General features: G+C 70.2%; 55 protein-coding genes and 1 pseudogene (2 of these 56 running past the window's edge). 25 read left to right on the top strand and 31 right to left on the bottom strand.

From position 1 onward, the window contains the following. Positions 1-392 carry the 5' portion of an amidohydrolase gene (locus tag ACGFNU_RS40035; RefSeq protein WP_392601831.1) on the bottom strand. 1,252 nt of this gene lie to the left of the window's left edge, so only the first 392 of its 1,644 coding nucleotides appear in the window; it begins with the start codon at positions 390-392; the stop codon falls past the left edge of the window. Positions 393-501: 109 nt separating this feature from the next. Between ACGFNU_RS40035 and ACGFNU_RS40030 the strand changes: the two genes are divergently transcribed. Beyond that, positions 502-1,035 carry a ferritin-like domain-containing protein gene (locus ACGFNU_RS40030; RefSeq protein WP_392601830.1) on the top strand — a complete coding sequence of 178 codons (534 nt, stop codon included), beginning with the start codon at positions 502-504 and terminating at the stop codon, positions 1,033-1,035. A 4-nt stretch (positions 1,036-1,039) separates the two neighbouring features. Here ACGFNU_RS40030 and ACGFNU_RS40025 read toward each other — a convergent pair whose 3' ends face one another. The 3 genes from ACGFNU_RS40025 to ACGFNU_RS40015 all read right to left on the bottom strand — a co-directional run bounded on the left by ACGFNU_RS40025 (position 1,040) and on the right by ACGFNU_RS40015 (position 4,188). Further along, positions 1,040-1,870 carry an SAM-dependent methyltransferase gene (locus ACGFNU_RS40025; RefSeq protein WP_392601829.1) on the bottom strand — a complete coding sequence of 277 codons (831 nt, stop codon included), beginning with the start codon at positions 1,868-1,870 and terminating at the stop codon, positions 1,040-1,042. 91 nt (positions 1,871-1,961) lie between these two features. After that, positions 1,962-3,269 (bottom strand): erythromycin esterase family protein, encoded by a 1,308-nt coding sequence (locus ACGFNU_RS40020; RefSeq protein ID WP_392601828.1) that lies wholly within the window; start codon positions 3,267-3,269, stop codon positions 1,962-1,964. Between the two features lie 88 nt (positions 3,270-3,357). Further along, positions 3,358-4,188 (bottom strand): PrsW family intramembrane metalloprotease, encoded by an 831-nt coding sequence (locus tag ACGFNU_RS40015; RefSeq protein WP_392601827.1) that lies wholly within the window; start codon positions 4,186-4,188, stop codon positions 3,358-3,360. A 249-nt stretch (positions 4,189-4,437) separates the two neighbouring features. Here ACGFNU_RS40015 and ACGFNU_RS40010 point away from each other — a divergent pair, with 249 nt between their 5' ends. The 10 genes from ACGFNU_RS40010 to ACGFNU_RS39965 all read left to right on the top strand — a co-directional run bounded on the left by ACGFNU_RS40010 (position 4,438) and on the right by ACGFNU_RS39965 (position 14,451). Next, complete coding sequence (locus ACGFNU_RS40010) at positions 4,438-5,319, top strand: transketolase (protein WP_392601826.1); 882 nt, start codon at positions 4,438-4,440, stop codon at positions 5,317-5,319. Beyond that, complete coding sequence (locus tag ACGFNU_RS40005) at positions 5,316-6,266, top strand: transketolase family protein (protein WP_392601825.1); 951 nt, start codon at positions 5,316-5,318, stop codon at positions 6,264-6,266. The genes ACGFNU_RS40010 and ACGFNU_RS40005 overlap by 4 nt, the downstream gene beginning before the upstream one ends. Then, a complete protein-coding gene (locus tag ACGFNU_RS40000; RefSeq protein WP_392601824.1) occupies positions 6,263-7,801 on the top strand; it encodes an FGGY family carbohydrate kinase in 1,539 nt (512 codons plus the stop codon). The genes ACGFNU_RS40005 and ACGFNU_RS40000 overlap by 4 nt, the downstream gene beginning before the upstream one ends. Beyond that, positions 7,798-8,565: an SDR family oxidoreductase gene (locus ACGFNU_RS39995; protein WP_392601823.1), complete on the top strand. Its 768-nt coding sequence runs from the start codon at positions 7,798-7,800 to the stop codon at positions 8,563-8,565. The genes ACGFNU_RS40000 and ACGFNU_RS39995 overlap by 4 nt, the downstream gene beginning before the upstream one ends. Positions 8,566-8,580: 15 nt before the next feature. Beyond that, positions 8,581-9,594: an ABC transporter permease gene (locus ACGFNU_RS39990; protein WP_392601822.1), complete on the top strand. Its 1,014-nt coding sequence runs from the start codon at positions 8,581-8,583 to the stop codon at positions 9,592-9,594. Positions 9,595-9,632: 38 nt separating this feature from the next. Further along, positions 9,633-10,649, top strand: coding sequence for a sugar ABC transporter substrate-binding protein (locus ACGFNU_RS39985; protein ID WP_392601821.1), 1,017 nt, complete (start codon positions 9,633-9,635; stop codon positions 10,647-10,649). Positions 10,650-10,679: 30 nt separating this feature from the next. Then, positions 10,680-12,164 (top strand): sugar ABC transporter ATP-binding protein, encoded by a 1,485-nt coding sequence (locus tag ACGFNU_RS39980; protein ID WP_392601820.1) that lies wholly within the window; start codon positions 10,680-10,682, stop codon positions 12,162-12,164. Between the two features lie 37 nt (positions 12,165-12,201). Continuing rightward, the gene (locus ACGFNU_RS39975) at positions 12,202-13,203 is read left to right on the top strand and encodes a sugar-binding transcriptional regulator (protein WP_392601819.1); all 1,002 of its coding nucleotides are present in this window, start codon (positions 12,202-12,204) and stop codon (positions 13,201-13,203) included. Next, positions 13,200-13,967 carry an SDR family oxidoreductase gene (locus ACGFNU_RS39970; RefSeq protein WP_392601818.1) on the top strand — a complete coding sequence of 256 codons (768 nt, stop codon included), beginning with the start codon at positions 13,200-13,202 and terminating at the stop codon, positions 13,965-13,967. The genes ACGFNU_RS39975 and ACGFNU_RS39970 overlap by 4 nt, the downstream gene beginning before the upstream one ends. 109 nt (positions 13,968-14,076) lie before the next feature. Further along, the gene (locus ACGFNU_RS39965) at positions 14,077-14,451 is read left to right on the top strand and encodes a hypothetical protein (protein ID WP_392601817.1); all 375 of its coding nucleotides are present in this window, start codon (positions 14,077-14,079) and stop codon (positions 14,449-14,451) included. On the opposite strand, the pseudogene ACGFNU_RS39960 reads toward ACGFNU_RS39965, so the two are convergent. The 3 genes and pseudogenes from ACGFNU_RS39960 to ACGFNU_RS39950 form a co-directional block, all read right to left on the bottom strand. Then, positions 14,442-14,695: pseudogene (locus ACGFNU_RS39960) on the bottom strand (co-chaperone GroES). The gene ACGFNU_RS39965 and the pseudogene ACGFNU_RS39960 overlap by 10 nt on opposite strands. Before the next feature lie 457 nt (positions 14,696-15,152). Next, positions 15,153-16,679 carry a class I adenylate-forming enzyme family protein gene (locus ACGFNU_RS39955; RefSeq protein ID WP_392601816.1) on the bottom strand — a complete coding sequence of 509 codons (1,527 nt, stop codon included), beginning with the start codon at positions 16,677-16,679 and terminating at the stop codon, positions 15,153-15,155. After that, entirely contained in the window at positions 16,669-18,222 is a 1,554-nt protein-coding gene (locus ACGFNU_RS39950) for an NAD(P)-binding domain-containing protein (protein WP_392601815.1), read from the bottom strand. Before ACGFNU_RS39950 ends, ACGFNU_RS39955 begins: the two co-directional genes overlap by 11 nt. A gap of 62 nt (positions 18,223-18,284) precedes the next feature. Here ACGFNU_RS39950 and ACGFNU_RS39945 point away from each other — a divergent pair, with 62 nt between their 5' ends. Beyond that, the gene (locus tag ACGFNU_RS39945; protein ID WP_392601814.1) at positions 18,285-19,775 is read left to right on the top strand and encodes an aromatic amino acid ammonia-lyase; all 1,491 of its coding nucleotides are present in this window, start codon (positions 18,285-18,287) and stop codon (positions 19,773-19,775) included. Between the two features lie 97 nt (positions 19,776-19,872). Here the strand turns inward: ACGFNU_RS39945 and ACGFNU_RS39940 are convergent, their stop codons facing one another. Beyond that, positions 19,873-20,226, bottom strand: coding sequence for a hypothetical protein (locus tag ACGFNU_RS39940; RefSeq protein WP_392601813.1), 354 nt, complete (start codon positions 20,224-20,226; stop codon positions 19,873-19,875). Positions 20,227-20,240: 14 nt separating this feature from the next. After that, positions 20,241-20,870 (bottom strand): winged helix-turn-helix transcriptional regulator, encoded by a 630-nt coding sequence (locus ACGFNU_RS39935; protein WP_392601812.1) that lies wholly within the window; start codon positions 20,868-20,870, stop codon positions 20,241-20,243. Positions 20,871-20,959: 89 nt separating this feature from the next. Between ACGFNU_RS39935 and ACGFNU_RS39930 the strand changes: the two genes are divergently transcribed. The 5 genes from ACGFNU_RS39930 (at position 20,960) to ACGFNU_RS39910 (ending at position 23,102) form a co-directional block, all read left to right on the top strand. Next, the gene (locus tag ACGFNU_RS39930; RefSeq protein ID WP_392601811.1) at positions 20,960-21,340 is read left to right on the top strand and encodes a nuclear transport factor 2 family protein; all 381 of its coding nucleotides are present in this window, start codon (positions 20,960-20,962) and stop codon (positions 21,338-21,340) included. Positions 21,341-21,361: 21 nt separating this feature from the next. Then, the gene (locus ACGFNU_RS39925) at positions 21,362-21,838 is read left to right on the top strand and encodes a hypothetical protein (protein ID WP_392601810.1); all 477 of its coding nucleotides are present in this window, start codon (positions 21,362-21,364) and stop codon (positions 21,836-21,838) included. Positions 21,839-22,006: 168 nt separating this feature from the next. Beyond that, on the top strand, positions 22,007-22,201 hold the full coding sequence (locus tag ACGFNU_RS39920; RefSeq protein WP_392601809.1) for a hypothetical protein: 195 nt from the start codon (positions 22,007-22,009) through the stop codon (positions 22,199-22,201). 58 nt (positions 22,202-22,259) lie between these two features. After that, entirely contained in the window at positions 22,260-22,679 is a 420-nt protein-coding gene (locus ACGFNU_RS39915; RefSeq protein ID WP_392601808.1) for a YceI family protein, read from the top strand. A gap of 183 nt (positions 22,680-22,862) precedes the next feature. Then, a complete protein-coding gene (locus tag ACGFNU_RS39910) occupies positions 22,863-23,102 on the top strand; it encodes a hypothetical protein (protein WP_392601807.1) in 240 nt (79 codons plus the stop codon). A 742-nt stretch (positions 23,103-23,844) separates the two neighbouring features. Here the strand turns inward: ACGFNU_RS39910 and ACGFNU_RS39905 are convergent. The 9 genes from ACGFNU_RS39905 to ACGFNU_RS39865 all read right to left on the bottom strand — a co-directional run bounded on the left by ACGFNU_RS39905 (position 23,845) and on the right by ACGFNU_RS39865 (position 33,273). Then, positions 23,845-24,213, bottom strand: coding sequence for a hypothetical protein (locus tag ACGFNU_RS39905; RefSeq protein WP_392601806.1), 369 nt, complete (start codon positions 24,211-24,213; stop codon positions 23,845-23,847). 346 nt (positions 24,214-24,559) lie between these two features. Then, a complete protein-coding gene (locus tag ACGFNU_RS39900; protein ID WP_392601805.1) occupies positions 24,560-25,540 on the bottom strand; it encodes a helix-turn-helix domain-containing protein in 981 nt (326 codons plus the stop codon). A 230-nt stretch (positions 25,541-25,770) separates the two neighbouring features. After that, positions 25,771-26,502 carry a hypothetical protein gene (locus ACGFNU_RS39895; protein WP_392601804.1) on the bottom strand — a complete coding sequence of 244 codons (732 nt, stop codon included), beginning with the start codon at positions 26,500-26,502 and terminating at the stop codon, positions 25,771-25,773. 1,169 nt (positions 26,503-27,671) lie between these two features. Beyond that, positions 27,672-27,992, bottom strand: coding sequence for a GroES family chaperonin (locus ACGFNU_RS39890; RefSeq protein ID WP_392601803.1), 321 nt, complete (start codon positions 27,990-27,992; stop codon positions 27,672-27,674). A gap of 9 nt (positions 27,993-28,001) precedes the next feature. Then, on the bottom strand, positions 28,002-28,952 hold the full coding sequence (locus ACGFNU_RS39885) for an NAD-dependent epimerase/dehydratase family protein (protein ID WP_392601802.1): 951 nt from the start codon (positions 28,950-28,952) through the stop codon (positions 28,002-28,004). Between the two features lie 36 nt (positions 28,953-28,988). Continuing rightward, positions 28,989-29,756 carry a serine protease gene (locus ACGFNU_RS39880; RefSeq protein ID WP_392601801.1) on the bottom strand — a complete coding sequence of 256 codons (768 nt, stop codon included), beginning with the start codon at positions 29,754-29,756 and terminating at the stop codon, positions 28,989-28,991. Between the two features lie 31 nt (positions 29,757-29,787). Then, positions 29,788-30,771, bottom strand: a complete 984-nt coding sequence (locus tag ACGFNU_RS39875; protein WP_392601800.1) for a DMT family transporter — start codon at positions 30,769-30,771, stop codon at positions 29,788-29,790. Positions 30,772-31,011: 240 nt separating this feature from the next. Continuing rightward, on the bottom strand, positions 31,012-31,779 hold the full coding sequence (locus tag ACGFNU_RS39870) for an SDR family NAD(P)-dependent oxidoreductase (RefSeq protein ID WP_392601799.1): 768 nt from the start codon (positions 31,777-31,779) through the stop codon (positions 31,012-31,014). Positions 31,780-31,788: 9 nt separating this feature from the next. After that, positions 31,789-33,273, bottom strand: a complete 1,485-nt coding sequence (locus ACGFNU_RS39865) for a flavin-containing monooxygenase (RefSeq protein ID WP_392601798.1) — start codon at positions 33,271-33,273, stop codon at positions 31,789-31,791. A gap of 103 nt (positions 33,274-33,376) precedes the next feature. On the opposite strand from ACGFNU_RS39865, the gene ACGFNU_RS39860 reads away from it, so the two are divergent. Further along, positions 33,377-34,009, top strand: a complete 633-nt coding sequence (locus ACGFNU_RS39860) for a LysE family translocator (protein WP_392601797.1) — start codon at positions 33,377-33,379, stop codon at positions 34,007-34,009. Positions 34,010-34,168: 159 nt separating this feature from the next. Here the strand turns inward: ACGFNU_RS39860 and ACGFNU_RS39855 are convergent, their stop codons facing one another. Beyond that, positions 34,169-34,834 carry a DNA-binding response regulator gene (locus tag ACGFNU_RS39855; protein WP_392601796.1) on the bottom strand — a complete coding sequence of 222 codons (666 nt, stop codon included), beginning with the start codon at positions 34,832-34,834 and terminating at the stop codon, positions 34,169-34,171. A 94-nt stretch (positions 34,835-34,928) separates the two neighbouring features. On the opposite strand from ACGFNU_RS39855, the gene ACGFNU_RS39850 reads away from it, so the two are divergent. Beyond that, positions 34,929-35,786: an aldo/keto reductase gene (locus ACGFNU_RS39850; protein WP_392601795.1), complete on the top strand. Its 858-nt coding sequence runs from the start codon at positions 34,929-34,931 to the stop codon at positions 35,784-35,786. Here ACGFNU_RS39850 and ACGFNU_RS39845 read toward each other — a convergent pair. Both ACGFNU_RS39845 and ACGFNU_RS39840 read right to left on the bottom strand, forming a co-directional pair. Continuing rightward, a complete protein-coding gene (locus ACGFNU_RS39845; RefSeq protein ID WP_392601794.1) occupies positions 35,783-36,178 on the bottom strand; it encodes a VOC family protein in 396 nt (131 codons plus the stop codon). The genes ACGFNU_RS39850 and ACGFNU_RS39845 overlap by 4 nt on opposite strands. A gap of 4 nt (positions 36,179-36,182) precedes the next feature. Then, the gene (locus ACGFNU_RS39840; protein WP_392601793.1) at positions 36,183-36,662 is read right to left on the bottom strand and encodes a hypothetical protein; all 480 of its coding nucleotides are present in this window, start codon (positions 36,660-36,662) and stop codon (positions 36,183-36,185) included. A gap of 121 nt (positions 36,663-36,783) precedes the next feature. Between ACGFNU_RS39840 and ACGFNU_RS39835 the strand changes: the two genes are divergently transcribed. After that, positions 36,784-37,341: a PadR family transcriptional regulator gene (locus tag ACGFNU_RS39835; RefSeq protein WP_392601792.1), complete on the top strand. Its 558-nt coding sequence runs from the start codon at positions 36,784-36,786 to the stop codon at positions 37,339-37,341. Positions 37,342-37,387: 46 nt separating this feature from the next. On the opposite strand, the gene ACGFNU_RS39830 is transcribed toward ACGFNU_RS39835, so the two are convergent. Further along, a complete protein-coding gene (locus tag ACGFNU_RS39830) occupies positions 37,388-38,092 on the bottom strand; it encodes a maleylpyruvate isomerase family mycothiol-dependent enzyme (protein WP_392601791.1) in 705 nt (234 codons plus the stop codon). 125 nt (positions 38,093-38,217) lie between these two features. Between ACGFNU_RS39830 and ACGFNU_RS39825 the strand changes: the two genes are divergently transcribed. Beyond that, positions 38,218-38,703: a hypothetical protein gene (locus tag ACGFNU_RS39825; RefSeq protein ID WP_392601790.1), complete on the top strand. Its 486-nt coding sequence runs from the start codon at positions 38,218-38,220 to the stop codon at positions 38,701-38,703. A gap of 14 nt (positions 38,704-38,717) precedes the next feature. On the opposite strand, the gene ACGFNU_RS39820 is transcribed toward ACGFNU_RS39825, so the two are convergent. After that, positions 38,718-39,752, bottom strand: coding sequence for a diacylglycerol/lipid kinase family protein (locus ACGFNU_RS39820; RefSeq protein ID WP_392601789.1), 1,035 nt, complete (start codon positions 39,750-39,752; stop codon positions 38,718-38,720). Between the two features lie 326 nt (positions 39,753-40,078). Between ACGFNU_RS39820 and ACGFNU_RS39815 the strand changes: the two genes are divergently transcribed. Continuing rightward, entirely contained in the window at positions 40,079-40,906 is an 828-nt protein-coding gene (locus ACGFNU_RS39815) for an alpha/beta hydrolase (protein WP_392601788.1), read from the top strand. Positions 40,907-41,107: 201 nt separating this feature from the next. Here the strand turns inward: ACGFNU_RS39815 and ACGFNU_RS39810 are convergent, their stop codons facing one another. From ACGFNU_RS39810 to ACGFNU_RS39800, 3 genes are read right to left on the bottom strand one after another with little or no spacing between them, the layout of a single operon-like run. Then, positions 41,108-42,193: a cation diffusion facilitator family transporter gene (locus ACGFNU_RS39810; RefSeq protein ID WP_392601787.1), complete on the bottom strand. Its 1,086-nt coding sequence runs from the start codon at positions 42,191-42,193 to the stop codon at positions 41,108-41,110. Further along, on the bottom strand, positions 42,190-42,576 hold the full coding sequence (locus tag ACGFNU_RS39805) for an ArsR/SmtB family transcription factor (protein WP_392601786.1): 387 nt from the start codon (positions 42,574-42,576) through the stop codon (positions 42,190-42,192). Before ACGFNU_RS39805 ends, ACGFNU_RS39810 begins: the two co-directional genes overlap by 4 nt. 26 nt (positions 42,577-42,602) lie before the next feature. Continuing rightward, positions 42,603-43,607 (bottom strand): DUF6777 domain-containing protein, encoded by a 1,005-nt coding sequence (locus tag ACGFNU_RS39800; protein WP_392601785.1) that lies wholly within the window; start codon positions 43,605-43,607, stop codon positions 42,603-42,605. Positions 43,608-43,710: 103 nt separating this feature from the next. Between ACGFNU_RS39800 and ACGFNU_RS39795 the strand changes: the two genes are divergently transcribed. Beyond that, complete coding sequence (locus tag ACGFNU_RS39795) at positions 43,711-45,615, top strand: protein kinase (protein ID WP_392601784.1); 1,905 nt, start codon at positions 43,711-43,713, stop codon at positions 45,613-45,615. A 13-nt stretch (positions 45,616-45,628) separates the two neighbouring features. Here ACGFNU_RS39795 and ACGFNU_RS39790 read toward each other — a convergent pair whose 3' ends face one another. Genes ACGFNU_RS39790 through ACGFNU_RS39770 form a run of 5 tightly spaced genes read right to left on the bottom strand, consistent with a single transcriptional unit; the run spans position 45,629 to position 53,406 of the window. Beyond that, the gene (locus ACGFNU_RS39790) at positions 45,629-46,810 is read right to left on the bottom strand and encodes a VWA domain-containing protein (RefSeq protein ID WP_392601783.1); all 1,182 of its coding nucleotides are present in this window, start codon (positions 46,808-46,810) and stop codon (positions 45,629-45,631) included. Next, positions 46,807-49,257, bottom strand: a complete 2,451-nt coding sequence (locus ACGFNU_RS39785) for a DUF5682 family protein (protein WP_392601782.1) — start codon at positions 49,255-49,257, stop codon at positions 46,807-46,809. Before ACGFNU_RS39785 ends, ACGFNU_RS39790 begins: the two co-directional genes overlap by 4 nt. 2 nt (positions 49,258-49,259) lie before the next feature. Further along, entirely contained in the window at positions 49,260-50,342 is a 1,083-nt protein-coding gene (locus ACGFNU_RS39780; protein WP_392602066.1) for an AAA family ATPase, read from the bottom strand. 23 nt (positions 50,343-50,365) lie between these two features. Beyond that, entirely contained in the window at positions 50,366-52,105 is a 1,740-nt protein-coding gene (locus tag ACGFNU_RS39775; RefSeq protein WP_392601781.1) for a DUF5691 domain-containing protein, read from the bottom strand. Beyond that, positions 52,102-53,406 carry an SWIM zinc finger family protein gene (locus tag ACGFNU_RS39770; protein WP_392601780.1) on the bottom strand — a complete coding sequence of 435 codons (1,305 nt, stop codon included), beginning with the start codon at positions 53,404-53,406 and terminating at the stop codon, positions 52,102-52,104. Before ACGFNU_RS39770 ends, ACGFNU_RS39775 begins: the two co-directional genes overlap by 4 nt. A gap of 283 nt (positions 53,407-53,689) precedes the next feature. On the opposite strand from ACGFNU_RS39770, the gene ACGFNU_RS39765 reads away from it, so the two are divergent. Then, positions 53,690-54,961, top strand: coding sequence for a glycosyltransferase family 4 protein (locus tag ACGFNU_RS39765; protein WP_392601779.1), 1,272 nt, complete (start codon positions 53,690-53,692; stop codon positions 54,959-54,961). Then, positions 54,958-55,022: the beginning of a DUF2334 domain-containing protein gene (locus ACGFNU_RS39760; RefSeq protein ID WP_392601778.1), read on the top strand. The gene runs 679 nt beyond the window's last position; 65 of the gene's 744 nt are visible here — the first part of the coding sequence; its start codon is at positions 54,958-54,960; its stop codon lies beyond the right edge, outside the window. The genes ACGFNU_RS39765 and ACGFNU_RS39760 overlap by 4 nt, the downstream gene beginning before the upstream one ends.

Here is a 55,022-nt window from a genome sequence, read left to right as displayed (position 1 = left end):
ATCGCGTCGAGCAGGTCCCGGGTGGGGACGCCGCCGTCGAAGCTCTCCATGGACCAGCCGCCACCGGTGATCCACTCCAGGCCGGGGTGGGCGGCGGCGTACTCGCCGATCCGGCGCACGTACTCGCGGACGTCGGTGGTGCCGGTCAGATCGCACTGCCCCAGCTCGACCCCGCCCATGACGGCATGGACGTGGGCGTCCTGGAACCCGGGCAGCAGCAACCTCCCGCGCAGATCAACCACTTCGGTGCGCGGGCCCACGAGTTCCTTGACCTCGTCGTGGCCGGCCGCCACGATCCGGCCGTCCCGCACGGCCAGGCTGGTGACCCGGGAACGCGCCGGATCCATCGTCATCACAGGACCGCCGGTGAAGAACAGGTCAGCGTGGTTCATCCGGCCCCACCTTCCGATCATGCTCGGCGCTTTACTCCTTCGGGCCCCTCCCTTGGGCGAGGTCCGGGAATCAACGAGGCGTTCACTGCCTTCGCCCTGGGAGCCTTCCATGACCGACGACTTCGCCCTGGACGTCAGCCGCATCCGCGAGCAGGTCCGCCAGAAGATGGACGCCGGGCCGGTCACCGGCACGTACGGACGTGACACCGATCGTGTCATCGAGGTGCTCAACGACGTGGTCGCGACCGAGGTCGTCTGCTGGCTCCGCTACACGCGCCATGCGATCTCCGCCTCCGGGATCGACCGTGCGCAGGTGACGGCCGAGTTCACCGAGCACGCGAAGGAGGAGATGGACCACGCGCTGCGCGCCGCCGAGCGGATCAGCCAGCTCGGCGGCTCACCCGACTTCGATCCCGCCAAGCTCGCCGAGCGCTCCCACACCGACTACACGACGCCGCGGGACGACGACCTGACCACGATGCTGCGCGACAACCTGGAGGCCGAGCGCATCGTCATCTCCACCTACCAGGAGATCATCAGGTGGCTGGGCGACGGCGATCCCACCACCCGCCGCCTGATGGAGTCGATCCTGGAAGAGGAAGAGGAGCACGCCGACGACCTGGTCGACCTGCTCGGAATCTGAGCTCTCACGGCTTTCGCCCGACCGCGCCGAACGCGTCGACCTCGTCGGGCTCGCCCCAGGGAGTGGCCTCCGGCCGCCAGCGGGAGACCGACACCACGCCGGGATCCAGCAGTTCCAGCCCGTCGAAGAAGCGCCCGATCTGGTCGGGCGTGCGCAGGGCCAGCCGCGCGTTCCCGGAGCTGTTCCAGACCTCGACGATCTGGTCGGAGGCCTCCTTGTGGATGACGTTGGTGCCGTCGTAGAGCGTGAGGAAGCTGCCGGGGCAGAGGCGGTCCTTCAGGCGGCGGACGATGTCGTAGGCCTGCTCGTCGTCGGGGACGAACTCCACGATGCCCATCAGCATGAGGGCGACGGGCCGGTCGAAGTCGAGCGTCGCCGCGGCCTTCTCCAGGATCTGCTCGGGATTGAGCAGGTCCTCGTGGATGTAGGCGGTGGCGCCCTGCCTCGTGCTGGTCAGCAGCGCGCGGGCGTGCGCGAGGACGAGCGGGTCGTTGTCCACGTAGACGATCTTGGAGTCGGGGGCGACGCGCTGGGCGACCTCGTGGGTGTTGTCGACGGTGGGCAGGCCGGTGCCGATGTCGAGGAACTGCCGCACCCCCGCCTCGGTGGCGAGGAACCGCACGGCGCGGCTCAGGAAGGCGCGCGAGGCGCGGGCGAGGGTGGCGACGTCGGGGAGCATCTCCAGGATCTGGTCGCCGACCTGGCGGTCGACGGGGTAATTGTCCTTGCCGCCCAGCCAGTAGTTCCAGATGCGCGCGACGTGGGACACCCTGGTGTCGATCTCTTCCGTCGGCCCCGGCACGGATTCCCTCTTGGGGGCGTCAGCGGACTCCATCGCCCGACCTCCAGATAATGGAATTGTCATTGCCCGTCCGTTCAAGACATACCACGTCCGAATGCCCTCGATGGGGGAACCCGAGGATGGGTCAGAGGAGGGTCGCGGGGTTGATGTGGTGCAGGTGGATGAGGACGTCGTAGAAGTCGGCCAAGGCCACGGGACGGGCCGGGTCGGGATAGTCGGACCCGATTTCGCGCGTCAGCCGGGTCTGCCGCAGCCAGGTGCGAGCCGGCTCGGGGACGGTTCGCATGTCCAGCATGTAGTCGCGATACCGGACCTTGTCGAGCGTGTGCTCGTTGCTGTCTTTCTCCGCCGGGCCCACTGTGACGGGACGCAGCAGGCCGGTGTCCGGGTCGAAGGCGTTGAACGAACCTCGGTCGAACGTGAAACCGATGTTCACGTAGTTCTGCCCGATCTGCTGCCTGATCAGGTCGCCCTGGACCCGGTACCTGTATTCCGGGCTCGAGTTGCCGTACGCGACGTGCCCGTTATGGGCTGACAGCAGCGTCCTGCCACCGGTGCGGCGGTTCCACCAGATCGTGTTATCGGCCATGGCCTGCTCGCGATGCTGGACGGCCCGCAGCAACTCGTCCTGATCGTTGAGGTCGTACGAATAGATCTCGGCGACCTGGGCGATGAACGTGGCGTACTGGACGACGGTGGCGGCGGCTCCGCGTTCACGCAGAAGCTCCACGACCTGGGTGGTGTCGGCCAGGGTCGCTTTGCGCTCGGCCAGGGATTTCTTGGGATAGTCCTGCGTCCAGCGGTCCATACCGTCGGCAGGCCGCAGATTGCGATAACGCTGGCGAACTGCCTGAAAGAGTTCAGGCATATGGCTGCGTACGTAGTCCTCTATGCGGGTGAAGAGTTCTGCGCCCGGGTAGTCGATGTCGTTCCCGACGTAGTGGAGTTTGGTGGCGTGCCGTGCGTTGTAGGCGCGCATCCACTGGAACAGATCGAGGTACTCGCGGGTGTTCCACAAACGAGTGCCGCCCTGGAATTCCTCGTCCATGATCTGCCGGATGTCCCCGGTGCCGTTCACCACGTAGTCGTTGACGCGAAGACCCGCGGCCACGTGCACTTCCTGGCTGAACGCCGTGAAGCCCTTGGTCCGCACCAGATACCGGAAGACCCGGTGTTTCATGGTGAAGAACTCGCGCGAATTGTGGGTCGCCTCGCCCAGCCCGACCATGGCCGCCCCGTCCACCATCTTTCCGAGCGCGGCCAGATCTTTCATGCCACCGGCCGGTTCGGTGCTGAGCAGCGGATGCGCATGAGCCCCAAGGGTGCCCACCACCGTCGCCCGGTCATCAGCCTCAGCCGCTCGCGGAACGGCCACCAGCGCGCCGGTGGCCAGCAGGCCCTGCAGTACGTCACGTCGAGTCTTGATCGGCATGACGCACATGGTGTGCCGGCCCGAACCCGCGCGGCACTACGGCTGGCGGCCCCTTTGCAACGGGGGCCTTCCCCATTACCGATCACCGTCAGGTCGGCTGCTGCACCTGCCACCAGGGCAGCGTGCGGCTGCGGTGCAGCTCCCACAGCAGCCAGCCGATCGAGATGACGCCCAGGACGATGTAGGCGTAAACGCCGCCGATCCCGTCCCAGCACGCGTGCAGGACGACCGCGGCGATGAAGGTCGCGAGGACGGCCAGCGCCCTGCGGGCGCTCGGGCTCGCGGCGAACCGCCACAGGCTGCCGCAGGCCAGAGCCGTCCATGCCATGTGCCCGGCGGGTGAGAGCAACCCTCTCAGGAACAGCGTGGTCTCCACGTCCGCGACGTTGCCGTGGGAAGAGAGCAGAACGGTGAACGCGTAGCCCATGGTTTCCAGCGCCGCGAAGCCCATGCCGACGGCGACACCGATCAGCAGGCCGTCGGAAGGACGGACGGTATGCCGGGCGGCCATCCACACGAGGATGGCCACGGGCACGATCAGCTTGGCCGACTCCTCGATCAGGCCGATGCCCAGCGCGGGGAGCGCGCCCAGGTCGCGGAGCGTGTCGTACTCCAGGATGCCGGCCGTCACCGTGCCCACGACCCCGCCGAACAGCGCCGCGAGCCCGAGCGTGAGCGCCGGGACCTGCCACTGGCCGCTGCGTCCCGCCGCGAACGTCAGGAACGTCACCGGCACCAGGACCGATCCCAGCAGGATCAGCGACGGTACGTAGTTCGGATTGTCGGTGTCGACCAAGGTCGTCAGCACGGCCAGATACATCGCCAGGCCGATCACCAGCACCGGGATCCACGCCCATCGCCGCAGCACCACAGCCATCTCGACCACCTCGCCGCCGACCAGTCCCGCCTCTACCGGCATCGTAAAGCGACCTACCGTGAAGATCCATATACGGCCCGCCGTCTGACGTCGGCAGCCGCCGTTCTGTCCGAGGGTGCTGACATGGTGACAGAACGCAGGCGGACGGATTCGATGAGTAGTTGAATCCACGCTGTCGCGCCACATCTGGATGTCCGGAAACGCAAAGTGACCCTTGACACACGCTTGGAGAGTGTCCTAGCGTCGAATTACATTCAAGCGTGAATAGATATTCAATCTGAGGATGGGGACATGCTGACGGCGGATGCGGCCGAGGCCGCGCTCTACCGGGGACGGCGGGGGCGGACCCCCGGGCTTCCGGCGGGCCAGCAGGCGCAGGTGCTGCGGGAGCTCGCGGGACAGGTGCGGCGGAGCGTCGTGCGCATGATCGATCAGTCACAGCTGGGGCACATCGGCGGCGACTTCTCGGTCGCCGACATCCTCGCGACGCTGTTCGGGGGCGTTCTCAACGTGGATCCCAGCGATCCCCGGAACGCGACCAGGGACCGGTTCGTGCTCAGCAAGGGCCACTGCGCGGCCTCGCTGTACGCCACGCTCGCGCACTGCGGTTTCTTCCCCGAGAGCGAGCTGGACACGTTCATGGCGCCGCTGTCGGCGCTCAACGGTCATCCGAACCGCACCAAGGTGCCCGGGGTGGAGACCAACACGGGACCGCTGGGCCACGGATTCCCGGTCGCGGTCGGCTGCGCCCTCGCCGGGAAGCTGTCCGGCCACGGGTGGCGGACCTTCGTGGTGCTCGGGGACGGGGAGCTGCAGGAAGGCAGCAACTGGGAGGCCGCGATGACCGCCTCCCACCACGACCTCGCCGACCTGACCGCGATCGTCGACCGCAACCGGTTCCAGCAGGGCGCCGGCACCGAGGAGACCAAGAGCCTGGAACCGCTCGCCGCCAAGTGGGCGAGCTTCGGCTGGGAGGTCCGGGAGGCCGACGGACACGACCACGCGGAGCTGCTCCAGGCGTTCCGGCCCTCGGACACCGGCCGGCCCGTCGCCGTCATCGCGCACACGATCAAGGGGAAGGGCGTGTCGTTCATGGAGGACCGCGTGGAGTGGCACCACAAGGTCCCGAGCCGTGACCAGGTGCGCGCCGCGCTGGAGGAGCTGAGCCGATGACCGCCGAACTCATGCGGGAGACCTTCGACTGCCGGCGGGCCTTCGCCGAGGAGCTCATCGCCCTGGCGAAGGAGGACGAACGCGTCGTCGCCGTCTGCAACGACTCCGTCGGGTCGAGCAACCTGGTGAAGTTCAAGGAGCTCTTCCCCGAACGGCTCATCAACGTGGGCATCGCCGAACAGGATCTGGTGGGGGTCGGTGCCGGGCTCGCCAACGGCGGGTTCGTCCCGTTCGTCAGCGCCGCCGGGCCTTTCCTCACCGGGCGGGCCACCGAGCAGATCAAGGCCGACGCCGCGTACAGCGGGGTGCCGGTCGTGCTCTGCGGCCAGAGCCCGGGCATGGCGTACGGGGAGCTCGGCCCCACGCACCACTCCATCGAGGACCTCTCGTGGATGCGGGCCATCGCCGACCTGGCGGTGGTGGTTCCGGCCGATCCGGCGCAGACGCGGCAGGCCGTCCGGTGGGCGGCGAGCTACAGCAAGCCCGTCTACATGCGGATTCCCCGGTTCAAGGTGCCCGCGGTGACGCCGGAGGACGCGCCGTTCGAGCCGGGACGGGCCGTCCAGCTCACCGAGGGCGACGACGTCACGGTGATGGCGGTGGGGACGCTCGTCTCGCGCGCGCTGGAGGCGGCGGAGACGCTGCGCGGCGAAGGCGTCGGCGTGCGCGTGCTCAACATGACGTTCATCGAGCCGATGGACGTGGACGCCGTCCTCAGGGCGGCCCGCGAGACCAAGGGCATCGTCACCGCGGAAGAGGCGACGACCACCGGCGGCCTCGGCGCGGCGGTCGCGAACGTGGTCGTGCAGAACGAGCCCGTGCCGATGCGGATCCTCGGCATCAACCGGGAGTTCGCGCCCACCGGAAGCGCCTCGTTCCTCCTGGAGCACTTCGGGCTGACCGCGGACGGCATAGGCCGCGCAGTACGTGAGCTGCTCCAGCCATGAAGCCCTACGTTCTGGCCATTGACCAGGGGACGAGCGCCACCAAGGCGATCCTCGTCGATCGCGAGCGGAACATCGTCTCCCATGGCTCCGCCACGGTCGCCCTTTCCGCGCCCAGACCGGGGTGGGTGGAGCAGTCGGCCGAGGAGATCTGGGAGAGCTGCGGGACGGCGGTCGCCAGCTGCCTCGACGGCCATGATCCCAGCGATGTGGAGGCCGTCGGCCTCAGCACGCAGCGGGAATCGCTGCTGCTCTGGGACCGCGCCACGGGCCGGCCGCTGGGCCCGATGCTGAGCTGGCTCGACCGCCGCACGGCAGGCGACCTGCGGCAGGACCGGCGTACGTCCGGCGAACTGAGCCCGGACGCGGCCGGCATGGTCAAGGAGGTCAGCGGCCTGCCCCTGGACCCGATGTTCTCGGCGCCCAAGGCCCGCCGGCTGCTGGACGAGCACGATCCTGACCGCCGCCGTGCCAAGGCGGGGGAGCTCTGCCTCGGAACGGTCGACTCCTGGCTGCTCTACGAACTCGGCGGCGACCACCTGATCGAGGTGGGGAACGCGGCCCGCACCCAGCTCATGGACGTCAGGGAAAGGGCCTGGGACAAGCGCCTCACCCAGCTCTTCGACGTCCCGCACGAGGTTCTGCCGGTGATCGTCTCGTCACAGGGGCCTTTTCCCGGAACCAGAGGGCTCGGGCCGCTGCCGGACGGCATCCCGGTGACGGCGGTACTGGGCGACTCCCACGCGGCGCTCTTCGCCCACTGCGGCTGGACCGAAGGCACGGTCAAGGCGACGTACGGCACGGGTTCGTCGGTCATGGCCGTGACCTCCCCGTCCGCCCGCGTTCCCGAGGGCATGTGCCTGACGGTCGCCTGGGACGCGGGGGAGCCGGCCTGGGCCGTCGAAGGCAACATCAGGTCTACGGGCGCGACGCTCACCTGGCTCGCCGGCGTCCTCGGACTCACACCGGACGACCTGGCCGGCCGGGCCGCGGAGAGCAGCGAGGGCGTCGTGATCGTCCCGGCGTTCAGCGGCCTCGGCGCCCCCTGGTGGGACGACGAGGCGGTGGGCCTGATCAGCGGCGTCACGTTCGGCACCAGAGCCGAACACCTCGCCCGCGCGGCGCTCGAATCGATCGCCTTCCAGATCGAGGACGTCCTCAGCGCGGTCGAACGGGACTCGGCGCCCATCACCACCCTTCTGGCGGACGGCGGCCCGACGGCCAACGAGACCCTGATGCAACTCCAGGCCGACACCAGCGGCAGGACGGTCGAACGATCTCCGGACCGCGACCTCTCCGCGCTGGGCGCCGCCTACCTGGCAGGCCTGACACACGGCCTCTGGAGCCGAGGAGACCTGGAGAACCTGCGGCGTGCCCGCGAGACCTACGTGCCGCGTACCAGCGAGGCCGAGCGCGAAAGCCGCCGAAGTCACTGGCACGACGCCGTGAGCCGCGCACGTCACCAGGGAGCCGAAGACCGTGCGCACCGGCAGGAGACCGCCGACCGCACGCGCCACCAGGGAGGAGCACCGGCATGAGGTTCGAGGGCAAGACCGTGGCCGTCACCGGAGCGGGGCGCGGCATCGGCCTGGGCATAGCGCGGCGCTTCGCCGAGGAGGGAGCCGACGTCCTGATGCTCGATCTGGACGACGGCATAGAGGAAACGGCCAAAAGCCACAACGCGCGAGGCGTCCGGACCGACGTGACCGACCGCGGCGACGTCGCCGCCGCCTTCGGCGGGCTCGACCGCCTGGACGTCCTCGTCAACAACGCGGGCGTCATCACCATCAGCCGCCTGGAAGACCTCACCCTCAGCGACTGGGAGAAGGTCCTCAGCGTCAACACCACGGGCACGTTCCTCTGCTCGCAGGCCGCCGCCGCCATCATGCGGCGGAACGGGGGAGGCGGGCGCATCCTCAACGCAGCGTCGGGCCAGGCGAGGCAGGGCTTCGTCTATACCCCGCATTACGCGGCCAGCAAGTTCGGCGTGGTCGGCCTCACCCAGAGCCTGGCCAAGGAGCTCGCCCGGGATCAGATCACCGTCAACGCCTACTGTCCCGGCATCGTCGGCAGCGACATGTGGGACTACAACGACCGCGAGTGGGGCCGCCTGCTCGGCGAGTCGAGACCCGGCGGATACGAGCCCGGCGAGCTGATGGCCGAATGGGTCGGGAACATCCCGCTCGGCCGCGCCGGAACCAGCGACGACATAGCCGGCCTGCTGCTTTTCCTCGCCTCGGACGACGCCGCCTACATCACCGGTCAGGCGATCAACGTCGACGGCGGCATGTTCATGAGCTAGCACGAGGAGATCCTGATGAGCACGACGCACGACACGGTGCCGGCCGTCGACACACCGCCGGGCCGGGGGCGTCCGCGACCACCCGCGTGGGCGGACCAGCTGCTGACCGGCTCACGCGGGCCCGCGCTCGGCCTGGTGGCCCTGTGCGTCGCCCTCTTCATCGCGACGCCGCACTTCCTGACCGGCCCGAACCTGCTCAACATCGTCGACCAGATCACCATCCTCGGGATTCTGGCGCTCGGCATGACCGCCGTGATCGTCATGGGCGGCATCGACCTCTCGGTCGGCGCGGTGCTGGCGCTGGCGACGATGGTCGTCGGCTGGCTGTCGCACGAGGCGGGCTGGCCGCTGTGGCTGAGCGCGATCGCGGCCATCGCGGTCGGCGGCCTGTGCGGGCTGCTGTCCGGGCTCGGCATCACCCTGGCCAAGCTGCCGCCGTTCATCGCGACGCTGGCGATGTTGTCGATCGCCCGCGGCGTCGCGAACGTCATCACCGACGGGCAGCAGATCGTCGGGTACCCCGACTGGTTCGACAACCTGTCCACCGTGCGCTACCTGGGCGTCTTCACGGTCACCTCGATCGTGCTGGTGCTGCTGTATGTGGCGGGCTGGGCGTACATGCGCTACCGCTCCGGCGGCCGCGCGATCTACGCGATCGGCGGCAGCCCCGAGGTCGCGCGGCTGGCGGGCATCAACGTCAAGAGGACGACCACGCTCGTCTACGTCGTGGCCGGGCTGCTGGCGGGGCTGGCGGGCGTCTTCATGACGATGCGGCTCGACTCGTCCCAGCCGAGCGCGGGCTTGAGCTACGAGCTCGACACCATCGCCGCCGTGGTGATCGGCGGAGCCAGCCTCTCCGGCGGGGTCGGCCGCGTCACCGGGACGGTGATCGGCGTCCTGATCATCGGCGTGCTGCGCAACGGCCTCAACCTCCTCAGCGTCTCCCCGTTCGTCCAGCAGATCGTCATCGGCGCGGTGATCGCGCTCGCGGTCATGCTCGACGTCCTCCGGCGCCGCGAGGCGCACTAGCAGCCGCGAGGCTGACCAGCAGAAGGAGCATCCACCCCATGAAGACCACGAAGACCACCCGCACGAGAACCACGCGCATGAAGGCCACGCGCATGAAGACCACGCGCATGAAGGCCACGATGGCCATCGGAGTGTCGGCCGTGCTCGCCCTGGGCGCCGCCGGCTGCGGCCGCGGCGGCTCGGCCGGCGAGGACAAGATCGTCATCGGCCTCGCCGTCGCCAACCTCCAGGCCGACTTCTTCAACCAGATCAAGCAGGCGGTCGAGGAGCAGGCCAAGACCAAGAACGTCGAGGTCGTCGTCGCGGACGCGCGCGGCGACTCGGCCACCCAGGTCAACCAGATCCAGGACTTCATCAGCCGCCAGGTCAAGGCGATCATCTACATCCCGGCGGGCGCCACCGCCGCGGGCGTGCCGGTCAAGGCCGCCGAACGCGCCAAGATCCCCGTCATCACCGTGGACCGCAACCCGCCGGACCAGCCGGGGAAGTCGTTCATCGCCACCGACAGCGTCGCCGCCGCCAAGACCCTCGGCGAATGGACGACCAAGTCGGTGGGCGGCAAGGGCGAGCTGGCCATCCTCCAGGGCCAGATCGGCACGACACCGCAGGTCGACCGCCAGAAGGGCTTCGGCGAGGCGCTCGCCGCCGCGCCCGGGGTCAAGGTCGTCGCGCAGCAGTCCGCCGACTGGGCGCAGGACAAGGCGTTCTCGGTCGCGCAGGACATGCTCCAGGCCAAGCCCAACATCACCATCTTCTGGGGTCAGGCCGACGCGATGGCGCTCGGCGCCGCCCAGGCGGTCAAGTCGGCCGGTGCGGGCAAGAAGTACACGATCGTCGGGTTCGACGGCGACGTGGCCGGGATCAAGGCGGTCCGCGCGGGGACGATCGACGCGACCATGGTCCAGCAGACCCGCAAGATGGGCCGGATGGCCGTGGACACCGCGATCAGCGTGATCGACGGCAAGACCGTGCCGGCGCAGCAGCTCCAGCCGGCGTTCCTGCTGACCAAGAAGGACACGGCCAAGGCCGACGAGTACATCGCCACCCACCCGTAGGACGTGCCATGACTGACCGTAGGACGTGCCATGACTGACAACGGCGGCCTGGTCGTCCGGGGCGTGTCCAAGCGTTTCGGCGCGACCCGGGCGCTCGACCACATCGACCTCGACGTGAGCCCGGGGGAGGTCGTGGCGCTGCTGGGCGAGAACGGCGCGGGCAAGTCGACGCTCTCCAACGTGATCGCCGGAACGTTCCCGTCCGACACCGGCGAGATGACGTGGGAGGGCGAACCCTACGCGCCGGGCTCGCCCGGCGAGGCGATCGGCCGGGGCATCGGGCTCATCCACCAGGAGATGCGGCTGCTGCCGGACCTGTCGGTGGCCGAGAACGTCTTCGTCGGGCGGCTTCTCCGGCGCGGCGGCAGGATCGACCGCGCGGAGATGAACCGGCGGGCCAGCCGGCAGCTCACCAGGCTCGGGCTGGACATCCCGCCGACCCGGCTCGTACGGACCCTGCGCGTCGCCGAGCAGCAGCAGGTCGAGATCGCCAAGGCGCTCACGCTGAACGCCCGGCTGCTCATCCTGGACGAGCCCACCGCGGCGCTCGGCTCCGACGAGACCGACCATCTCTTCGAACGGATCGCGGCCCTCAAGGACGAGGGCATGGCGTTCATCTACATCAGCCACCGGCTGGAGGAGATCACCCGCATCTGCGACCGCGTCGTGGTGATGCGCGACGGGCAGCGGGTCGCGGCGCACGACACCGCCGACGTGCCGGTGACCCGGCTGGTGGAGGAGATGGTCGGCCGCAGCATCGAACGGATCTTCCCCGGCACGGGGGCGCCGCGCGAACGCGCCGTCCTGAGCGTGAACGGGCTCACGGCGGCCGACGGGACGTTCCAGGACGTCTCGTTCGACGTCCACGAGGGCGAGATCCTCGGGATCGCGGGCATCGTGGGGGCGGGCCGCACCGAGCTCGTCCGCGCGGTCGCCGGGGTCGATCCCGTCAAGGCGGGCACGGTCTCGGTGGAGGGCGACGTGCTGAGGCTGCGCGGCCCACGCGACGCCATCGAGGCCGGGGTCGTGCTCGTCCCCGAGGACCGCAAGAACCAGGGCGCCGTCCTCGCCCTCTCGATCGGCGACAATGTCGCGCTGCCCAATCTGGACCGCGTCGCCACGCGGGGCTGGCTCACGCCGCAGCGCGTGGCCGCCGCCGCGTCCGCCGCGATCGCCGAGATGGGCATCAAGGGACGGCCGTCCCAGCCGGTGAGCACCCTGTCGGGCGGCAACCAGCAGAAGGTCGTCATCGCCAAGTGGCTGGCGCGCCGGCCCAAGGTCGTGATCTTGGACGAGCCCACCCGCGGCATCGACGTCGGCGCCCGGGCCGCCATCTACGAGGTGATCGCCGAACTCGCCCGGTCGGGGATGGCGGTGGTCGTCGTCAGTTCCGACCTCGACGAGGTGCTGGGGCTGTCGCACCGCGTCCTGGTGCTCAGCCGGGGACGGCCGCGGGGCGTCCTGGCCGGGGCGGACGCCACCGACACCGCCGTCATGCGGCTGGCCACGGCATGATGCTCAGTGCCGGAACATCCGCACCGGAAAGGCCACGATGACGAGCATCCGCCGCGCCACCCGCATGGCGACCACCGACGAGCAGCTGCGCCTGATGACCCGGGTCGCCCGCATGTACCACGAGCGGGGGATGCGCCAGCCGCAGATCGCCGACGAGCTGCGCATCTCCCAGCCGCGGGTGTCCCGGCTGCTCAAGCAGGCCGTCGAGCTGGGCATCGTCCGGACGATCGTCGTGCCGCCCGCCGGGGTCTTCACCGACCTGGAGGAGCTCGTCCAGGCCCGCTACGGCCTCCGTGACATGGCCATCGTGGACGTGGAGGGCGAGGGCGAGGAGGTCCTGCCCGCCCTCGGCGCCGCCACCGCCGTCTACCTGGAGACCACCCTCATGGAGGGCGACCGGGTCGGCATCTCGTCCTGGAGCGCGACGCTGCTCGCCACCGTGGAGGCCATGCGCACCAAACCCGGCGGGCGCTTCGTGGAGCAGGTGGTGCAGCTCGTCGGCGGCGTCGGCGACCCCAAGGTCCAGGTCCAGGCCACGCGCCTGATGGGCCGCCTCGCCGACATCACCGGCGCTGAGCCGATCTTCATCTCCGCGCCCGGCGTCGTCGGCAACCGCGCGGCCCGCGACGCGATCGTCGCCGATCCCAAGGTCGCCGACGTCATCGCGTCCTGGGACCGGCTGACCGTCGCGCTCGTCGGCATCGGCAGCCTGGAGCCGTCCCCGCTGCTGCGCGAGAGCGGCAACATCTTCTCGGCCGAAGAGCAGGAGGAACTGCGCCGCCTCGGCGGAGTGGGCGACATCAGCCTGCACTTCTTCGACGAGGACGGCACCCTGCTCAACACCGACCTCGACGAACGCGTCATCGGCGTCGCGCCCGGCACGTTCCGCGGCATCCCGCGCCGCATCGGCGTCGCGGGCGGCCACCGCAAGTACGCCGCGATCCGCGCCGCCCTGCGCGGCGGCTGGATCGACGTCCTCATCACCGACCTGGGCGTCGCCCGGCGCCTGGCCGACGACCCCGACGGGAGCACCCCGTGACCGCACCCTCGTTCCGCCTCGACGACCGCGTCGCCCTCGTCACCGGCGCCGGATCGGGCATCGGCCGGCGCCTGGCGATCGCCCTCGCCGAGATGGGAGCCGATGTCGCCTGCCTGGACCTGCCAGGCGCCGACCTCGAAATAGCCGTAGAGGCCATCGAGAAAGCAGGCCGCCACGCCATGGCGATCCAAGCCGACGTCACCCAGGCCGCAGATCTGCAAAAAGCCATAAATATGACCGAACGATCCCTGGGCCCCTTGCGCCTGGCGGTGAACGCCGCCGGCATCGCCAACGCGGCCCCCGCAGAGGACATGCCCCTGGCCCAGTGGCAGAAGGTCATCGACGTCAACCTCACCGGCGTCTTCCTGTCCTGCCAGGCCGAGGGCCGCGCCCTCCTGCGCAACGGCGGCGGCTCCATCGTCAACATCGCCTCGATGTCCGGGACGATCGCCAACCGAGGCCTCACCCAGGCGCACTACAACGCCTCCAAGGCCGCCGTCATGCACCTGTCGAAGAGCCTCGCCACCGAATGGGCCGGCCGCGGCGTCCGCGTCAACAGCGTCAGCCCCGGCTACACCGCCACCCCCATGAACCTCCGCCCCGAAGTGGCAGACCGAGTGGAACGCTTCGAATCCGAGACTCCCATGGCCCGCATGGCCACCGTAGACGAGATCGCAGGCCCCGCCATCTTCCTCCTGAGCGACGCGGCCTCCTTCGTCACCGGCACAGACCTCCTGGTAGACGGCGGCTTCGTAGCCTGGTGACAATGCGATCGCTACTCCCGGGGGCGTAGACGCGAAGCCTCCCTGGAGGCGATTACTCGGGCGGAACCTGCCGCCGACGATGGTGCCCATGTCAGCCAAGGAGGCACACATGGGCACGCTCGCCACTTCATCTGCACGCCGTCTCGCCGGTCTCGGGCTCGCGGCGGCCGTCGTCGGTATCCCGCTGCAGATCGCCGGAGGCGTCGACTATCCGGTCGTCCCGCCCGGCCTGCTGATCTCGGCGGCGGCGGCCGCTCTGTACCTGTTCGTCCCGTGGCGCTGGACGCCCGTCCTCGGCCTGGTGGTGACGCTGTTCTTCTGCGTCGGCGCCGTGGCCACCGCCAACGTCCGCGACCAACTCGGCGACCCCGGCCAGACCCTGGCCTTCTCCGGCACCGTCATCCAGGTCATCGGCCTGCTCGTCGCGTTCATCTACGGCCTCGTCGCCGCCCGCGAGTCCTTCACGCTGTCGCATCAGAGGTAGAGGCCGGTGCCGTGTTCGGGGCGCTCGTTGGCGATGGCGTGCAGGTCGCGTTCGCGCCCTGGATCCCCTCGTACTGGTCGTCGGGGTGCAGCAGGACACGGTCGCCGACCTTGACGGTGCGGGCGTGCGTGCCGACGCCGCAGACCTCGCCCCAGCCTCTGGAAATCCGGCAGTAGAGGCCTACGATTACAAGAAAGGCGAGGTCAGAGGTAGCTTCGCTGGAGCCTGATGCAGCCGCGTGGATAACGGCGACCTCTCGACGATGACGCTGGCAGAGCGGCGGGCCGTCACGTTCGAGGCCTTCTGGCCGACCTTCCGCCAGCACCATCCGGTCGAGGTCATCTGACTCCCGGCCGAGGATTCGGTACCACTCCCATGCCGCTGAGAGCTCAGTTTCTCTGCTAGGCCCGGACCCCATGCAAGAAGTAGTCAGCGGTCCCCTGAGGGAGTGGCCCAGCCAGCATGTTGCCAGCAACCGGGCGGTGGTGGCGTGCCTGATGGTGAAGCGGCCCTGTATGGGTTGGCTGGCACGGGTTGAGCCAGGCTGCCATGCAGAGGGCCGAGAGTTCCTCGGCCGGCAGGGAAGCGGCTGGGCGTCTTCGCTGCCTTCGACTCCAAAGCCGCCTTGCTCGCAGGCCCGAACCAGGCCCTGGCCGGCGAAGACGAACCGGGTCCGGTGGTCGAGCGCCCCTGGTTCCGCTCTACTGTGTGCTCGGTGTGGCGGTGTCGCCTGGTCGACGGCCGGGCGGTCCGCTGGGAGGGCCGTTCTCGGCTTGGGATATCGCGGCCGCCAGAAGGCGCTTGTCTGGTTTGCCGCTCGGCGCCAGCGGCGCTTCGTCGAGGACGGTGATGGTGACCGGCACGCATGCGTCGCCGAGCTGTTCTCTGACCAGGGTTCGGAGCGAGGCGAGGTCGGGGGTCTTCGCCGCCGGCACCACGAACGCGTGCACCGCTTCGCCGGTGTCCTCGTCCGGGGTGCCGACCACGTACGCCTCCGCGATGTCGGAGGAGCTGGCCAGAACCCGCTCGATCGGGCCGGCGTAGTGGAGGTCGGCGTTGACGATGATGACGTCCCGCGCGCGCCCGGCCAGGTACAGCCGCCCGTCCTCGTCGAAGTGGCCGAGGTCCCGGGTGCGCACCCACCCGTCGACGAACACGTCCGCGGTCTCCGCCGGCTCGGCCCAGTACCCGCTCGCCTGCGCGGGTGTGCGGACGTACAGTTCACCGTCGACACCGGCCGGGACCGGCCTGCCGTCCGCGTCCCGGACCTCCACGTCGATCACCTCGGGCGGGAAGCCGACCGACGGGGGGACGTCCGACGGTGTGGCCATGGAGATCGTGCCTGTCTCGGTCTGCCCGTAACCGTGGAACACGACCGGGCCGAGCACGTCGAGCGCCTCGCGGAGCCGGGACGCCTCCAGCGGCGACCCGGACACCATGAGCGCGCGGAGGCTGCTCAGGTCGGCGGGGTCGCGGCGCTGGGCGGTGACGAGCTTGTGAAGGCGAGGCACGGTGATGACGCTGGCGGACGCCCGATGCCTGGTGATCGCCTCGGGGAACACCGGCGGATCGGCGACGACCATGGTTCCGCCCGCGGCGAGCGTGAGGACGCCGTACTCCATCATCACCTGGCTGCTCAGCGACCCGAACACCAGGTAGCGCTGCAGCCGGGACGCCAGTTCCCGGATCGCGGGCGGCCATGCCTCCGGCCGGGCCGTCCACGCCGCATTCAGGGCGGCGTAGGTCTGCGCGCATGCCTTTGGTGTGCCGGTGCTGCCGCTGGTGTGGAGGAGCCGGGCGACGTCATGCGGCCGGCCGGACAGGTGCAGCGGGCCGCCGTCGTCGGGCGTGGCCGACAGCTCGGCGATGGTCAGCGTGCGCGGCGCGTGCTCTGGCCCGGTGGCCGCGTCGGTCACGACCGCGGTGACGTCCTGGTCGAGCACATGACGCAGCTGGCCGTCGGGCAGTCCGGGCCGCACGCCGACGACCCGGGCCCCGACGACATGGCCGGCGATCATCGCGGCGAACGCTTCCGGGTTGACGCCGAGCATCATCGCGACGCCGTCCCCCGGCCCGATGGCCGCGGCGCGCAGCCCGGCCGCGATCCGCCGGACGAGGCCGAGCATCCGCTCGCCGGTGACGGCGCGGGCACCGTGCTCGAAGACGGTCCGGTTCCCTGCCGCCACGAGCAGATCCAGAACCGGCCGCGGGTACGGGTCATCCTGCATCGGCGAGGCATTCCTTGACGAAGACGGCCAGTGGTTGCTGATGCACCGTCGGCAGGTTCCACCGGTTGTCCAGGTTCTCGGCGAGGTGGTGGACGCCGGCCATCGCGCCGTCGCGGTAGTACCGCACCACCGGGTGCAGGTAGCTCGCGTCATGGGCGTTGGCGGCGTCGTTCTCGACGACCCGCGGGACCGAGATGTCGAACGGGTCGCCCTTGTCGTGATCCGGCCCGTACTCCAGGGTGATGACGAACCTGTGCCGGGCATCGCCGAGTCCGCCGTCGGCGACGTAGGCCACCGGGACCTCTTCCGCGTACAGCGCGACGGCGCCGTTCGCGCTGACCACGTCGCCGAGCACGCCGAACTGCTGCCACAGCGCGGAGGAGCGGTTGACCCGGGCGATGATCGCGTCGCTGATCGCTTCCGGGGTCGGCTCGACTCTTTCGGCCGGCCAGGTCTCATCGTGGTAGCGGGTGGCCAGGATCCGGTAGAGCGCGCGCACCCCGTAGCGGAAGCCGTGGATGAACCCGCTGGTGGATTTCTTGAAGTCGCGTTGCTGGGTGAGCGTGCCGGCGAAGTACAGCCCGGGCACGGTGGTCGACTCGTATGCCGCCGTCTGCTCGGGGAAGCGGTCGTGGATGACCAGCGCCGGCCGGCAATTGTCGTCGAACACCGAGGCGTCGAACCGGAATCCGGTGCACGCGATCACCCGGTCGTAGAACAGCTCGCGTGACGCTTCGGTGGTACGGGCGTAGCGGAACATCACCCGGTAGCGGCCGTCGCTTTGGCGTTCGATGCTCTCCACGGTGCCGTCAAGGATGGTGTTCTGGGATTTGAGCTGGTAGGTGTCTAGAAAATTGTTGTTCACCGCGCGCAGGTGCCCGACATAGTGCGACTGCCAGGCCATCTTGACCGAGTGCGGCCCGGCGACGTGAATGACCGCCGCCTTCTCCATGAGCGCCTCAGCGGTCTCGAACCCCGAGTTGCCCTTCCCGATCACCAGGACCTCCTGGTCGGTGAAGGACGCCGGATCGGTGTCGAACGTGTCGTAACGTTCGGCGCTCTCGATGCCGGGAATCGGCGGGACGTGCAGCTGGGAGACGCCGGTGGCCATGACGAGCCGCCGGCCCTGCCATGCGCGTCCATGGTGGTCGACGGCGGTGAACCCGTCGTCGCCCCGGCTGATCTGGACGACGTCGGTGTCGTACTCCACGCGGGCGCCCGTCGCCGACGCGAAATCCGACAGATAACGCACGAGATCGTCGGCCTGCGGGAAGTACCGTTCGCTGTACCGGGTGAACAGCAGCTCCGGATCGTCGCTCAGCAACGAGTTCCAGTCCATCCGCAGCCGCAGCTCCGCGTCCTGGTACCCGGTGTGCACCTTGTTGATGGAGATCAGTTGGCGGTGTCGCGGAAACCGGGTGAAGAAGGTGCCCGGCCCGGCTCCGCGTTCCAGGACGACGTAGTCGTGACCGTCACGTTCCAGCGATGCGGCGAGCTGCAGCCCGGCCGGGCCGGCCCCGATGATCAGGTAGTCATGCGGCATGATCCGGAAGGTACTGAGGGAATCTCAGAGGTTTCTGAGATTCCCTTCCTACGGTCGAGGCCATGCCCCCTGTCGAAGGCTCCATCCACCTCAGCGCCCCACTGCGCTCCGCCGATCTGCACCGCGCCGCGACACCGGTGTCCGTCGTGGTCGACGCGGGCGTCCGCAGCCGCGTCGAGCGCGGCCGTGACCACCTCCGTGACGTACTGCAAGAAGAAGAGCGCCCGGTCTACGGCGCGACCACCGGCTTCGGCGCCCTGGTCGGATTCCCCGGCCGGGACGAGGAAGCGGACCAATGTGACAACACCCTGGCGCACCTCGGTGCCGGACAGGGACCGGATCTGACCCATGACATAGGACGGGCCGCGCTGCTCGTGCGCGTGTGGTCTCTCGCGCAGGGGAAATCGGGGGTCTCGGCTCACGTGGTCGACGGGCTTGCCGCGATGTTCGCGACGACGTTCGTCCCGGCGATTCCACGCTACGGCTCGGTCGGCGCGAGCGGAGACCTGATTCCGCTCGCCTACGCCACCCAGGCACTGCGTGGCCGTGGACACGCGTACGTCGACGGCCGGCGGCTGCCCGCGGCCCAGGCACTCGATCATTCCGGGCTGACCCCGTTGACGCTCGACGGCCGGGACGCCCTCGCACTCGTCAACGGCACCTCCCTCACCACCGCCGCGACCGCCCTGGCCTTGGACGGCATCCGTTCCTCCCACCGAGCGACGCAGGCGCTCACCTGCCTGCTGGTCGACGTGCTCGGCTGCGACCCGGGATTCCTCAACCCGCGCCTCCTCGACGCGTATGGCCATCCCGGCGCGGCCGACGTGGCCGACGGCATGCGCAAAACCCTTGCCGGGATGAGCCCGGCCGGCACCCGTGCGCTGCAGGAGCCCTACAGCATCCGCTGCTCCCCGCAACTGCTGGGCGCCGCCGAGGACGCCCTGCGGTACGTCGACGGCGTCGTCGAGGCCGACCTGGCCAGCGTCAGCGACAACCCGCTGTTCTTTCCCGAGGACGACCTGGTCGCGCATGGCGGCAACTTCTTCGGACAGCCGGCCGCGTTCGCCGCCGACGTGCTGGCCATGGTCACCGCCCAGCTCGGCAACCTCGCCGAGCGGCAGCTCGACCTCCTCGTCGACCCGGCCCGCAATGGCGGCCTGCCCCCGATGCTCGCCGCCGGCCCCGGCCGCCAGCACGGGATGCAGGGCGTACAGCTCGCCACGACCGCGCTCGTCGCCGAGATCCGCCGCGCCGCCGTGCCGGCCGGCATGCAGAGCCTGCCCACCAACCTGCACAACCAGGACGTGGTGCCGTTCGGCACACAGGCCGCCCTCCGCGCCTACGACATGGCCGCCCTGCTGCGCCTGCTCTGCGGTTCGCTGGCGGTGGGCCTGCGGCAGGCGGCGCACGTCGGCGCCCGCCGCCCCACCTCTCCGGGCTGCACGGCCCTCCTCGACGCCCTGGTCGAAGCGATCCCTCCGGTCGATACCGACCGGCCGCTGGACGCCGATGTCCGCACGGCCGGTGAGCTCCTCACCACGATGCTTCCCTAGAGTCCTGCCGACCGCCGCATTCTGGGCGACCGGAAAGGTTGCGGTTGAGGCGCCACTGGAGGCTGGATACGCCACGTCATGGACATCATCCTGGGCGTCACGTCGCCCGACGCAGGGAGTCAACGTACTCGTGGGCTTCCTGCGCCACGCTTCGCCACAGCGCGAGCGTCGCCACGTGGTCTTCCTGGGCCGGGAACTCGATCCATTCACGCATCGTCCGTTTTCCCATGACCACCTCTTCGGCGGTTCCCGCGCTCAGGAAATCGGCGACCCGGCCCTTCGGAAGCTTCACGATGAGCTGACCGTCGTGGCCGAGGAAGGCGAAGATCTTGCCGCCGACTCGCAGGCCGGGATTGCGGAACATCGTGGCCATGGCCACGTCGCGGTCGCCGCTGAAGTCTTCGGCGACCTGATCGAGGAGATCGCGGTTGGGTGCTTTCCGGTCAGCCATCAGCCGGTCCTCTCTCAGGGAAGAACGCGTTCGAGCGCCGCGGCGGAACCGTCGATGACCAGGCCCATGGTCTTCGCCGCCGGCACGTCCACCTGTCCGGTGAAGAGCTGGACGAACACTTCGGGCGGGGCGGCGACGGTGACGTCAGGCCGGCGATCAGGTGCGCATGGACCCACCTCGATCCGGCCGCCGTCGGCGATGATGTCGCAGCCGTCGTGCGCGTCGCCCAGGCGTACGACGGCGGCCGGTTCGCCGGGCGCGCCGTCGCGGCACAGGTAGCGCAGCGGCAACGAGAACCAATGCACTCTGAACTCGTCGCCATCCGGCGGCTCGATCATCAACGGGGCGCCCCAGCGGGTCAGCTCACGGACGACGCCGCCGAGGTCCCGGCCGCGGTCGGTGAGGCTGATCAGTGTCGCGGCGACCGGTGGCGGCTGGTCGCGCCGGGCGGTGAGACCGGCCGACTCCATCTGGCGCAGGCGCTCGGCCAGCAGGTTGCTGGCGATGCCGGGCAGCCCGCGACGGAGGTCGGAAAAGCGGCAGGGTCCTTGGGTGAGGAGCTCGCGGACGACCAGCAACGTCCAGCGGTCGCCCACCAGATCCAGGGCGCGCGCCATCGAACAGTACTGATTGTACGAACGCATGGATCCCAGCCTAGCAGGCTGGTTGAAAATCTCTACCATCTGATTTATTATCTCAATCAACTCGTACAAGTGTTCGAAAGGGGATCGACATGGTTGTGGTCGGCGACGACGCGCCTTCTGTGATCCAGGCGTACTACCGCGTACTCACCGGCGGGATCGAGGACTACGGGGACGGCGAGGGGCTCGCGGCCCTGTTGGCCGATGACCTCCATTTCGAGGGCCCCATCGCCGGCCAGGTCACCGGGTCGGCCCCCTTCAGGCAGGGCGTCAAGGGCTTCATCGCCAACGTCAGCAAGATCGAACTGCTGCAGGAGGTCAACGGTCCCGACGGAACGGCCGTGCTCTACGACGCCCACATGCCCAAGGGGGTCGTCCGGCTCACCGAGTTCTTCACACTCGCCGACGGCAAGATCCAGCGACTCCGCATCCATTACGACCCCGCTGACTACGTGGCCAAGGGCGGCGGCTGACGAGCCATCCGCCAGGGCGACTTGTATATCTACCCTGCTGTCGGTGACCTGGCCGCGCTCGGTCAGCCCGTGGGTGCGGCGCTGGGCCTCCTCGGCTTGCCGCTGGGCATGTTCGCTTTGCCGCAGCCCCTGCTGGGAGAGCTCGAACGTCCGCGGCTGCGCGACCTCAGCGACTTGCACGTTCTCTTGCGCGGCTTGGTGAGGGGAGCGGGCGTTGTCCAGGACCTCCTGCCGGTCTTTACCGCTTGCCCGGTTTCGGGGTCCTTCTCGTGCAAGTCGATCCCGTGGCTCCAGCTCCACACCGATGATCTCGACGCCGCCACCGACAAACTCGCCGGCATCGGCATCCGGCCATGTGATGAGGTCGAACCTTTAGAAGACCTCAGGTCCAGAACCCACTGGATCAAGAACCCGGCCGGTGTCATCCACATCCCGAGACCAATGATCAGCTACTGGGCGGCTGGGGCCACGTTCGGGAGCGGAGGGCTGTTTCGGTAAGAGATCCCGGAGCGACGTGGCGGGCGCGCTCGGCACTGTGCCACCCGACGCGGCGAACGCCGCCCGGGAAAGTATCGACCGTGTGGTCGCCTTGGCCGGTCACCTGCCGGTAGAACAAAGCGGCGACCCGCTGGTGCGGCCCGCGACGCGTTCACGTCCGGTGTACACGTGGTGGGCATCGTCAGCGCCATCCGCTACGCCGCCCTGGCCGTAATCGCCCTGCAGGCGTTCAAGCACGTGCGAAATTCACACGGCGGCGCCACCACCACGATGAACGACGAGAGCGGCCCCGGAACCCGATGCCGCATCGGCCACCCGGGTCTGACCGGGCCTGAGCCCATCCTCACGGCTGCGTGCCGATGACCGCGGAGCAGGAAGTCCTCGAAAGAAGTCCGGGAGGCGGCGTCGAATCGGGCCAGAGGTGTTCGTAGCAAGGGTGAGCGGTCGCCCAGCGGGGGCGCCACCCAAACCAGACCAAGGAGCAGATCGTTGCCCGAGATCATCAGCCCCGTGCAGCCGACCCATCGCAGTTGACACCTCGACACCAGCACCAATACGAACACCGACACCAGGAGTACGCGATGAGCACCTCCACCGTCGGCTCGCAGACGCCCGATGGCTGGACCACGGGAACCTGGACCCTGCCCACACCGTGGCGAGCTTTTCGGTGCGCCACCTGATGAGCCGGGTACGCGGAACATTCACCGATGTCAGCGGGCAGATCGTCACAGGCTCCGGCCCCAACGGCTCGACCGCCACCGCCGAGAGCGCGACCGCCTCGGTACCTTTCACCAGACCGGCCCACCCGGCATCCTCCCGTCACGACGGCGGCGGTTGGTGAAGCGTGGTGTTCGTGATTCGAGCCGGTGAGCCCTCGCGGCAGACGGAGACTCCTGCGGATTGCGGGGGTCGAGAACGGCTGATCGGATGTCGGACCGGCGAGTCCTTCGATGAGCGGGCCGCGCGTCTCCGCTGCCGCTGTGAACTGTATCGACGGGCCGAGCACCTGTTCTTTGGAGGAGCAGTGGCGAAGCTGTTCTGTGGGATCGACTGGGCCGAACACCATCACGACATCGCCATCGATACCGGTGCTCGGGGCACCAACGTGACACGGCGCTGGCGGAACACGGCGGTCCTTCGTTGGTCAAGCGATGAGCAGAAGGAAGATCCACATGATTCCTGCCACGGTCGGCAGGACGTGGGTAGCCAATGGCAGGACGAGACTCTTGATGGCCGGCCCCACCTCGCCCGTGTCTTGTGGTAGTCGGGCCGAGCCGCCCGCCTCGGGCGACCGCCCAAATCTCTGCCTGGCCGCCACCCTCACCTGCTACGAACGCCTACTCAAACTCACCACGTACTAAGCGGGAGTTTTGTCCTGTCCCTGTGGTGTCACCTGACCGGGTACTTGCACCACAGAGACAGGGCAAAACTTCCCGCTAAGACCACTGGGCGCCTATCAGGGCCGGAAATGCGTATTCATGGCATCTCGCCCAGGACCATTGTTCGTTGCCTACCCATGGGCCGTATGCCGTGTAGCGGGCTCCGCTGTTCTCCTCGCAGATGACCTCAGCCCTCGCTCGGTTCACGCCGAAGCACTTCGCCCCTCCCCAGCCGCCATTCTCATAAGGATCGCCATCGACGACGCAGGGATACGGTGATACCTGAGCAGAAGTGGCCGGCGACATAGCGGTCATCGCCGATGCAAAAGCCGCTATCGCGGCCGCTGAAACACTCACTCTGACAATGCGACGGTTCATCTCTTTTTCTCCGGTTCGATGCGTTCTACGTGCACTTTGTTCTAGGTTTACTCAGCCCTTCGATTGAGCCATCGAGAACAGATTTAGCCAGGAGTGCCATAATGGACAGATCCGGCCAGCTCTCCTCCAGGTATTGGTTGACCTGGGACTTTAGGTCTGGTCCGGGTGTCTTCTATCGCGCAGGGTGGAGTTCGGGGTCGGCTGAACACTTTGCCGTGTCAATGTGCAGGCGGACGACTCCCTGGCGCGTCAGCCGTTCTTCCAGGCGCTACAACCCTTGGTCTCCTCGCAGACGCGGATTTGATAAACTTTGTTGTCGCCCCACCCGGTGAATCTCTCACCGCCACGACAACCGGCCGCATTGAGTCGTTGCAGGGGGCCCTCGTGGACTCGATAGTACTCAGCCCAGACCGAATTGTCGTCGCACTCGACATCATGGACACCGACTCTGGTGCGGGTTCCCTCGTACTGTGCCTCGCTGTAGTCGTCTCCGTGTTCGACGTAGATATAGAACCGGGGAATCACCGAGGATGCAGAGGCGTTGACCGTTAACGTGGGTGCGGTGGCCGCCAACACCGCCAGGGCGGCAGCAACGGTTCCGAGCTTGAGACCACGCATCTTTCCCTCCATCGAAAGGCCGTTTCTGAGTTCACCCACGAACCTGTTTTTCGGCTCATTGACCGTGACAAGACACTTTTGGGTTCGCGCTGGATGTTGGCGCGATTGCCTCTGCCTGTGTTCGCTTGATGGTGTCCGTCACGGCGACATCGTCCTGGTCTTCCGGCACACCGGACGAGGAGGAGGGCTTCCCGGCTGCCCCACCTGTTGGCGATGCCTGCGGGAAATTTCCTAACCGGGCGGCGACTGGTTCTGGTACCAATCGTGCGACGCGTCGGTTCGAATGTCGTTATCAGCCGACGCCAACTTGTTTGCCTGACAGCGCCAGGCTTGAGCCTGTGACCGCCTACCGGTGGGCACCGCCCTGACGGCGGTAGTCCTGCGGGCTGAGGCCATAGGCTGCCCGGAAGGATCTGCTGAAGTGCGCGCCACTGGGGAACCCCCAGCGAGCAGCGATCTCCCGGATGGAACGCGGCCGTTGCGCGGGGTCGGTGAGGTCGTGGGCGCAGCGTTCCAGACGGCAGGCACGTATCCAGGCCGCGACCGCCGTCCCATCCGCCTGGAAGAGGCGATGGAGTTGGCGGATGGAGATGTGGTGAGCGGCGGCGATCGTCTCCGGGGACAGCGCGGGGTCGCTGAGCCGGTTCCGTATGAACGAGCGGATCTGGATCATCAGCGTCCGGTGCCGCGACGCGATGGACTCGGGGGTCGGGGTTTCCAACTGGTTGTGGAGCAGGATGGCCAGCAGGTCCAGGAGTGTGCGCGAGAGGCCCGGGCGGTCGGCCGGGCGGTAGTCATGAATATCCCTGCCCAGGCGGTGCACCATCGTGCCCAGCAGTGCGCCGACGCCGTCCCGGCCAGGCAGCCGGTGGCCGATGAGAGGTTCGATGACGCCGGGGGCCATCGGCAGCAGGCGCCGTGGAAAAGTCACCATGATCCATTCGCTGGCCGAGTCCGCGGATCCCCGCCAGCCCGCGAAGGGACTTGAGGTCTCGTACAGCGCCAGGTCTCCTGCCGCGAGTTCGGCGTGCCGGCCGTGATGCGTGACGCCGCCGCGGCCACGGAGATTCAGCACCAGCCGATACGCTTCCGGGTCCGAACGGCGGATCAGATCCGGCGTCCGGCGGAATCGGTACGGGGCGCGGCAAGCGACGGACGCCACCGACACGTCACCGAGGTCTGCAGCACCCCACACCGCCCAGAAGTCACCGGACCGGGCGGAGCCAACGTCGACGAGAACGGGGACCGGCAGGTCCATGGCCGCCTCTCGGTAACGGACCAAACGCTCCGAGGGCGGAAAGAGATCGGTACGGATCAGCATCGTCATGCCTCTCACTCTGCGTGTGGGGTCGCGGTGCCCGGGACGGCGTGCGAGACCGCACGATCAAGGGAGCACCAAGATCGAAGCAACCCCCATCCCAGCTCAGGGGATAGGGCCGGATTTCCTCCAGCGCGTTGTGAATCGGGACACGCGCGGTCGCATCCCGCAGATTCAGCCGAGCGCATCGTCATGGAGCATGATGATCACGTCGCCCAGGACGGTGTTGCGGTTCGGGACTATGCCTCCTGGAACACCAGGTCTTCCGGCGGTCGGGTCATCGCGATGACTTGGTCGTTGATGTCGACGAGGGTGCTCAGGCCGGTGAACTGTCCGGTGGACAGCACCAGGACACGGTCGTCGCGTTGGTCGAGGTAGTCCCGGAACCCTGCCAGCGAGGGGTCTCCGGCGCCGAGCGCGAGATAGTCGGCCAGGCGCCGGAACAGCTTGGGAACAAGTACGGCGTTGTCGGTGATGGCCGCAAGGCCGTCGATCTTGGCGCCGGTGGTGGTGACGTCGGCCGGCCACAGGCCCGAGCGTGTTGCTCGCGCGGCGTTCACGGCTTCGGTCATCGCCTCGCGCAACTCGAAGAACAGCTTGGTGTAATAGGTGGGGTAGGCGACGCCTTGGCTGAGCCGGCGGAAGTTCGCGGTCTCCCCGAGCAGCGCCACATCGACGTGCAGGGGGGCACCACTCGTGCCAGGATCCGCGCCCCGGCCCGCCAACGCTACGCAGCGGCCATGGATGTCAGCGCCGCGGGTGAGGATGAACCCGGGCGTCCGCTCAGGGGCGGAGGAGGTGATGATGCCGTCCAGCCGCAGTTGAGCGCCGCCGGTGCTGTTACGGCGGCCCCTGTGCGGACCCTCGACCAGATCCCACTGTGCCGGGTCGCCAGGGGTGAAACGCACCGAGTCGCCGTCAGGGCGAGCGCCGACCACGCCATACGTGCCTTCGATCAACAGCATCGGCATGACCGTTTCCCCGTCGATCCCTCCGAGCCGAACCGAGACTATTTGATCACTCTTTGTGCATGTTTGGTCAGGGTAAGCCTGCGGTTCGCCCGGCACCAGCCGACCCTGGTGTCCGGATCCGGTCCGGGCGGTACGCGGTGGGAGGGGGGTTATGTTCGCGGCATCGCTCATCGAGGAGTTGCGATGCCGTACCTGTTCGAAGACCTGGTCGAAGCCGCTCTCGGCAGGCGCCGCGACGATGAGAACCTCAAGGCGCTCAAGGAGCGCTGCCAAAATGCGAGCAGGGCCCTGGAAGCCAGCGACCCCGCACGGCCACCTACGACCGCGACGACAACAGGCGCGGGACCTCATCTCCACCATGGGCGAGAAGAGCCGGAAATGCCCTTCGACCCCCAAGGCGCCGCACGCCTCCAAATACATCGACGCGTGCATGCAGCTCAGCGATCACCAGGTGACCGTGCGCGCGTCGCCACGGTTGCGTGATACGTGTCGGGACAGGTCTCTCTGTGCCCGTGACAAAGCCGGTGGCAGCGGGGCTTGTGCGCGGCGACGTCTTTGGCTGAGCTTGACTGGGCCGTTGACGCGCCGAAGCCTTGCCCGAGCTGCGTCGACTGCTGCTGGAGCTCATCCCCGCCGACCGGCAGCGCGAGGAGGAACGCGGGCTGGTGAGGCGTCCATCGTCAGATGGTCAGTCGCGCGTGTGCCCGAGGTGTGCCCGAGCGTCCCAGTACCCGCGGGATCGGGCGGGGTGAGCCGGGACGCCGGCTCCCCGATACCGGTACGGAGCGGGATGAGATGGGAGAGCGGTGACCTGCTGGCACGGGTTTGCCGCGACTTGTCAACAGAAGGTTGGCTAGCTGTTCGAGCTGCCTGCCCGAAGCGGCCCCACGGGTAGCCGTGGGGCCTGGTTGGGGCCTTGGCGTCGTTGCTGACGATCTCCCGCCGTCTGGCTGCTGTTGCGTGCGCGTCGTCACGACTGCGCGCCGTGAACTGGGCGGCCGAGCGGTCTCGCCGCGTACGGCGAGACTTGACCGGACTGCCAAGCCGACCTGAGCGGCACTGGTGCCGCCGCTCCATCAGGCGTCATCGGCCTCAACCTTCGCCACAGGATCTGGCTGTTCGCGAGGCCGCTAACGAGTTTGATAACGGATGATCTTGAAGGCCTCGCGTCAGAGGTAGAGGCCGGTGCCGTGTTCGGGGCGTTCGTTGGCGATGGCGTGCAGGTCGCGTTCGCGCATGACCAGGTAGTTCTCGCCCTGGATCTCCACCTCGTACTGGTCGGCGGGGTGGAGGAGGACGCGGTCGCCGACCTTGACGGTGCGGGCGTGCGTGCCGACGCCGCAGACCTCGCCCCAGACGAGACGGTTGGACTGCTCCACGGTGGCGGGGATGACGATGCCGCCGGTGCTGCGGCGCTCGCCGGCCTCCTTGTCGACCTTGATCATGACGCGGTCGTGGAGCATCTGGACTTCGAACTTCGGCACGGACACGCTGGGAGTTTATCCGGCTCTGGAGAGCAGGGCCGCCCACGAGTCCGCGATGATCTCGGGGAGGGCGGAACGTTCCGGCCGCCAGCCCAGGTCGCGGCGGATCGCGGTGCCGTCGGCGACCAGGAGCGGCGGCTCGGGCTGGGGCGGGTCGTGGGAGGTGGGGACGGAACGGCCGGTGACCTCCTCGACCGTTCTGATGACGTCCTTGACGGAGGCGCCCGTGCCGCTGCCGACGTTGTAGACGCGGTCGGTGCCGGGCCGGGCGGCTTCGAGGGCGAGGACGTAGGCGGCGGCCAGGTCGTCCACGTGCAGGTATTCGCGGACGGCCGCGCCGTCGCCGTTGATCGTCAGGTGCGGGGCGTGCCCGGCCGCGACCGAGAGGGCCTTGGGGATGAGGCGGGTCTCGTCGGGGTCGCGGCGGCCGTCGACGGAGCCGGCGACGTTGAACGTGCGGAGGATGATCGCGCCGATGCCCCCGGTGCGGGCGTGGAAGCGGATCAGTTGTTCGGCGGCGAGCTTGGACGCGCCGTACGGGCTGGTGGGGGAGGGCGTTTCGGTTTCGGGGATGGGCTGGCGGTCGGGGGTGCCGTAGACGGCGGCGGTCGAGCCGTACACCACGGCGGGGGCGGGCGCCGGGGAACCGTCGGGCTGGACCTTCGTGAGCGCTTGGAGGAGGTTGATCGTGCCCTGGACGTTGGCGGTGAAGAAGCCCAGGGGGTCGGTGAACGACGCGCGGACGCGGGTGAGGGCGGCGAGATGGCAGACGCCGTCGTACGTCTCGTGCAGCGTCGAGTCGAGGCCGATCGGGTCGAGGAGGTCGGCGATGACGGGCCGGACGCCCGGCGGGAGCGGCCGGTCGGAGCGCCGGACGAGGCCGGTCACCTCGTGTCCCGCGGCGGTCAGCCGCCGTCCGACCGCATATCCGACATAACCGGCGGCACCCGTGACCAAGACGCGCATGGCGTTCCCCTCCCCGTCGCCCCCAGCATCGCCTGCCTAGGGGAGGTCGGCAACGCGCGCGAAGACACCGGGATACCCGGCCTTGCCGCAGCCGTACCCCCAGGAGACGACCCCGACGAGGCGGCCGCGGACGAGGAGGGGGCCGCCGCTGTCGAACTGGCAGGTGTCGGCCTTCTCGGATCCGGCGCACATCATGTCGGCCGCGTCGTACGAACCGCCGTACGCGCGGCGGCAGGCCGCGTCCCCGGGCAGCGGGATCTTCACGGCGCGGAGCTTGGTGTTGAACAGATCGTTCTCCGACCGCATGCCCCAGCCGAGCGCCAGCCCGGCGCGGTCGGCGCCCGGCTTGCCGAGGGCCACCGTGGGGCGGTTCACCGGGCGGGCGAGGGTGAGGACCGCCAGATCGTGATGGAGGACGGTCTCGTCCTTGAACTTGGTCTCGCGGAACTTCGGATGGATCCGGACGGCGCGCACCTTCACCGTCTCCCCGTCGCGGCCGACGAGGTCCGAGCGGCCGAAGGTGGCCGTCAGCACGCCGGGCGTGGAGCGGAACATCGACACGCAGTGCGCCGCCGTGAGGAGGCGGTCCGGCTTGATCAGCGCGCCGCCGCAGAACTGCCCGGACGGGCGGACGAAGAAGAGCGGGGTGCCGACGGCCGCCAGCCACGGGTACCCCGACGCCTTCACCGGGGTGCCCCCGACGATCGCCGACGCGGGGGAGGCCAGTGCGGTCACGGCCGCCGCCGCGGTGAGGCAGGCCGTGGAGAGGCAGGCGGTCACGCGGCGGAGGGCGAAGGAAGACATAAGGGGAATGTAGGGGAAGCGGCGGCGAGCGTCAGGTGATCGGGCTCATGTCCGGCTGATCGCCGCCGCGCACGGGCCGCCGGGCCTCCTCGGCGGCGGCCGCGGGATCGGTGCCCTCGGGCCGCTCGTACCGCGGGAAGGCGACCAGCGCGACGAGCGCCAGCGTGAACCCGCCCGCGCGCAGCACGAACGGCAGCCTCTCCTCCGGCCAGTCCTCCCCGAACAGCACCGTGCTGCTCATGACCAGGTACGTGCGGCCGATGACGGTGAGCACGGTCGCGACGATCGCCAGGCGGCACCGCTGCAGCGCCACCTGGAGCCCGCCCAGGGCGATCGCGGCCATGCCGACGGTCAGCAGGGGGTACGGCGATTCGAGGACCGCCCGGACGCTGCCGGTGTCGTCGTACACGATCGAGATGCCGCGGATGCCCGCCTCGGCCAGCCCGGCGCACGCGCCCGCGCCGATGCCGTACGCGACGCCGGCGAGCTTGCGGGCGTGCCGGCCGCTCCCGCGGCGGTCGCCGATCAGCCACACGAGCGCCGAGACGATGACGGCGGGCGCCATCACCGCCAGCATCTGCCACGGCGAGGCGAGCGTCTCCACCAGGGTGTCGCCGGCGGTGAGCTCGCGTTCGGACCCGGCCGACAGCCCGATGAGGACGGTCGCCAGCACGAACAGCCCGACACTGATCCACTCGCGCGGGCTCAGCCGTTCGCCCAGGAACCAGACCGCGTAGACCACCAGCATCACCAGGCTGACGGCGAAGATCGGCTGCGCGACGGCCAGCGGGATCGCGGCGAACGCCACCACCTCGACCGCCAGCCCGAGGAACAGGATGAGGCCGCCGGCGAACCAGACCGGGCTGGCGAGCATGTGCCGGGCGACGTGGAACGGGCGGCTCCCGCGCAGCGGCGGCATCCGCCGCGCGGCGCTCCGGAAGAAGAGAAAGGCGACGTAGTAGGCGGTGGTCGCGAGGAGAGCGAGGGCGGCGTAACCCAGATCGTGACGACCCATCGGGGAGGGACCTCTCAGCGGACGACGATCAGCAGCCTGCCAAGCCGAACGTCGTGTGACAAGGCCGTAACACCCCATTCACGAGCCCGGAATGGGCGCGGGCCCGAGGTCTCGTCGTGCTCGCGGCGCGTCCGCTCAGTCGTCCTTCGGCCCGTCCGCCTTCGGCCCGTCCACCCTCAGCCCGTCCGTCTTCTGCCCGTCCGTCTTCCGTGCTTCCGCTCCGTGCTTCCGCGCGTCCGCTCAGTCGTACTTGCGGCCCGTCCGCGATGACAGCTTGCCGGCGAGCTCGCGCGGGACGAGCCGGCTGAGCCCGACGATCGCCTTGTACTGGGCGCCCGGCACGCTGACCTGGACGCCGCGGCGCAGGTCGCGCAGGGCGGCGCCGACGAGTTTGTCCTGGTCGAGCCACATGAAGTCGGGGATCCCGCTGACGTCCATCTGCGCGCGCTCATGGAACTCGGTGTGCACGAAACCGGGGCAGAGCGCCATCACGCGCACCTTGCCGCCCGCCTGGCCCGCGATGTCGGCCGCCACGCCCTGGCTGAAGCTGACCACCCAGGCCTTGGAGGCGCCGTACGTGCCGCGCGTGGCGAAGGCCGCTACCGACGACACGTTGACGACCCCGCCCCGGCCCCGTTCGAGCATGCCCGGCAGCGCCGCGTGGGTGAGCCGCAGCACCGCTTCGCAGTGCACCCTCAGCATCGTCAGCTCGTCGGAGAGCGGCACGTTGAGGAACGTCCCCTTGTTGCCGAACCCCGCGTTGTTCACCAGCAGGTCCACGCCGTTCCGGACGCGCTCCTCGGCGGTTTCGAGCCCGTCGTCCGTGGCGAGGTCGGCGACGACCACCTCCGTCCGGACCGCGTACGTGTCGTGGAGGTCGCGCGCGGCCTCGGCGAGCCGGTCGCCGTCGCGGGCGAGCAGCACCAGGTCGAATCCGTCGGCGGCGAGGCGGCGGGCGAAGGCGGCACCGATCCCCGCGGTCGCGCCGGTGATGAGAGCAGTCGGCATGGTCTGAGCTTAGGCCGTGACCTGCGGCGTGGCTCGCCGGGCGCGGAAGTCGCGGGGGTCGGGGCGGCGGGTGGCGCGGCGGTAGGCGAACGTGAAGCCCGGCCAGTTGTTGACGACCTTGCCCTCCTCGTTCATGTACCAGCTGACGCAGCCCGCCTCCCAGACGGTCGACCGCAGCCGCTCACGCATCTCCCGCCCGAACGCGTCGAGGACGTCGGGACGCAGGTCGATCCAGTCCAGGTCCGCGTCGCGCAGCGCGCGCAGGCAGCCCATCACGTAGCTGAACTGCGATTCGAGCATGTAGATGATGCTGTTGTGGCCCAGATTGGTGTACGGGCCGTAGAGCAGGAAGAGGTTGGGGAAACCGCTCACCGTGATGCCGAGGTGCGCCTCCGCGCCGTGACGCCACGCGTCGTTCAGCTCCTTCCCGGCCATGCCCCTGATCTTCATCGGGGCCAGGAACTCGGTGGAGTGGAACCCCGTGGCGTAGACGATGACGTCGGTCTCGTGCTCCGTGCCGTCCTCGGTCATCACTCCCGCGGGCGTGACGCGCGCGATCGGGTCGGTGACGAGGTCGACGTTCGGCCTGGTCAGCGCCGGATAGTAGTCGCTGGAGACGAGGATGCGCTTGCAGCCCATCGGGTAGCCGGGCACGAGCGCCTCGCGCAGCGCCCGGTCGGGGATCTGCTCGTTCAGGCCCTTGCGGAAGCCCTTCTCCAGGAGCTCCATGAGCCGCGGATACTTGACGAAGCCGAGCGCGCGCGACTCGTACGTGGCGTAGATCCTGGCACGGCTCAGTTCGTACGCTCCGGGCACACCGGCGAACAGGGCCTTCTCCCAGCGGCGGTACGGGCGGTCCGGCTTGTCGATGACGTACGGCGCGGACCGCTGGAAGAGCGTCAGCCGCCCGGCCTCCCGGGCGATCTCCGGAACGATCTGGATCGCGCTCGCGCCCGTGCCGATGACGGCCACCCGCTTGCCGCCGAGATCCACGCCGTGGTCCCAGCGCGCCGAGTGGAAGCTCGGCCCGGCGAACGACTCGCGCCCCTCGACGGCCGGCAGGGCCGGCCGGTTGAGCTGCCCGCACGCGGAGATGAGGACCCGTGCCGTCAGCTCGTCGCCACCGCTCGTGGAGACCCGCCACACCGCGTTCGAGTCACCCTCGCCCGCATCGAAGCGCGCTTCGGTCACCTCCGTGCCGAAGCGGATGTGCGGCAGTACGCCGTACTTGCGGGCGCAGTGCCAGAGGTAGTCGAGGATCTCGCGCTGCGGCGGGAAACGCCGCGTCCAGTCGGTCTTGCGCTCGAACGAGAACGAGTAGAGATGCGAGGGGACGTCGCAGGCCGCGCCAGGGTAGGTGTTGTCCCGCCAGGTGCCGCCGAGCTCGTCCGCCTTCTCCAGGACGACGAAGTCGTGGACGCCCGCCCGCTTGAGCCGGATCGCCATCCCGATCCCGCCGAACCCGCTGCCGATGATCAAGACGTGGTGCCTCATGGCCATCCCGAACCTCGTTCTCTGGTCGCCTTCGAGGGTAGTGACCGGCGGGTCATGTGACCATGCCCCTTTTATCCGTTACGTATGGGGGAACGATCGGCCTATGCCGATCGACCAGCACCTCCTCGCGGTGTTCGCCGTGACCACGATCATCGCCATGATCACTCCCGGCCCCGACATGCTGTTCGTGCTGGGCTGCGGCATGCGCGGCGGCCCGCGCGCCGGGCTCCTCGCCACCGCCGGGGTCGCGACGAGCGAGGCCGTGCACATCGCGGTCGCCGCCGCCGGGCTGGCCGCCCTCTTCGCCGCCGTCCCGATCGCCTTCACCGTGGTACGCGTCGCCGGCGCCGCCTACCTCATCTACCTCGGCGTGCAGATGCTCCGCAGCCGCAAGGGAGTGCCCGGCGACGAGCCCGCCGCCGGCGCGGGCATGTCCCACCGCAAGGCGTACATCAGCGGCCTGACGACCAACCTCCTCAACCCCAAGATGGTCACCTTCACGATCGCCTTCCTGCCGCAGTTCATCAACCCGGCGCTGGGCAGCGTCTGGATGCAGTTCGCGATCCTCGGCGCCATCCTGATCGCGCTGGAGTTCGTCGTGGACGGCGCGGTCGGCGTCCTCGCGGGCCGCATCGGCGCCTGGCTGCGCCGCAGGCAGGCGGCCCGCCGCCGCATCGACGTCACGACCGGCGGCATCTTCATCGGCCTCGGCGTCAAACTGGCCGTCGACCGCTAGCGCCGCGACCCGGCGTCTCCCAGCGACTCGGCGTCGCCCACCGACTCGGCGTCTCCCACCGACCTAGCGTCACCACCGGCTCGGCGTCACCACCGGCTCGGCGTCACCACCGGCCTGACGCCGAGCGTCACGCCCGCGGGAGCGGCTCGTCCGACCGGGTCAGACGAGGCCCAGTTCGTGGGCGCGGCGGCCCGCCTGGAAGCGGGAATCGGCGTCCAGGAGGGTGAGGATCTCGGCGACGCGGCGGCGGTAGGTGCGCAGGGAGAGGCCGAGCCGCCGGGAGGCGGCCTCGTCCTTGAGGCCGTCGCCGAGGAGCCGGAGGATCTCGCGGCTCTCGGCGTTCAGCACCGGCGGGCGCGTCCGCCGGAACTCCGCGAGATCGGTCGCGGACTCCCAGGTCGCCCAGAAGAGCGACGCGACGCCCTGGATCACGCCGGGGGAGCGGACCACGGTGTACTCGCGGACGCCCCGCACCGCAGGGCCCGCCAGCACGGCGATCCGGTCGTCGACGACGATCGTCTCGTGCGGCAGCGGGGTGGCGCAGATCCGGACGCGGGCGCCGCGGCGCGCGATCTCGATGAGATGCCGTTCGGACTCCTCGTCGGCGAGGGCCCCGGGGTTGTAGAGCTTGAAGACGGGCAGGCCGGGCGCCGACCGGTGGCGTTCGGCGACGATCTGCTCGCGCACGCCGGGCATCGCCCAGGTGCGCAGGTCGGCCGCGGCGCACACGAACCGTTCCCGCGCGCCCGCGAAGAGGTGGCCCGCGCGCCGGGCGAGCTCGTCCTCACCGCGCAAGGTGACGTTGGTGTCCAGGTCCAGGCTCATCAGGGCCAGTCTGCGGGGCGCGGCGGGACGGGTCAACGTGGCAGTTTGCTGCCACGTTCTCGTGCGGCGGGCCGGGGACCCGGAGGCTGGGGCCATGAACACGAACGAACTGTGGACGCTGGGCGGCGACCTGAAGATCTCGCGGATGGGCTTCGGGGCGATGCGCCTGCCCGCCAGCGAACGCGGCGGACCCCAGAACGACCCCGCCACCGGGCGGGCGGTGCTGCGCCGCGCCGTCGAACTGGGCGTGAACCACATCGACACCGCCGCCTTCTACTTCTCCGGGGACCTGACGGCGAACAGGCTGATTCGCGAGGCACTTCAGCCGTACCAGGACGGGCTGGTGATCGCCACCAAGGTCGGGCCGCGCCGCAAGCCCGGGGACCCCATGCCCACGGGGCAGATGGAGCCCGGCGAACTGCGTGCCGAGGTCGAGCGCAACCTGCGGGATCTCGGCCTTGACCGGCTCGACCTCGTCTACCTGCGCGTCGGCGGGCTCGGACTGTCGCCGGACGAGTCGATCGGCGAGCGCTTCGAGGTGCTGGCAAGGCTCCGGGACGAGGGCGTGATCAGGCATCTCGGGGTGAGCAACGTGACGGCCGGGCAGTTCCAGGAGGCGCGGGCCATCGCCCCGATCGCGGCCGTGCAGAACCGCTTCGACATGACGATGCCCCAGGACACCGAACTGCTGCGGATCTGCGAGCGCGAGAACGTCGCGTACGTGCCGTACTTCCCTCTCGGCGGCTTCGGGATTCCGGAGGACGAACGGATCGCGCGCATCGCCGAGCGACACGACGCCACCGCCGCTCAGGTGCTCCTGGCCGGTCTCCTGGCCCTGTCACCCGTGATGATGGCGATCCCAGGCACGTCCTCCCTGGCCCACCTAGAAGAGAACGTGGCAGCGGCGAACCTTGAGCTCACCGCCGAAGACCTTGCCGAGCTCAAGGGCTAGTCGCGGTCGTAGTGGCAGACCGCTTCGAGCATGAAGCCGAACGGGTCGAGCCAGAACGTGGCGAAGTAGGGCGGCGGGTACTGCGGGAACTCCTGCGGTTCGTGCAGGACCACGCCGCCCAGGTCGAGGACCAGCCGATGGATCCCGTGCACCGCCGACCGCGTCTTGACCATGAAGGCCAGGTGCTGCAGTCCGGTCCGTTCACGCGCGTAGCCGTCGCGCTCGGCCGGATAGAAGAACAGGTACGTGCCCGGCTTGCCGGCCGCCGGACGGTAGGCGAACTCGTCGTCGGACGCCAGGAACTCCTCGAAGCCGAGAAGCGGCATGACGGCGTCGTAGTACTTCTTCGCGCCCGCGAGATCGGGAACGTTGAGACCTATGTGTCCGAGCACCCGTTCACTCTGCCACAGCCACACCCGTCACAGGCGAGGCGGCCGCACCGGCTACACCCGCCACGGGCGAGGTGGTGGCGTACGGATCGTCGAGGCCGCCGTCGATCCGGTCGACACTGACGTAGTCCTCGTCAAGCGGTACCTCGATCGCGAGGGCGGCGGCGCCGGGCGCGGGCCGCGGTCGCCGTGGCATCGGAGCCCCCGACGTGCCGCCCTTGCCGCGATAGACGAGGAGCCCGTTCACCGGATCGGGGACCGAATCGAGCGCCGCCCGCGTACCCGGCAGGTCGCGCCACCGCTCCCATGCCTCCTCGCCGGCGAACGTCACCTCGAAGACCACGCCCCAGGAGTGCGCGTACCACATCCAGGAGACGGCGCCGTTGGTCAAGGCCGACTCGACGAGCGCCTGCCGGTAGGAGTCGCGCCAGGCCGTGGCCGGGAACTCGCCGTTGAAGACCTCGATGGACCACGATTCCGGACCCATGCCGTCCTCCCCTTCGCCATCGACGATAGGTCGGGCCCGCCGCGTCCGCCAGACCCCTTAACCTGGCCGTACGCAGTGGTCACGTACTGTGTGCGGATCGATCGGCCAGCCAGGGGAGACGATGTCGGCGACGCGGTTGCTCGTGCTCGGTGCCGTGCGCGGCTTCGGCCGGGCGCACGGGTACGAGATCCGCCGTGCGCTGCTGTCCTGGGGGTCGGACGAGTGGGCCAACGTCAACCCGGGGTCGATCTACCACGCGCTCAAGCAGCTCACCAAGGAGGAGCTGCTGCGCGCGTACGAGGTGCCGGAGAACGACGCCGGCCCGCCGCGCACCGACTACGAGATCACCGACCGCGGCGGGGCGGAGTTCCTGCGGCTCCTGCGCGAGGCCGTCGTCAGCGTCGACCAGCGGCGGCCGGAGCTGCTGTCGGCCGCGCTCGGCTTCCTCACCGAGCTGCCGCGCGCCGAGGCGATCGAGCTGCTCGAACGGCGGCTGGCGGCGCTGGCGGCGTGGCGCGGCGAGGTCGCGCCGCACATCACCGAGGACCCCGACCATCTGAACGAGCTGCTCGGCTGGTGGGTGCACTCCGCCGACGCGGCCACCGAATGGACGCGCGGGCTGATCGGACGCCTCAAGGACGGCGCGTACGTGATGGCCGGCGAGCCCCCGAAGGCGTAAAAGGCCGGGCCAGGTACGCAAGGGTTCAGGCCAGGTACGCGAGGGTTCAGGCCAGGCAGGCCAGGGCGCGGCAGAGCTCCTTGTCGAGCGGATAGTCCGCCGGCAGCCGGCGGGTCGTCGCGTCGACGAAGTCCACCGCCGACAGGTCCGCTGACGTGTCGTCCAGGGTGACGCGGTAGCCGCCCGGGATCTGCTCGACCCGCACGAGCGACCCCTGCTCGTCGAGCACGAAGATCCCGACGCGGGCCCGCCAGGCCGTCCGGGCGGGCTCCTCCTCCGGGGTGACCGGCACGCCCACGTCGTCCGCGTGGGTCGCGTACTCCGAGGCGTAGTGGAACGTCTGCGCCCCGACCGGATACGGCCCGGACATCGTGGTCAGCGTCGCGTCCACGCCGAGCTCGCGCATGCGCCGCCGGGTCTCGGCGTTCCCGGTCCGCCACTCGTCGAGCACCTGGCCGACCGGCAGGCCGCGGCGCTCGTCGACGGTCCAGTCGTTGAAGGCGCCGAGATCCTTGACGCCCCGCTCGTCCAGGAGCGCGAACAGCCGGTCCAGGTCGTCGTTCAGGCAGGCGTGGTTGTAGAGCTCCTCCCCGGCGAGATGGGCGAGGACGTCCCGTACGGTCCAGCCCTCGCAGCGGGACGGCCGGTTCCAGCCGTCCTCGCCGAGCCCGGTGAAGTGCGCGTCGAGCCGGGCGTACTCGGTGTCGAGGACGTCGAACGGGTTGAGGTCACGAAGGTTCTCGGTGGTCATGGCCGTTCCGTACCCCCGAAGCGGCGCCCCTATGACGATGCCTCTGAACCGGAGCCGCCGGGCGGACGTGTTCTCTGATAGGCCTTGGCCGCGGGCCCCGGATCCCCTCCACCCTTGGGGCACAGATGAAGATCACGATCATTGCGGGAATGCTGGCCGCCGGGACCGTCCTCGCCGGGTGCGGGGGAGACCCCGACAAGGAGGACATGGACACGCCGGGACGCACCCTCCCCGTGCCGGCGACGGCCGCGGCGACCGTGGTCTCGGTGGGCTCCACGGCCAAGGGGGCCGCGCTCGTCGACGCGCAGGGCCGGTCGCTCTACCTCTTCGAGAAGGACGGCCGGAACACGTCCGCCTGCGAGGGCGACTGCCTCAAGATGTGGCCCGCGCTCACCACCGAGGACCGGCCCAAGGCCGGCAAGGGCATCAAGCCCGCGCTGCTCGGCTCGTTCTCGCGCGGCGACGGGACGAAGCAGGTGACGTACGCGGGGCATCCGCTCTACCGCTTCGTCAAGGACGTCTCGCCAGGCGACGCCGTAGGCCACGACCTGGAGGACTTCGGCGCCGAGTGGTATCTGGTCGACGCGGCAGGCAGCAAGGTCCCCGGCTGAGGCCAGTACGCCGCTCAGGTGTCGACGAAGGACTGCGGGACGATCACGCGCAGGGCGTTGCCCAGGAGCTTGACGGTCACCGGGGTCTGCCCGCGGATCTCGCCGTCCACGTCGACCGGCAGCGGCGGGTCGGTCGCGATGTGCACCTCGTCGGTGGTCAGGAACGCGTCCTCGTCGAGCGACCGCCACTGGCCGGTGAGCACGTGCCGCGCGGTGGCCGAGGCCAGCCGGAGCCGCCGCTCGTCGCCCAGCCGGTAGACCGCCAGCAGCCGGTCGTCCGGGCTGGCGTCGCGGGCGATGCGCTGGCCGCTGTGGTGGGCGCCGTTCGCCACGTTCAGCTGGTGGGTCAGCACTTCCTGCGTCTCGCCGCCGATGCGGACCGTGGCAGTGAACGCCTCGTGCCGTGGCAGGAGCCGCACCGCCGTGAGCCCGTACGCGGCGCGGCCGACCACCCGCTTGAGCCCGTGCGGGACGTTCCGCGCGACCTCCACCGACAGCCCGAGGCTGACCATGTTGGCGAAGATGTGCCGCCCGTCCGGCTCGCCGCCGTTCGTGGCGCCGCCCGGACCGGACCCCGGATCGGACGGCGGATCGCCGCCCGCATCGGACGGCGGATCGCTGCCCGGATCGGTGCCGGTGAACCAGCCCACGTCGACGTCGGCGACCTTGCCGTCGCGCAGGACGCTCACCGCGCCCCGCAGGTCCTGCGGCAGCTCCAGGCTGCGGGAGAAGTTGTTGGTGGTGCCCAAGGGCAGCACGCCGAGGGCGATGTCGCGGTGGGTGAGATGGCTGACCGCCGCGGCGACCGTGCCGTCACCGCCGCCCACCACGACCAGATCGGGCTCGAGGGCGAGCACCTCGGTGAAGATCTCGGTCAGCCGGTCGGGATCGGTCACGGGGAAGATCCGCTCGAACGTCAGCCCGGCCTCGGTCAGCAACCGGCGCGCGGAGCCGAACAACCGGCGGCCGCGCCGCGATTTGGCGTTGACGACCAGAACGGCCCGCCCCTCCGCGCGGATCGCGTCCTCGAGCTCCTGCTTGCTGCGCATATCGACGGTTCCGCTCCCTCCACCCCGGGTCACCCTACCCGGCACCGGCCGGCCGGCCCGCCGGGCATGCATTTTATAAACCGTTTACTCGGCGTTGAAACGTGCTTGGGGCGGGGATATTTCCAGGAAAGCGCACAAGGAATGGCCGGGGCGAAAGTATGTGGCGGTATGGCTGGCTCGGAGCGGGTTTTATTGCGGGGCTTTCGGCGTCCATTGCTCCCGGCGGTCCGGCGCAGGCCTCATCTCCCGCCGCGGACGACGGCGCGGCCGTCATAGGTGAGCGTTCGCGGAGTTCCCGCATTCTCGACCTGACCGTTCGTTCGCCGGTGCTCTCCGTGCCGGCCCACGTCCGGCTGCTGCTGCCGCCCGGCTGGTCGCGGGACGCGGCGCGGACGTGGCCCGTGCTCTGGCTGCTGCCCGGCGCGGGCGGCGGACCGGCACTCCACAACGTGTGGACCGACAATACCGATGTCGATGAGATGACCGCCGGTTCGGACATCATCGTCGTCATGCCGGACGGCGGCCGGTGCGGCAATTACACCGACTGGTGGAATCGCGGCAAAGGCGGGCCGCCGAAGTGGGAGACCTTCCATCTGACCGAGCTGAGGCAGATCCTGGAACGCGGATACCGCGCCGGAACGGCCCGCGCCATCGCCGGCAACGGGATGGGCGGCATGGGCGCACTGGCCTACGCGGCCCGGCACCGCGGCCTGTTCCGCGCGGCCGCCTCGTTCAGCGGCTTCGTCAACACCCTGCACCGCGACCCGGGCAGGCTCGACGTGGCCGACCTGGTGGAGCTCGGCGTCGAGATCGGCTGTCCCGCCGCCGACTGGGCCGATGTCTGGGGCGATCCGGACGTCCAGCGCGTCGTGTGGCGGCAGCACAACCCGTACGACCTGGCCGACCGCCTGTCCGGGGTCCGGCTCTACATCAGCTCCGGCGACGGCAGGCCCGGCCCGTACGATCCGCAGCCGGGAACCGACCCCGACGTGCTCGAATCCCTGACGCACACGCTCGCGGTGGAGTTCACCGGCAAGCTCAGGAAGCTGGGCGTCCCCGTGTCGACCCACCTCTACCGTGGCACCCACCGCTGGGCGTACTGGCAACGCGAGCTCCACGCCGCCCTCCCGATCCTCCTAGCCGAGATCACCTGAACGCTGACCAGCCTCAGGGCATTCGCCTTTACCGCCTCAGCGGGATCCGCCGCCTGAGCGGAGTCCGCCGCCTGAGCGGAGTCCGCCGTCTCACCGGAGTCTGTCGCCTTGGCGGAGTACGCCGTGAGCTCGACGGAGTCCGTCACGAGCTGGTGGCGTCCGTTGTGAGACCGGAGCGCGAGGGTGGCTGTCAATGAAGTGTCAGTGGTCGCATTTAGGGTCGGCGGCGTGGTCGTGCGGCTCGGCGGTGGCCGCGACGTGGCGCGGGCCGTGCGGGTCCTCGCAGTGGAACTCGTCGTCGAGGTGATCCACTTCGAGGGTGGTGTGCGTGATGCCGTACGAGGAGCGCAGCAGTTCTTGCAGGTCGCGGCGGACGGCGTGGCAGTCGCCCTTGGGCTCCACCAGGACGTGCGCCGACAGCGCCGGGTAGCCGGAGCTGACCTCCCAGACGTGCAGGTCGTGCACCTCCTCCACGCAGGGGCGTTCGGCGAGCCGGGTGCCGAGCTCGGTCGGGTCGATCCCGGCGGGGGCCGCCTCCATGAGGACGCGGCCGGCGTCGCGCAGCAGCCCGTATCCGGCCTTGAGCATGAGCGCCGCCACGAACAGCGAGGCGATCACGTCGGCCCGGTTGAAGCCGGTCGTCCAGATCGCCAGGCCCGCGATGGTGGTGGCGATGAACGCGTAGAGGTCGTTCAGGATGTGCTGGAACGCGCCCTCGACGTTCAGGCTGCTCCGGTTGGCCTTGCTGATCAGCCACGTCGCCGCCACGTTCACCGCGACGCCGGAGAGCGAGGTCCAGAACACCAGCTGGCCGTTGACGTCGGGCGGCGAGAGCAGCCGTTCGACGCTCTCGTACACGAAGTACGCGGCGAGCAGGAGCAGCGTCAGCCCGTTCAGCTGGGCGGACAGGATCTCCGCGCGGCGCAGGCCGTAGGTGTAACCGCCCTTGGGCGGACGCGCCGCGATCCGCATGGCGATCAGCGCGAAGATGATCGCGAACGCGTCGGTCATCATGTGCGCCGCGTCCGAGATCAGCGCCAGCGAGGAGGCGATCACGCCGATGGTCGCCTCGACGCTCATGTAGCCGAGGATCAGCGCGAGCGCGGCGGTCAGGTAGCGCCGGTCGGCGCCGGCGGAGACGCCGTGCCCGTGCCCGTGGCCATGGCCCTGTTCCCGCGGGTGGCCGTGGCCACCTCCCTGGCCCTGCCCCTCTCCTTGACCGTGGCGCTGTTTTCGGCCGTGGCCGTCGGGCTGATTCCCCGGCGTGCCGTCCAGGTCCGCGCTCATCGGCCTTCCTCCAGATGTCCGACGTGGGCGACGGCGAGTTCCAGGAGCATCCTGACGTGCGAGTCGTCCAGCCGGTAGTACGCCATCCGGCCGGACCTGCGTACCCGTACGACCCGGTCGGCGCGCAGCAGGCGCAGCGCGTGCGAGACCGCGGACTCGGTGTGCCCGCAGGCGGCGGCGATGTCGCACACGCACATCTCGCCCCCCTCGAGCAGCGCCATGAGGATGCGGAGCCGTCCCGGGTCGGAGAGTAGCCCGAAGATGCGGGCCATCTCGCCGACCGCCTCACCGTCGGGCATGGCGGCCGTGACCATCGTGACCTTCTCGGGGTCGACCACGCGGACCGCGCACGCGTCCGCCGCGACATCTGAAGCACTGCTCATATGAGCAAAGGTACCTCACATGTGGATCACGAGGGAACCGGGCCCGCGGACTGGTCCGGAACGGAGGAGATCTCGCCGGTCGGCTCGGTCTCGGACTGCTGCGTGCTGGGCGTCACCGGGGCCTCGGGCTCGGACGTCGGCTGATCGGTCGGAACCCCGGTGCCGTCCGCCGGCGTCTCCGTGCCCGGGGTCGAACTGTCGGTGGGCGTACCCGAATCGGTCGGCGTGGGCATGTCCGTCCCCGGCACCCCGCTGCTCGGGTCGCCGCTCTCCGGAACCTGCGTCGGCTCGGTGGCCGGAAGCGCCTCGGCCGGACCGTCGAGGGTCCCCGTCGTGGCGCGCGGCCGCTCGAAGCCCACCTTGGCCTCGGGATCGACGAGGACGAACACGGTCACCGCGCCCTTGGCGGGCTCGCGCGGCTTGATCTTGGTGACCTTGCGCTTGGAGAAGTGCGGCCAGGACTGGCCGGTATATTTTGCGTTCCCCGTAGAGATCTTTTTCTCGGGCTGGGTCAACGGATTACCGCAATTGCACTTGACGGCGGGGAAGCCGTACTCGTTGACCAGCACGCCCATTCCGGTCTGGAGCACCGCCGGGGAGGCGACCGCCTTGCCGTTCCGGTACCCGTGGTTGGTGACGAGCGTGTCCGTGCGCAACAGCACGGGGGTCAGCCGTTCGACGAACGCGGCGATCCCGCCCGGCTGGATCCCGTGCACGGCGGCCCACGCCCGCGCCTTGTCGGGGTTGGCCTTCAGGAACTCCACCAGCGCGGCGGGATCGCAGCTGGCCGTGCGCCGCGTCCCCCCGTACAGGCCAGGGGAGTCGCCGGCCGTCGTCCCGCCCGCCTGGGTGCTCGCCGTCAGGCGCACCTGGTCGGTGCCGGACATCGGGGCGTACGGGTCGGCGCCCGGGGTGCCCACGGTCAGGCGCGTGATCGTCGCACCCGCGTCGCCACAACCGGTCGCCAATGCGCCGATCATCACCCAGCCGACAAGCACGGCCAGGCAAATGCGGGAATTGATCTTAGGCATCGGTCATCTCCCGTTCGTGGCCCACGGTCCTTATACTCTTTGATGCCAAGGAAGCGCGTTTTGTGCGCGGCCGAATGCACGTTAATTCGGGAGCGAGGTGCCGATGGCTGCTCCGCTGCCCCTCAACCCGGCCGATCCCGTGCGCCTGGGGCCCTACGAGGTCGTCGGAAGGCTCGGCACCGGCGGGCAGGGCGTCGTCTTCCTCGGCCGCGACGAGGGCGGGCGGCGCGTCGCGATCAAGCTCCTGCACACCCAGCTGCTCGGCGACCGCAACGCCCGCGCCCGGTTCGTCCGCGAGCTCGCCCTGCTCCAGCGCGTCGCGGGCTTCTGCACGGCGAAGATGATCGACGCCGACGTGGCCGGTGACCAGCCGTACATCGTCAGCGAGTACGTGCGCGGCCCGTCCCTCCGCGAGCTCGTCCACGCCGACGGCCCCCGCGCCGGCGCCGACCTCGACCGCCTCGCGATCAGCTCGGTCACCGCCCTGACCGCGATCCACCGCACCGGGATCGTGCACCGCGACTTCAAGCCGCAGAACGTCCTGATGGGCCCCGACGGCCCCCGCGTCATCGACTTCGGCATCGCCCGCGCCCTGGACGCCGGCGCCACCGTGACCAGCCAGGTCGTCGGCACCCCCGCCTACATGGCGCCCGAGCAGTTCTCCGCCGCCAAGATCGGCCCGTCCGCCGACCTGCACGCCTGGGCCGCCACGCTCCTCTTCGCCGCCACCGGCACCGACCCGTTCGCGGGCGGACCGCTCCCCGCCGTGATGTACCGCGTCCTGAACGAGACCCCCGACCTGAGCGTCCTCCCACCCCAGATCGCCGAGGTCGCCGCCGCCTGCCTGGCCAAGGACCCCCAGTCCCGCCCGAGCTCCGAAGAAGCCCTCCTCTGGCTCCTGGGCGACCACGAACCCCCAGCCGACCGAGCCCACCCCCAGCAACCGCCGCCCACCGCCGCGGACCAGTCGGCCGGGCACAACACAGCCGGCGCGTACACTCCGCCCGACGTAACCGATCGGCACGGCGCGAACAACCAGCCCGTGACGTTCGACCAACCCCCCGCCAACGCCCAGCCCACCGCGCATGACCGGCCTGGTGGTCACGGACAGGCCGGTGCGTACGGTTCGCCTGGCGGCCCCGGCCCGCCCGGTGCGTACGACCGGCCTGCTGCAGCACACCAGCCAGGCGTGTACGAGCAGCCTGGCGCCTACGGCCAGCCGGGCGAGTATGACCAGCCCGCTGGGTACGGTCAGCCCGGTGCGTACGAGGCGCCTGGCGCTTATGGCCAGCCCGCTGCGCATGAGCCGCCCGGTGCGGCGCATCAGCCAGGCGGGTACGACCGGCCTGGTGCGTATGGCCAGCCCATGGGATCCGGCGCGGCTGGTGCGCCCGGTGTGTACGAGCAGCCTGGAGCGGCGGATCAGCCTGGCGCGTACGACTGGCCTGGCGCGTACAACCAGCCCGGCGGGGCAGGTCAGCCTGGGGGTTACGGGCCGCCGGGGGCGTATGAGGCGTCTGGTGGGTATGGCTCGGCGGGGGCTGGTGATCAGCTCAGGGGGTTCGGTGCGCCCGGGGGTTATGGCTCGCCGGCGGCGGATGGACGGCTGGGCGGTCCGGCGGTTTATCGCGTGTTGCGGCGGTCGCCCGCGGTGGTCGTGGGGTTGATCCTGGCCACCTTGCTGTCGGTGCTCGACATCGCGGCGCTGGCGATCCTGGTCGCCCGGCCGGATCTGAGCTCGGTGCCGCGCGGGGAGTTGTTGCCTGTGGCGGCCTCCTATGCGGTGCTGGCGATGGTCTCGCTGGTGGCGGTGGTCGTGGCCTGGCGCGGGAGCCGGGTGGCGGCCTGGACGGTGCTGATCTTGCGCGTGGTGCGGGTCGTGGCCTGGGTCGCGTGGAGTCTGGTCGTGAAGGTGGAACCGGATTTCGTCGTGTACGCCGCCGTGTCGCTGCTGGCGGCGGCGTTGGTGGGGGTCGGTCTCTACTCCCGCGCTTCTGATCGGGGCTGAGGCGCGACGCCCTTCACAGGTTGCGTTCGGACCACTCCTTGAGGTCACGGCGTTCGACGGCGGCGGCCATCAGGTCGGGGAACGCGTCGGGCGTGCAGGCGAACGCGGGGACCCCCAGGGCGGCCAGGGCGGCGGCGTTCTCGTGATCGTAGGACGGGGCGCCCTCGTCGGAGAGGGCGAGGAGCACGATCACCTGGACTCCGGCGGCGGTCAGGGCGGCGACGCGCTGGAGCATCTCGGCCCGCACGCCGCCCTCGTACAGATCGCTGATCAGCACGAAGATGTTGTCGTTCGGCCGGGTGATCAGGCCCTGGCAGTACGCGATGGCGCGGTTGATGTCGGTGCCGCCGCCCAGCTGGGTGCCGAAGAGCAGCTCGACCGGGTCGTGCAGCTGGTCGGTCAGGTCGACGACGGCGGTGTCGAAGACGACCAGGGAGGTGCGCAGCGAGCGCATCGAGGCGAGCACCGCTCCGAACACGCTCGCGTACACCACCGACGCGGCCATCGAGCCGCTCTGGTCGATGCACAGGACGACGTCGCGCTTGACGGCCTGCCGGCGCCGCCCGTACCCGACGAGCCGTTCCGGCACCAGGGTGCGGTGGTCCGGCAGGTAGTGGCGCAGGTTGACGCGGATCGTGCGTTCCCAGTCGACGTCGGCCAGCCGGCGCGGGCGCAGGACGCGCGCCGACCGGTCGAGGGCGCCGCCGATCGCCGAGCGGGTGCGCTCGGCGAGGCGTTTCTCCAGGTCCCGCACGACCTTGCGGACGACGGTCCGGGCCGATTCGCGGGCCCGGTCGGGCATGACCTGGTTGAGCGACAGGAGCGTGCCGACCAGGTGGACGTCGGGTTCGACGGCGTCGAGCATCTCGGGTTCGAGGAGGAGCCGGGTGAGGTTGAGGCGTTCGATCGCGTCCTTCTGCATCACCTGGACCACGGTCGACGGGAAGTAGGCGCGGATGTCGCCGAGCCAGCGCGCCACCGACGGCGCTGAGTCGCCGAGGCCCGCGCTTCGGCGGCCCGACTTGGCGCGTGCCTCGTCGCGTCCGCCGGTGCCGTAGAGCTTCTCCAGCGCCGCGTCCATCCGCGCCTCGTCGCCCTCCAGTGCGACGCCGGTGCCGTCGGCGCCGCCTTCGCCGCCGAGCACGAGCCGCCAGCGCTTGAGCCGTTCCTCGGCGGAGCGGGTCTCGCCGTTCACGTGTGGGCCTCCCAGCCGAGGATCCGCAGGGCCGTCGCCACGGCGGGCGCGGCGCGTTCGAGGTCGAGAGCGTCGTCTTCGCCGTCCGGGCCGCGGCGGCCGTGCGCGGGCGCGGTGCCGAGGCGGCGCACCCGGTCGCCGATCGCGCGGCGTTCCGCGATGGCGTACGCGCCGAACGTGCGGCGCAGCAGCGGCAGGACGTCGGTGAACGAGTCGCTGCCGAGATCCGCGATCCACCCGTCGACCAGGCGCAGCAGCTCCTCGTCATGCACGAGGATCAGCCCGCCGCCCGACAGGAATCCCTCGACCCACGAGGCCGCCCGCTCTGGCGGGGTGCCGACCGAGACGGCTCGCGCCATGCGATCGGGCACGTCGTGCAGGAGACCGGCGTCCTGGAGCAGCCGGGTGAGGCGGCCTTCGAGCAGGCCGTGCAGGTCATGACGGTCGACCAGGCCCCGCAGGGTGCGGCGCCAGCGATCACTGTGCTCGGCGCTGCCGAGCAGGGCCAGCCCGCCGTGAACGGAGTCGACATGGCCGAGCAGCTCGCGGGCGGCGCCGTCGTCCAGCCCCGCGACGGCGGGTGGCAGCCCCACGCAGACGCGGACCACCAAAGTGTCGACGACCGACTGCAGCGGACCTGTGCCGGTGCCACGCACATCGCCGTACCGCAACGCGCGCACGAGCGAAGGCAGCGCGGACATCAGATGCGCGACATCGGTGTCGACGGCCGCCCGGTCGGCCAGCGACCGCATCACCTTCGGCAGCGCGTCGCCCAGGTCGGCCAGCAGGCAGCGCTCGGCGACCGAGGTGAGCTCGGCCAGCGTCTCCGCCTGCGCGGCCATCGCCTCCGCACGGCCGGACGCGGCGCCGTGCACGGTGGTGCCCCACGCGCTCGCCTCAATGAGCTCGACGTCGAACTCTGGCCGCCACATGAGCGTCCACGTCTCACGGAACGTGCCCTTGGACGACCTGCCGCTGCCCTCGGCGGGCACACCCCAATCCACGTTCAGCAAACGCAACCTGTGGAGCAGGTGGCTGCGTTCCAGATCGGTGGGCTTGCGCAGGTCGAGATCCTGCTCCTTGTCGAGCGCGGACGGCTTCAGCCGCAGGCGCCGCTGCTCGGCCTGCAGGTCACGCTGCAGCGGCACCATGGGGGTCCGCTCGGGAACGGCGCCGAGCCGTTCACCCACGACCATCTTGCGCTGGATCAGCTCGACCGGCAGATCAGCGCCCTCGCACAGCACCGCCCGCGTCGCCTCGGTGACCTCGTCGAGCCCAGCCAGCGGACGGCCGCGCAACGCCGCGAGGGCCTCCGCGAGCCGTACCGCCTCGATGACATGGGCGGACGAGACGTGCAGGTCCTCCTCGCGCAGCACCCGCGCCGCGTCGGTCAGCCACCGCTCGATCGGCCGGTCCGGCGCCGCGAACAGATGGTGGTACCAGCCAGGCGATCGGACGCCCGCCCCGTAACCCGAACGGTTGGCCAGCCTGCCATGCGTCCACGGCACCCAGGTCATCGCTACCTTGGCCTTGGGCAGCCCTCGCAGCGTCTGTTCGTCCTTGGACGCGGCGACCTTCGCCTGCAACGCCGGAACATGCCACGCGCCGCACACCACCGCGACCCGCTCGTACCCCTCCTTGAGCGTGCGTCGCAACGTCCGCCGCATGTGCGCCTCGCGCTGCTCCTCGCGCCGCAGGTAACCGGGCGGCAATGCACTCGCCACCTCGGGCTCGGGCAACGCCGCCAGCTGCTCGCGCAGCTCGGCCATCGCCTCGGCGATGGCGGGGAACGGCGAGGGCCCCTCGTCCCGATGCTCGACGACGTCGTCCCACCACCGCTCAGCGTCGTCGTACCCGGCCGCCTTGGCCAGCCACCCGAGCGGATCGAGCCGGATCCGCTGCTCAGCCGACAACTCTGGACTGCCCAAGGCGTCATCGCCCGGACCACCGGCGCCGGTGGGCGTGCTGTGAGGCGGCGTCGTGTCGGAAGGTGTCGTGTCGGAAGGCGGCGCTTCGGGTCGTTCGGGGGAGTCCGGTGGCTCGTTGGTGTGGGGCGGACCGGCTGATTCGGCGGGCGGGGGCGGCTCGGGAGTGGGGACGAGCTGGTGGGCGGCGGGCAGGTCGCAGAAACGGACCAGGACGCCGGTGGTCAGGGCGTGGCGGATCGCCTGCCATTCGGGGCTGAACTCCGCGAACGGCCAGAAGGCGGCCCGGCGGTCGGAGCCCTCGGCCGAGTCGTCCACGGGGGCCTTGCCCGGGGCGTAGGCCAGCAGCGCCACCGGCGGGACCATGTCGGCGTCGCCGGCCAGCTCGATGAGCGGGTCGGCCTCCGGCGGGCCCTCGATGAGGATCGCGTCGGGCTTGAACTCCTCCAGGGCCCGCCGGACCGCCCGCGCCGAGCCGGGGCCGTGATGCCGGATCCCGTACACCTCGACCTGTGCGGCCATGGTCAGGAGACCTCCCGGCAGGCGCGGTAGAAGTCGAGCCACTCGGGGCGCTCGCGCACGACGGTCTCCAGGTATTCCTGCCAGACGACGCGGTCGGAGACCGGGTCCTGGACGACGGCGCCCACGATGCCGCCCGCGACGTCGGCGGCGCGCAGCACGCCGTCGCCGAAGTGCGCCGCCAGCGCCAGCCCGCTGGTGATCACGGAGATCGCCTCGGCGGTGCTGAGCGTGCCGGACGGGGACTTGAGCTTGGTGCGGCCGTCGCCGGTGAGCCCGCCGCGCAGCTCGCGGAAGACGGTCACGACGCGGCGGATCTCCTCCAGCCCGGCCGGGGCGTCGGGCAGTTCGAGCGCGGTGCCGAGCTGGTCGACGCGGCGGGCGACGATGTCGACCTCCTCGTCCACCGTGTCGGGCAGCGGCAGCACCACCGTGTTGAACCGGCGGCGCAGCGCGCTGGACAGCTCGTTGACCCCGCGGTCACGGTCGTTGGCCGTGGCGATGACCGTGAAGCCCTTGCGCGCCTGGACCTCGGTGTTGAGCTCGGGCACGGGAAGGGTCTTCTCGGACAGGATGGTGATGAGCGTGTCCTGGACGTCGCTGGGCATGCGGGTGAGCTCTTCGATGCGGGCGACGGCGCCGGTGCGCATCGCCCTCATCAGCGGGCTCTCGACCAGGGCCCGCTCGGAGGGGCCCTCGGCGAGGAGGCGCGCGTAGTTCCACCCGTACCGGACCGCCTCCTCGGCCGTGCCCGCCGTGCCCTGTACCAGCAGCGTCGAGTCGCCGCTGACGGCGGCGGCCAGGTGCTCGGACACCCACGTCTTGGCCGTGCCGGGAACGCCGAGCAGCAGCAGCGCCCGGTCGGTCGCCAGCGTCGCCACGGCGACCTCCATCAGCCGCCGCGGGCCGATGTACTTCGGGCTGATCGCCGAGCCGTCCGGCAACGCCCCGCCGAGGAGGTACGTGGTGACCGCCCACGGCGACAACCGCCAGCCGGGCGGGCGCGGCCGGTCGTCGTGCTCGGCCAGGCGGGCCAGCTCACCGGCGTACTCCTGCTCGGCGTGCGGCCTGAGCACGGTGGCGTCGATATCCGATGTCACCCGATCCGATGTCACGCGGAAAGCTCCTTCAGCATCTCGTGGCGGAAGCGCAGAGTCTCGGTCAGTTCGTGCAGGGCGCGGGTCGCGACCGTACCCGAGCCGACGACGCGCGCGGCGGTGCCCGCGGTGACGCCGGCTTCGGTGGCGAGGCGTTGCGCGAGCGCGTCCAGGCGCGGGCCGGCCTCGGGGACGAGGCGCTGGTCGGCGAGCCGGCACAGCTGGGTGAGGGTGTGCTCGTACCGCTGTGACGAACGTTCGGCGGCGCTCGCCAGTGTCGCGACGACGGCGTCGGCGAGCTCACCCGCCCAGGGGCCCGGGATGCGTTCGAGGACGCGCAGCAGGTCGGGGTTGCCCTCCACCCACCGGATCAGCCCGGCCGCCGCGGCGTCGCGTTCGGTTGCCGGCAGGATCGCCAGGAGATCGGCGAGCGCCTCCGGCTCGTCGACGACCACCCCGCCCTTCAGCAGCGCACGGGCCCATTCGGCGTCGCGCTGGCGCAGCGCGGCGCGCGCCCAGCCGATGTGCACGTCACGGGCGCCGCGCGCGTCGCTGTCGATCGCGTCGGCGATGGGCAGGCAGACGATCTCCATCGGCGGGAGCCCGAACAGCTCGGTCCAGGTGGTCAGCGGCGTACGGGCGAGGATCTCGCGGAGCCACCCGGCGCGGGCGCCGACGGGGCCGCCCGCCTTGCCCGCCGGGGCGAACGAGCCGGTGGGATGGAACGGCACGCCGTCACGCGCCATGTCTTCGTCGTGCGAGTGCGGCGCCTCGACGACGACCCAGGTCTGCTTGCGCGCCCGCACGGTACGGACCTCGGGCCGGACGCATTGACGGGCTCGCACAGCCATCCGCTGCCCGTACGCCGAACCGGGCAGCCACGCCAGCAGATCGGAGGCGAGCTGCCGGACGTCTTTGCCACGGTCTTCCAGAGCCTCTTCCAGGAAATCCTCGTCGTCCGCAGACAGGCCATGTTCGAACGTGGCGAGGAACGCGGCCCGGTCTGGCGCGGGCTCCTTGGCCCATGTCTCACGCAGAGCCTCTCGCGCCGCCGCCGGATCGTTGCCGCGGAGACGGATCAGGTGGGCGACCCGCTGGTTGCGGGTGCCGGTCTCCCAGACGTCGGGGCCGCCGCCAGGATCGTCGCCCGCCCCGACGAGGTAGGCCCAGTCGGTGTTCTGCAGGGCCAGCCACACACCGCGACGTCCGGCAGCCCGGACGATCGCGGGCCGCAGCATCCGGTCGCTGCGCCCCTTTTCCAGCAGCTCGGGCAGCAACCGCGCGGGCACACGGAGCCCGTTGGCCGCGGCAGCCTCGAGCCACTCGGGCAGCACCCTGATCTGCTCACCCCGCAAGATGCGTGCCAGCCGTCCCGCCGCCACTTCGGACGCCGCCGGGACGTCCTCGGCCGGCGCAGGCGCGATCAACGCAGGCCCGTCCACCACCCCCGCCTGCCCCGCCGCAGGCTGTCTCGCCTCAGCGAGGTCAACTCCGATCTGGCCTGCCGCAGGGTGGCCCGCCCCAGCCTGGCTCAGCCTGACCTGCCCTGGTTGCAGGCCCGCGCGTCGCTGGACGGTCAACAGCGCGGCCTGGTCGAGCAACCGCCCCGCCTCGTCCGCGAACCGCTCGCCACTCTGGCCCTCGGGTTGCTCCGTGGGCCGCGGCGCGGGCTCGTCAGAAGCCGGCACGGGCGGGGCGGGGCGGCGTTGGGTGCCGAGGAGGGCGGCGGTGACGTGGTCGTTCCAGGTGCTCACAGGATCACGACCCCCTCGTCTTCGTGCCAGGCAGACAGCGGGCGCAGTCCGCGTGGGGTCCATTCTCCGGCGAACGTGAACGGGGCGCCGCCTGAGACGGCCAGCAGGCGCCACGGATCGGTCGGCCGGAGCGGGAGCGAGTCGCCGTCGGCGTCGACGACATGCAGGCCGGCGTTGCCCGACCGGGCCAGGCGGACGGAACCGAGCATCGCGGGCCAGCGGGCCAGCCACGGGTCGCGGGCGAGCGCCGCCGCGTGCTCGGCCAGGAACTCGCGTACGGACGTCCCGTCCGGGGGCTCCGCGGCGGTCGTGCCGAGGCGTTCGGCCACCAGGGCACGCAGCGGCTGGGCGCCCGGATAGAACGCCAACTCGGCCTCTACCTCTGTGCCGACCATCAGTGACACGTCCAGAGGCCGCCCTGGCACTCCGAACGACAACACCAGCGCGGGCCGCCCGCTCTCACGGCCGCGCAACCACACCCGGCGCGTGGTCAGCCGGTCTTGCTCGGAGTCGCGCGCGCCCGCCACGTACCACCGGTCGCGGACACGCTCGCCCTGGGCCAGCACCTCGTCCTGCGTGAGCGTGAATCCGACACGCGAGCGCACGGTGTCACGCAACTCCCGGGGCAACTGGTCACGCCGCTGATGCGCCCGTACGAGCAGACGCATCAACGCGTACTCCTCCAGCAGACGGTCGGGCCAGCCTGGCTCCCGCGGTACGGCGGCCAGGCCGCGGACCTGGCCTGCCAGCGCGCTCGCCTGCGCGTCGACCAGGCGCCGCGCGACGTCGTCCCACATGCGGTACGGGGCGTTCTCGGCCTGGGCGAGCCCATGCGTCACCTGGTCGCGCAGCCACTGGTCGAGGTCGGCCAGGCCATCGTCGACGCGGCGTTCCCTCCGTTCGGCGGTCTTGGGATCCTTGGTCTTGGCCTCGGCACCCGGGGCCGCCTTGCGCTCGGCCGCCTTCTCGGCACGCTCGCGCCGTCCGTGGAGCCATTCGGCGGCCCAGCCGGGACGGGGCCCAGCGTCGACCGTTCCGTCGCTCCACAACAGCAACAGCCCGAGTGCGTGCTTGCACGGGAATTTGCGGCTCGGGCAGGAACACCGGAATGCGGGCTCGGTCAGATCGGCGCATGCCCGATAGACACTTTTACCGCTGCCCTGACACTCGCCCCACACCGCCTCCCCGTCACTGCCTGTATTGCTCCATTTGACCGGTCTGGCCACGCCGACGGCGGCCTTGGCCGACGCCGGGTCCGGCGCCAGGCCGAGCACCTGCTCCCGACCCCATCGATCGCTCACATTGTCGAAACTATCGGCCGGGTCCGACATTCACCCGCCTTTTCTCGCCCGCCGGTTTTCCGGTCCTCTTGACTCCGGCGCGGAAGGGGCCGCCGGCGCAAAAGGTGATCCGCCGGCAGGCGAGCCGGAGGTGCCGCGCCGGCACGAGAGGATGATCAGATGAACGGCGGATTGACGGAAGCCGTCCGCTTCCGCCTGTCCGGGCCATCCGGGCTCCCCACGGCTTCCGTTCGCGCGGAGTTTCCCCAATCGGCGTCCGGACGCGACCGGAACGTCGGCCGGCATGGACACTCTCTCGGCCGTGAAGGTCGCCATCGTGACCGAGTCGTTCCTGCCCCAGGTGAACGGGGTCACCAACTCGGTCTGCCGTGTTCTCGAACGCCTCGACGCTCTGGGCCACGAGGCCCTCGTCATCGCACCCGGCCGGGGGCCCCGGAACGTCGTGGGTTCCGCTGGGCCGGGTCCGGATTGCTATGCCGGAGCCCCGGTGACGTACGTTCGCGGCGTCGCCCTGCCCTTCTATCCCTCATTCGTCCTCGGGTTGCCCACGCGCCGGGTGACGTCGGTGCTCGCGGAGTTCGAGCCCGACGTCGTGCACCTGGCGTCGCCGCTGGTACTGGGCACATCGGGTGCCGCTGCCGCGCGCAGAGCCGGAGTGCCGTCCGTCGCTGTGTTCCAGACAGATATCGCCGGTTTCGCTCGGCGATACGGCTTCCGTGGCACTAGCCCAGTCATCTGGTGGTGGCTACGCCGCCTCCATGGACGTACCGACCGCACGCTCGCCCCGTCCACTCCCGTACTGGCTGAGCTGGAGCAACGTGGTGTCCCCAGGCTGGCGCTATGGGGACGCGGGGTCGATCGGCGCCGTTTCAACCCTGACCACCGATCGGCTGACCTGCGCGCCCGCCTGGCGCCCCGAGGCGAGGTGCTCGTCGGGTACGTGGGGAGGCTCGCGGCTGAGAAACGCCCCCGGATGCTCACCCGGCTCGTCGGAATCCCCGGAGCGCGTCTCGTCGTGGTCGGGGACGGGCCGGAGGAGGAACGGCTGAGACGCCAGATGCCCGAGGCCGTTTTCACGGGTTTCCGCACCGGCACCGAGCTGTCGGAGCTCATCGCGTCGCTTGACGTCTTCGTCCACACGGGCGCGGACGAGACGTTCTGCCAGGCCATCCAGGAGGCACTGGCCTCGGGCGTCCCCGTGGTGGCGCCGGCGGCGGGCGGCCCGCTGGACCTCGTCCGGCCCGGCTCCAACGGCCTGCTGTACGCGCCGGACGACGCCGCCGAGATGCGCGCGGCCGTGAACACGCTGGTGGCCGATCCGGCGCTGCGTCACCGCATGGCCGCCCGCGCCGTGGAATCCGTGCGGGGCCGCGGCTGGGCGGCGGTGTGCGACGAGTTGATCGGGCACTACCAGGAGCTCACCGCCGCAACGGCCGAGCGCGAGCGGGTCGCCGGAGGCGCCGAGGTTGCCGGAGCCACCGAAGTTGCCGGTGGCGCCGAGGTTGCCGGAGCCGCCGAGGTTACCGAGCGCGAGCGGGCGGAGAACGCCGCGTGAGCGGGCCTGCCGGGTTCACGTTCGTGGTGTCGGTGCACGATGTGGCCGCGAGCACCGCGGA

It is taken from the genome of Spirillospora sp. NPDC048911 (assembly GCF_043198015.1).
Classification (GTDB): domain Bacteria; phylum Actinomycetota; class Actinomycetes; order Streptosporangiales; family Streptosporangiaceae; genus Spirillospora.
The sequence above is the reverse complement of the archived record's forward strand: the minus strand, read 5'-3'. Positions and strand labels throughout refer to the sequence as shown.

Excerpts from the sequence above, each read along its gene's own strand:
- ACGFNU_RS39840 (WP_392601793.1), bottom strand. The coding sequence starts at position 36,662 with ATGGGTCCGGAATCGTGGTCCATCGAGGTCTTCAACGGCGAGTTCCCG.
- ACGFNU_RS40030 (WP_392601830.1), top strand. The coding sequence starts at position 502 with ATGACCGACGACTTCGCCCTGGACGTCAGCCGCATCCGCGAGCAGGTC.
- ACGFNU_RS39975 (WP_392601819.1), top strand. The coding sequence starts at position 12,202 with ATGACGAGCATCCGCCGCGCCACCCGCATGGCGACCACCGACGAGCAG.
- ACGFNU_RS39795 (WP_392601784.1), top strand. The coding sequence starts at position 43,711 with ATGGCTGCTCCGCTGCCCCTCAACCCGGCCGATCCCGTGCGCCTGGGG.
- ACGFNU_RS39860 (WP_392601797.1), top strand. The coding sequence starts at position 33,377 with ATGCCGATCGACCAGCACCTCCTCGCGGTGTTCGCCGTGACCACGATC.
- ACGFNU_RS40000 (WP_392601824.1), top strand. The coding sequence starts at position 6,263 with ATGAAGCCCTACGTTCTGGCCATTGACCAGGGGACGAGCGCCACCAAG.
- ACGFNU_RS39895 (WP_392601804.1), bottom strand. The coding sequence starts at position 26,502 with ATGCCGATGCTGTTGATCGAAGGCACGTATGGCGTGGTCGGCGCTCGC.
- ACGFNU_RS40015 (WP_392601827.1), bottom strand. The coding sequence starts at position 4,188 with ATGCCGGTAGAGGCGGGACTGGTCGGCGGCGAGGTGGTCGAGATGGCT.
- ACGFNU_RS39880 (WP_392601801.1), bottom strand. The coding sequence starts at position 29,756 with ATGTCTTCCTTCGCCCTCCGCCGCGTGACCGCCTGCCTCTCCACGGCC.
- ACGFNU_RS39785 (WP_392601782.1), bottom strand. The coding sequence starts at position 49,257 with ATGGCCGCACAGGTCGAGGTGTACGGGATCCGGCATCACGGCCCCGGC.
- ACGFNU_RS39850 (WP_392601795.1), top strand. The coding sequence starts at position 34,929 with ATGAACACGAACGAACTGTGGACGCTGGGCGGCGACCTGAAGATCTCG.
- ACGFNU_RS39865 (WP_392601798.1), bottom strand. The coding sequence starts at position 33,273 with ATGAGGCACCACGTCTTGATCATCGGCAGCGGGTTCGGCGGGATCGGG.
- ACGFNU_RS39930 (WP_392601811.1), top strand. The coding sequence starts at position 20,960 with ATGGTTGTGGTCGGCGACGACGCGCCTTCTGTGATCCAGGCGTACTAC.
- ACGFNU_RS39835 (WP_392601792.1), top strand. The coding sequence starts at position 36,784 with ATGTCGGCGACGCGGTTGCTCGTGCTCGGTGCCGTGCGCGGCTTCGGC.
- ACGFNU_RS39855 (WP_392601796.1), bottom strand. The coding sequence starts at position 34,834 with ATGAGCCTGGACCTGGACACCAACGTCACCTTGCGCGGTGAGGACGAG.
- ACGFNU_RS40005 (WP_392601825.1), top strand. The coding sequence starts at position 5,316 with ATGACCGCCGAACTCATGCGGGAGACCTTCGACTGCCGGCGGGCCTTC.
- ACGFNU_RS39965 (WP_392601817.1), top strand. The coding sequence starts at position 14,077 with ATGGGCACGCTCGCCACTTCATCTGCACGCCGTCTCGCCGGTCTCGGG.
- ACGFNU_RS39980 (WP_392601820.1), top strand. The coding sequence starts at position 10,680 with ATGACTGACAACGGCGGCCTGGTCGTCCGGGGCGTGTCCAAGCGTTTC.
- ACGFNU_RS39825 (WP_392601790.1), top strand. The coding sequence starts at position 38,218 with ATGAAGATCACGATCATTGCGGGAATGCTGGCCGCCGGGACCGTCCTC.
- ACGFNU_RS40020 (WP_392601828.1), bottom strand. The coding sequence starts at position 3,269 with ATGCCGATCAAGACTCGACGTGACGTACTGCAGGGCCTGCTGGCCACC.
- ACGFNU_RS39810 (WP_392601787.1), bottom strand. The coding sequence starts at position 42,193 with ATGAGCGCGGACCTGGACGGCACGCCGGGGAATCAGCCCGACGGCCAC.
- ACGFNU_RS39995 (WP_392601823.1), top strand. The coding sequence starts at position 7,798 with ATGAGGTTCGAGGGCAAGACCGTGGCCGTCACCGGAGCGGGGCGCGGC.
- ACGFNU_RS39805 (WP_392601786.1), bottom strand. The coding sequence starts at position 42,576 with ATGAGCAGTGCTTCAGATGTCGCGGCGGACGCGTGCGCGGTCCGCGTG.
- ACGFNU_RS39905 (WP_392601806.1), bottom strand. The coding sequence starts at position 24,213 with ATGCGTGGTCTCAAGCTCGGAACCGTTGCTGCCGCCCTGGCGGTGTTG.
- ACGFNU_RS39990 (WP_392601822.1), top strand. The coding sequence starts at position 8,581 with ATGAGCACGACGCACGACACGGTGCCGGCCGTCGACACACCGCCGGGC.
- ACGFNU_RS39955 (WP_392601816.1), bottom strand. The coding sequence starts at position 16,679 with ATGCAGGATGACCCGTACCCGCGGCCGGTTCTGGATCTGCTCGTGGCG.
- ACGFNU_RS40025 (WP_392601829.1), bottom strand. The coding sequence starts at position 1,870 with ATGGAGTCCGCTGACGCCCCCAAGAGGGAATCCGTGCCGGGGCCGACG.
- ACGFNU_RS39765 (WP_392601779.1), top strand. The coding sequence starts at position 53,690 with ATGGACACTCTCTCGGCCGTGAAGGTCGCCATCGTGACCGAGTCGTTC.
- ACGFNU_RS39985 (WP_392601821.1), top strand. The coding sequence starts at position 9,633 with ATGAAGACCACGAAGACCACCCGCACGAGAACCACGCGCATGAAGGCC.
- ACGFNU_RS39945 (WP_392601814.1), top strand. The coding sequence starts at position 18,285 with ATGCCCCCTGTCGAAGGCTCCATCCACCTCAGCGCCCCACTGCGCTCC.
- ACGFNU_RS39900 (WP_392601805.1), bottom strand. The coding sequence starts at position 25,540 with ATGACGATGCTGATCCGTACCGATCTCTTTCCGCCCTCGGAGCGTTTG.
- ACGFNU_RS39950 (WP_392601815.1), bottom strand. The coding sequence starts at position 18,222 with ATGCCGCATGACTACCTGATCATCGGGGCCGGCCCGGCCGGGCTGCAG.
- ACGFNU_RS40010 (WP_392601826.1), top strand. The coding sequence starts at position 4,438 with ATGCTGACGGCGGATGCGGCCGAGGCCGCGCTCTACCGGGGACGGCGG.
- ACGFNU_RS39820 (WP_392601789.1), bottom strand. The coding sequence starts at position 39,752 with ATGCGCAGCAAGCAGGAGCTCGAGGACGCGATCCGCGCGGAGGGGCGG.
- ACGFNU_RS39940 (WP_392601813.1), bottom strand. The coding sequence starts at position 20,226 with ATGGCTGACCGGAAAGCACCCAACCGCGATCTCCTCGATCAGGTCGCC.
- ACGFNU_RS39800 (WP_392601785.1), bottom strand. The coding sequence starts at position 43,607 with ATGCCTAAGATCAATTCCCGCATTTGCCTGGCCGTGCTTGTCGGCTGG.
- ACGFNU_RS39875 (WP_392601800.1), bottom strand. The coding sequence starts at position 30,771 with ATGGGTCGTCACGATCTGGGTTACGCCGCCCTCGCTCTCCTCGCGACC.
- ACGFNU_RS39885 (WP_392601802.1), bottom strand. The coding sequence starts at position 28,952 with ATGCGCGTCTTGGTCACGGGTGCCGCCGGTTATGTCGGATATGCGGTC.
- ACGFNU_RS39935 (WP_392601812.1), bottom strand. The coding sequence starts at position 20,870 with ATGCGTTCGTACAATCAGTACTGTTCGATGGCGCGCGCCCTGGATCTG.
- ACGFNU_RS39830 (WP_392601791.1), bottom strand. The coding sequence starts at position 38,092 with ATGACCACCGAGAACCTTCGTGACCTCAACCCGTTCGACGTCCTCGAC.
- ACGFNU_RS39870 (WP_392601799.1), bottom strand. The coding sequence starts at position 31,779 with ATGCCGACTGCTCTCATCACCGGCGCGACCGCGGGGATCGGTGCCGCC.